The 43,576-nt window shown below is 41.1% G+C and carries 39 protein-coding genes, 3 tRNA genes, 1 rRNA gene and 1 pseudogene; 11 read left to right on the top strand and 33 right to left on the bottom strand.

Annotated elements, in window-relative coordinates:
* From ACEYJ7_RS07490 to wecA, 15 genes and pseudogenes are all read right to left on the bottom strand, one after another.
* Positions 1 to 113 (bottom strand): 16S ribosomal RNA (locus ACEYJ7_RS07490); the annotation flags it as partial.
* Between the two features lie 179 nt (positions 114 to 292).
* A tRNA-Pro gene (locus ACEYJ7_RS07485) sits at positions 293 to 369 on the bottom strand.
* Positions 370 to 395: 26 nt separating this feature from the next.
* A tRNA-His gene (locus ACEYJ7_RS07480) sits at positions 396 to 471 on the bottom strand.
* A gap of 28 nt (positions 472 to 499) precedes the next feature.
* Positions 500 to 576: transfer RNA gene (locus tag ACEYJ7_RS07475), tRNA-Arg, on the bottom strand.
* A gap of 136 nt (positions 577 to 712) precedes the next feature.
* Positions 713 to 1,441 (bottom strand): lipopolysaccharide N-acetylmannosaminouronosyltransferase, encoded by a 729-nt coding sequence (gene wecG, locus ACEYJ7_RS07470; RefSeq protein ID WP_373778452.1) that lies wholly within the window; start codon positions 1,439 to 1,441, stop codon positions 713 to 715.
* Entirely contained in the window at positions 1,438 to 2,736 is a 1,299-nt protein-coding gene (wzyE, locus tag ACEYJ7_RS07465; protein WP_373778451.1) for an ECA oligosaccharide polymerase, read from the bottom strand. The genes wecG and wzyE overlap by 4 nt, the downstream gene beginning before the upstream one ends.
* A gap of 137 nt (positions 2,737 to 2,873) precedes the next feature.
* Positions 2,874 to 3,347 carry a hypothetical protein gene (locus ACEYJ7_RS07460; protein WP_373778450.1) on the bottom strand — a complete coding sequence of 158 codons (474 nt, stop codon included), beginning with the start codon at positions 3,345 to 3,347 and terminating at the stop codon, positions 2,874 to 2,876.
* A 70-nt stretch (positions 3,348 to 3,417) separates the two neighbouring features.
* Positions 3,418 to 4,506 carry a TDP-N-acetylfucosamine:lipid II N-acetylfucosaminyltransferase gene (locus ACEYJ7_RS07455; protein ID WP_373778449.1) on the bottom strand — a complete coding sequence of 363 codons (1,089 nt, stop codon included), beginning with the start codon at positions 4,504 to 4,506 and terminating at the stop codon, positions 3,418 to 3,420.
* 11 nt (positions 4,507 to 4,517) lie between these two features.
* Positions 4,518 to 5,654 (bottom strand): dTDP-4-amino-4,6-dideoxygalactose transaminase, encoded by a 1,137-nt coding sequence (rffA, locus tag ACEYJ7_RS07450; protein WP_373778448.1) that lies wholly within the window; start codon positions 5,652 to 5,654, stop codon positions 4,518 to 4,520.
* A gap of 11 nt (positions 5,655 to 5,665) precedes the next feature.
* On the bottom strand, positions 5,666 to 6,376 hold the full coding sequence (gene rffC / locus ACEYJ7_RS07445; protein WP_373778447.1) for a dTDP-4-amino-4,6-dideoxy-D-galactose acyltransferase: 711 nt from the start codon (positions 6,374 to 6,376) through the stop codon (positions 5,666 to 5,668).
* Complete coding sequence (locus ACEYJ7_RS07440; RefSeq protein WP_373778446.1) at positions 6,373 to 7,641, bottom strand: tetratricopeptide repeat protein; 1,269 nt, start codon at positions 7,639 to 7,641, stop codon at positions 6,373 to 6,375. The genes rffC and ACEYJ7_RS07440 overlap by 4 nt, the downstream gene beginning before the upstream one ends.
* 8 nt (positions 7,642 to 7,649) lie before the next feature.
* Positions 7,650 to 8,911 (bottom strand): annotated as a pseudogene (wecC, locus tag ACEYJ7_RS07435) (UDP-N-acetyl-D-mannosamine dehydrogenase).
* Entirely contained in the window at positions 8,904 to 10,052 is a 1,149-nt protein-coding gene (wecB, locus tag ACEYJ7_RS07430) for a non-hydrolyzing UDP-N-acetylglucosamine 2-epimerase (protein ID WP_373778445.1), read from the bottom strand. Before wecB ends, wecC begins: the two are co-directional and overlap by 8 nt.
* A complete protein-coding gene (locus ACEYJ7_RS07425; RefSeq protein ID WP_373778444.1) occupies positions 10,042 to 10,860 on the bottom strand; it encodes a transporter in 819 nt (272 codons plus the stop codon). Before ACEYJ7_RS07425 ends, wecB begins: the two co-directional genes overlap by 11 nt.
* A gap of 75 nt (positions 10,861 to 10,935) precedes the next feature.
* Positions 10,936 to 12,000: a UDP-N-acetylglucosamine--undecaprenyl-phosphate N-acetylglucosaminephosphotransferase gene (wecA, locus tag ACEYJ7_RS07420; protein WP_373778443.1), complete on the bottom strand. Its 1,065-nt coding sequence runs from the start codon at positions 11,998 to 12,000 to the stop codon at positions 10,936 to 10,938.
* A gap of 199 nt (positions 12,001 to 12,199) precedes the next feature.
* Between wecA and hemL the strand changes: the two genes are divergently transcribed.
* A complete protein-coding gene (hemL, locus tag ACEYJ7_RS07415) occupies positions 12,200 to 13,483 on the top strand; it encodes a glutamate-1-semialdehyde 2,1-aminomutase (protein WP_373778442.1) in 1,284 nt (427 codons plus the stop codon).
* Between the two features lie 63 nt (positions 13,484 to 13,546).
* Here hemL and ACEYJ7_RS07410 read toward each other — a convergent pair whose 3' ends face one another.
* Complete coding sequence (locus ACEYJ7_RS07410; protein ID WP_373778441.1) at positions 13,547 to 14,044, bottom strand: YbhB/YbcL family Raf kinase inhibitor-like protein; 498 nt, start codon at positions 14,042 to 14,044, stop codon at positions 13,547 to 13,549.
* Between the two features lie 132 nt (positions 14,045 to 14,176).
* Between ACEYJ7_RS07410 and menD the strand changes: the two genes are divergently transcribed.
* The 3 genes from menD to ACEYJ7_RS07395 are packed head-to-tail and all read left to right on the top strand — an operon-like array spanning position 14,177 to position 16,886.
* The gene (gene menD / locus ACEYJ7_RS07405; protein WP_373778440.1) at positions 14,177 to 15,883 is read left to right on the top strand and encodes a 2-succinyl-5-enolpyruvyl-6-hydroxy-3-cyclohexene-1-carboxylic-acid synthase; all 1,707 of its coding nucleotides are present in this window, start codon (positions 14,177 to 14,179) and stop codon (positions 15,881 to 15,883) included.
* A complete protein-coding gene (menH, locus tag ACEYJ7_RS07400) occupies positions 15,883 to 16,650 on the top strand; it encodes a 2-succinyl-6-hydroxy-2,4-cyclohexadiene-1-carboxylate synthase (protein ID WP_373778439.1) in 768 nt (255 codons plus the stop codon). The genes menD and menH overlap by 1 nt, the downstream gene beginning before the upstream one ends.
* Entirely contained in the window at positions 16,650 to 16,886 is a 237-nt protein-coding gene (locus tag ACEYJ7_RS07395; RefSeq protein WP_373778438.1) for a zinc ribbon domain-containing protein, read from the top strand. Before menH ends, ACEYJ7_RS07395 begins: the two co-directional genes overlap by 1 nt.
* 91 nt (positions 16,887 to 16,977) lie before the next feature.
* On the opposite strand, the gene ACEYJ7_RS07390 is transcribed toward ACEYJ7_RS07395, so the two are convergent.
* The 5 genes from ACEYJ7_RS07390 to frdA form a co-directional block, all read right to left on the bottom strand.
* Entirely contained in the window at positions 16,978 to 17,547 is a 570-nt protein-coding gene (locus ACEYJ7_RS07390; protein WP_373778437.1) for a ComEA family DNA-binding protein, read from the bottom strand.
* Between the two features lie 152 nt (positions 17,548 to 17,699).
* Positions 17,700 to 18,050: a fumarate reductase subunit FrdD gene (gene frdD / locus ACEYJ7_RS07385; RefSeq protein ID WP_373778436.1), complete on the bottom strand. Its 351-nt coding sequence runs from the start codon at positions 18,048 to 18,050 to the stop codon at positions 17,700 to 17,702.
* A gap of 12 nt (positions 18,051 to 18,062) precedes the next feature.
* Positions 18,063 to 18,464, bottom strand: a complete 402-nt coding sequence (gene frdC, locus ACEYJ7_RS07380) for a fumarate reductase subunit FrdC (RefSeq protein WP_373778435.1) — start codon at positions 18,462 to 18,464, stop codon at positions 18,063 to 18,065.
* 10 nt (positions 18,465 to 18,474) lie between these two features.
* On the bottom strand, positions 18,475 to 19,245 hold the full coding sequence (locus ACEYJ7_RS07375; protein WP_373778434.1) for a succinate dehydrogenase/fumarate reductase iron-sulfur subunit: 771 nt from the start codon (positions 19,243 to 19,245) through the stop codon (positions 18,475 to 18,477).
* A 3-nt stretch (positions 19,246 to 19,248) separates the two neighbouring features.
* Positions 19,249 to 21,033: a fumarate reductase (quinol) flavoprotein subunit gene (gene frdA, locus ACEYJ7_RS07370; protein ID WP_373778433.1), complete on the bottom strand. Its 1,785-nt coding sequence runs from the start codon at positions 21,031 to 21,033 to the stop codon at positions 19,249 to 19,251.
* Positions 21,034 to 21,459: 426 nt separating this feature from the next.
* On the opposite strand from frdA, the gene acs reads away from it, so the two are divergent.
* Both acs and ACEYJ7_RS07360 read left to right on the top strand, forming a co-directional pair.
* Complete coding sequence (acs, locus tag ACEYJ7_RS07365) at positions 21,460 to 23,412, top strand: acetate--CoA ligase (RefSeq protein WP_373778432.1); 1,953 nt, start codon at positions 21,460 to 21,462, stop codon at positions 23,410 to 23,412.
* A 174-nt stretch (positions 23,413 to 23,586) separates the two neighbouring features.
* Positions 23,587 to 24,147, top strand: a complete 561-nt coding sequence (locus ACEYJ7_RS07360; RefSeq protein WP_373778431.1) for a DUF5358 domain-containing protein — start codon at positions 23,587 to 23,589, stop codon at positions 24,145 to 24,147.
* 53 nt (positions 24,148 to 24,200) lie between these two features.
* On the opposite strand, the gene ACEYJ7_RS07355 is transcribed toward ACEYJ7_RS07360, so the two are convergent.
* A complete protein-coding gene (locus ACEYJ7_RS07355) occupies positions 24,201 to 24,674 on the bottom strand; it encodes an SgcJ/EcaC family oxidoreductase (RefSeq protein ID WP_373778430.1) in 474 nt (157 codons plus the stop codon).
* A gap of 226 nt (positions 24,675 to 24,900) precedes the next feature.
* On the opposite strand from ACEYJ7_RS07355, the gene ACEYJ7_RS07350 reads away from it, so the two are divergent.
* From ACEYJ7_RS07350 to ACEYJ7_RS07335, 4 genes are all read left to right on the top strand, one after another.
* Entirely contained in the window at positions 24,901 to 25,677 is a 777-nt protein-coding gene (locus tag ACEYJ7_RS07350; protein ID WP_373778429.1) for a phosphodiester glycosidase family protein, read from the top strand.
* 178 nt (positions 25,678 to 25,855) lie between these two features.
* On the top strand, positions 25,856 to 27,514 hold the full coding sequence (locus tag ACEYJ7_RS07345; protein WP_373778428.1) for a phospho-sugar mutase: 1,659 nt from the start codon (positions 25,856 to 25,858) through the stop codon (positions 27,512 to 27,514).
* Positions 27,515 to 27,793: 279 nt separating this feature from the next.
* A complete protein-coding gene (locus tag ACEYJ7_RS07340) occupies positions 27,794 to 28,177 on the top strand; it encodes a hypothetical protein (protein WP_373778427.1) in 384 nt (127 codons plus the stop codon).
* Positions 28,178 to 28,198: 21 nt separating this feature from the next.
* Positions 28,199 to 28,840 carry a tetratricopeptide repeat protein gene (locus ACEYJ7_RS07335; RefSeq protein ID WP_373778426.1) on the top strand — a complete coding sequence of 214 codons (642 nt, stop codon included), beginning with the start codon at positions 28,199 to 28,201 and terminating at the stop codon, positions 28,838 to 28,840.
* 54 nt (positions 28,841 to 28,894) lie between these two features.
* On the opposite strand, the gene ACEYJ7_RS07330 is transcribed toward ACEYJ7_RS07335, so the two are convergent.
* The 11 genes from ACEYJ7_RS07330 to ACEYJ7_RS07280 form a co-directional block, all read right to left on the bottom strand.
* Positions 28,895 to 29,404, bottom strand: a complete 510-nt coding sequence (locus ACEYJ7_RS07330; protein WP_373778425.1) for a hypothetical protein — start codon at positions 29,402 to 29,404, stop codon at positions 28,895 to 28,897.
* 143 nt (positions 29,405 to 29,547) lie between these two features.
* Positions 29,548 to 30,996, bottom strand: a complete 1,449-nt coding sequence (locus ACEYJ7_RS07325; RefSeq protein WP_373778424.1) for an NAD-dependent succinate-semialdehyde dehydrogenase — start codon at positions 30,994 to 30,996, stop codon at positions 29,548 to 29,550.
* Between the two features lie 178 nt (positions 30,997 to 31,174).
* On the bottom strand, positions 31,175 to 31,909 hold the full coding sequence (locus ACEYJ7_RS07320; protein ID WP_373778423.1) for a hypothetical protein: 735 nt from the start codon (positions 31,907 to 31,909) through the stop codon (positions 31,175 to 31,177).
* A 73-nt stretch (positions 31,910 to 31,982) separates the two neighbouring features.
* A complete protein-coding gene (gene ptrA / locus ACEYJ7_RS07315) occupies positions 31,983 to 34,925 on the bottom strand; it encodes a pitrilysin (RefSeq protein ID WP_373778422.1) in 2,943 nt (980 codons plus the stop codon).
* Positions 34,922 to 38,194 (bottom strand): exodeoxyribonuclease V subunit gamma, encoded by a 3,273-nt coding sequence (recC, locus tag ACEYJ7_RS07310; RefSeq protein WP_373778421.1) that lies wholly within the window; start codon positions 38,192 to 38,194, stop codon positions 34,922 to 34,924. Before recC ends, ptrA begins: the two co-directional genes overlap by 4 nt.
* 42 nt (positions 38,195 to 38,236) lie before the next feature.
* Positions 38,237 to 38,539, bottom strand: a complete 303-nt coding sequence (locus ACEYJ7_RS07305; RefSeq protein WP_373778420.1) for a DUF5374 domain-containing protein — start codon at positions 38,537 to 38,539, stop codon at positions 38,237 to 38,239.
* Complete coding sequence (locus ACEYJ7_RS07300) at positions 38,532 to 39,155, bottom strand: DUF2572 domain-containing protein (protein ID WP_373778419.1); 624 nt, start codon at positions 39,153 to 39,155, stop codon at positions 38,532 to 38,534. The genes ACEYJ7_RS07305 and ACEYJ7_RS07300 overlap by 8 nt, the downstream gene beginning before the upstream one ends.
* Before the next feature lie 32 nt (positions 39,156 to 39,187).
* Positions 39,188 to 39,880, bottom strand: a complete 693-nt coding sequence (locus tag ACEYJ7_RS07295) for a hypothetical protein (protein WP_373778418.1) — start codon at positions 39,878 to 39,880, stop codon at positions 39,188 to 39,190.
* Positions 39,855 to 40,373: a Tfp pilus assembly protein FimT/FimU gene (locus tag ACEYJ7_RS07290; protein WP_373778417.1), complete on the bottom strand. Its 519-nt coding sequence runs from the start codon at positions 40,371 to 40,373 to the stop codon at positions 39,855 to 39,857. The genes ACEYJ7_RS07295 and ACEYJ7_RS07290 overlap by 26 nt, the downstream gene beginning before the upstream one ends.
* Positions 40,374 to 40,458: 85 nt before the next feature.
* A complete protein-coding gene (fabA, locus tag ACEYJ7_RS07285; RefSeq protein WP_373778416.1) occupies positions 40,459 to 40,989 on the bottom strand; it encodes a bifunctional 3-hydroxydecanoyl-ACP dehydratase/trans-2-decenoyl-ACP isomerase in 531 nt (176 codons plus the stop codon).
* Positions 40,990 to 41,110: 121 nt separating this feature from the next.
* The gene (locus ACEYJ7_RS07280; protein ID WP_373778415.1) at positions 41,111 to 42,745 is read right to left on the bottom strand and encodes an AAA family ATPase; all 1,635 of its coding nucleotides are present in this window, start codon (positions 42,743 to 42,745) and stop codon (positions 41,111 to 41,113) included.
* Positions 42,746 to 42,886: 141 nt separating this feature from the next.
* Between ACEYJ7_RS07280 and matP the strand changes: the two genes are divergently transcribed.
* Positions 42,887 to 43,336 carry a macrodomain Ter protein MatP gene (matP, locus tag ACEYJ7_RS07275; protein ID WP_373778414.1) on the top strand — a complete coding sequence of 150 codons (450 nt, stop codon included), beginning with the start codon at positions 42,887 to 42,889 and terminating at the stop codon, positions 43,334 to 43,336.
* Positions 43,337 to 43,576: the final 240 nt, after the last annotated feature.

Raw genomic sequence — 43,576 nt, 5'->3', positions numbered from 1 at the left:
CGTCCGCCACTCGTCGGCAGAGAAAGCAAGCTTCCTCCCCGCTACCGTTCGACTTGCATGTGTTAAGCCTGCCGCCAGCGTTCAATCTGAGCCATGATCAAACTCTTCAATTCAAAAAGTTTAATCGCTCAATAAACTGCTTAGCTAAAGTTTACATATTACTTTTAAGTAAAAATGAATTTCTAGTTTAAGCACCTATTAAGACTTCAAAATTAAAAAATATTTTTAAACAAAGTCAATCAACAAGTGCCCACACAGATTGTCTGATAAATTGTTAAAGAACAAAATAAAGTGGTCGGCGAGATAGGATTTGAACCTACGACCCACTGGTCCCAAACCAGTTGCGCTACCAAGCTGCGCTACTCGCCGTCTGATATGCTATTGCATATATTAAATGGGGTGGCTAATGGGATTCGAACCCACGACAACTGGAATCACAATCCAGGGCTCTACCAACTGAGCTATAGCCACCATTGTGTCGATGATATTGCATTACCTCTGGCGCGCTCGACAGGATTTGAACCTGCGACCTTTGGCTCCGGAGGCCAACGCTCTATCCAACTGAGCTACGAACGCGTTTTGATTTGCAGTGCGTCGTTGCGGAGGCGTATATTAGAGATTTCAACCTTCCTTGTCTAGCACTTTTTGAAAAAAAGTTTTTAGCTGCCTTTAATTTATTCAAAACGTTTACTAATTATCAAAAACGACCAATTTATAGCTGTTTTGTCACATAATAATAAGCATATTTGATTAATCTTAATTGCCTTTTCCAACGAGTCGGTTGACTAATAAGGCGATATAGCCATTCTAACCCGAAATTTCGCCATATTTTTGGAGCGCGCTTTACTCTACCAACAAAAACATCATAAGTCCCCCCAACTCCCATATAAAGCGCATCCGGATATTGTTTTTGTGCCTTTTGGATAAACTTTTCCTGTTTTGGAGAACCCATTGCCACCGTGACTAATTTTGCCTGGCTCTGTGTTATTTGCTGAATAAGAGCACTTTCTTGTTCTGAGCTAAAATAACCGTCATGAGTGCCGACAATATTAACTTGCCACTGCTTTTTCAATTTTTCTTCTGTTTCTTTTAATGTTTCTACTTTACTGCCGACTAAAAAAACCGGAATTTGCAATTCTCCGGCTCGTTGCATTAAGCCTTCCCATAGATCGGCACCGGCAATTCGTTCGATATATTGATATTGCGGGTATTTTTTCTTAATCGAAAGAACAACGCTAATTCCATCTGCATATTTGTATTCTGATTGCGCTAATAATTGAGCCATTTCACTATCTTCTTCACAGAGGATCACTTTTTCAGCATTAATCGCAATCAACTTTCCTTTTTTTAGCGAATGTGCATCCAATAAGAAATTAATGAATTCCGCTTGATTCGGCATCACTAAGATATCGATACCTCGGATAACCGCATAATTAGTCATATTGTTCCCTTTTGTTGATAAAAATAACGGCTCATTCGAGCCAGTATGCAACAAGCTAAAAAAACCATGCTAAAAAAGACAAATCGGGAAAAAAATCCATCACTGCCTTCCCTCACTAATACGACTAAATTAAAAATATTTCCCCAACAATAGGCTTTGATAAGAGCGGATCTACCGATATCCGCACTGGCTTTGGCGAAAGCAAATAGAGTGTCGAATAACTTGAGCATAACACCAATAGCTGCCATGCCGATAGCCATCATAGGAAATCCGCCCATAATATAGAAGGAACCCAGTAATGTCGGCGACATCGCTAATCCCGAATAATTATTTAAAACTTCTTTGGTAAAATAGTTTGCTGTATTCCACGTAATATCCGGGCGTTCTGCCCAAATTGAACTAGGGATAAACACATAAAAGTCGCGCACAATCGGCATTAGGCCTTGATATTCAATTGGACTGGCTAGAATTTGGGCGAAATTTTCCCAAGGCGAAAAGGTATCACGGCTTAAATAGAGAAAAGTCAATATCGCCTCAGTTCCCGAGACAGTCAATTTATAACGAGCTAACGCCAAAAAGAACATGACCACCACAGCAGCAATACCGGCAAAAAGAAGTTGTTTTATCGTTAAATAACCCTGATCTAGTCCAATCAATAAAAAGAGCGCAAAAGCAAACGCCATATTACCTCGCGTTCCGCCTACGGCAAGGTAGCTTAACATCCCCAAACTCAGCCCGACAATCAAAAAAGCCCACCATATTTTACGACTTTGGTTAAGAAAATACAAAATCAATAACGCCGGAATAAAAAAGTAGAAAAAGCGTTTTAGCGCCACACCTTCTACAGATGAGGAAAAAACTTGGTGATACTTTTCCAGTTTAAACAGTAAAAAGCCTTGATTTAAATAAACGAACAGCCCCATTGTTACAATGGTGATAAACAGTAACAAACAAGCGGTCAGTTTCGCGTCAAATTTTGCAAATTGTGACGGAAGTTGACTCGTCGTTTGTTTACCAATAGGAAGAGGGAAATAAGCGTAAAATCCATAATAAATCAGATAGCCGATCAAAACGCTCGCAAATACCGTAAATAAAATATGGGTTGCTTGTAACTGATGCTCAAAGCCGAACACCATTATCATTGATAACGGAAACCCACCGAAAAAAATGACACCGTAAATGAAGCTGAATAATAAATGAAAAGAAAATCCCTGCCGCGTGTAATCACGAAACATGAAACGCCATAAGAGAAATAGGGCAAACAGATAAAATCCGCTTAATAAAAAATATGTCATCACTACCTAACCGTTACCGACAGATTTTGCAATTCTATGGCGAAATCCGACCGCTTGTAAACGTTTACAATCTCAAAAAACAAAGCGATTAAACCCTAGAGATTTAATCGCTTGACTGTTTTCGTATCAAAATAACGTTATTCCGAACCGAATTGTTTATCTAATTTTTCGCCGAGCTCGTCGATTTGCTCTTCAAGCGCCAACAGTTTCGGTTCTGCTTTTTCCGCCTGCTCAATATTTTCTCGGGTTGGAACATATATCGACAACATTGCCGGTCGCATTAACTCAAATGTTTCAACGCAGAGATCACGGAGTTTACGCACTTCAACATGGCGAAGATCTAATTCCTTTGTTCCACGAAGGATTTGATTATATTTTTGATTCAACGCATTCGCTAACATTTTCACTTCTTCCTCTTCACTTTGTGCCGAACCGGAAAGCGCTTTTTCTAACTCCTTATCGCTGATAAATTGTTCGGTCGAATTCAGCCATGTAATGAGTTTGTGGTAATCGGCTTTACCCACCGCCGGATCCATTGTAGTTTGTGTCGCACAACCGACTAAAAACAGAGCCAAAAATGCTGAACTAATGAACTTAAAAACGTACTTCATAGAAAATCCTTATGAAAAAAATGAAAATGTTGAAACCTTGATATTCTAGCATAACGCCTCTTTAAACAAATCAATTTGAATTTGTTTTACTCAATTGACTTAAAGCCGCTAACCATTGGGTACGATAATTGGGAGGAAAAAAAGCAATTGTGTGTTTATCAATGTGTTGTATCGCCCGTTGCACGTGAGCAATATTTTCGGGACGCAGTTCGTCCTGCCATAAAAACGGAATATTTTCAGCTTGCATATCCAAACTAAACGGATTGTCGCGATGCAACACGACCGGAATATTCAACTGAGTCAGCAAACAGATAGTCCCAATACCTTGCTGACGCCTAAACATAAAATAACCAAGATCACAACGTTTCAATAATAGACTGTATTGCTCAAAGTCGATGTTTTCTTCCCATAATTCGATCCGCTCGACTGAAAACAGTGAATGCGCATGCGCTTTCACCTTGTCAATATAAGGTTGGTTATTCGCCGGATAGCCCATCGGAATGATGATATGGACATGATTTCCCAACTGCCGTTTGATTTGAGTTAACGCCTGAATATGACGATTTGAAACATCACCTGAATTACCGAGTAAAATCGTGAAAGGCGTACTTTTTCCAATAGGCTGAACAGCTGATTTTGTAGAGATATCCGCCATTTTAGTCGGAAAATAGAGAATGCGATCCTCTGCAGTTTCACGGACTAAATGTTGGTGGGCATAATGTAAATCCCCGCGCGTAGCCCATATTCGGGCAATTTTTTGTTGCGCTAAACGGCGAATCGGATAAAACAATTTAAATAGCAGACGGTTTGAATCTCGGTACAAATCGGCGCCCCAAATATGCCAAACACAATATTTTGTAGGTAACCTATTAAATAGTATGGCAAACCAAAGTCCGATATTAAATTGACCGTGAAAAATAAAATAGGCGTTGGATTCTTTTTTTGCCAGCGCAGTTGCCGTACTAACAATGGCGTTTTTTGATGAAAACCGTTGTAAAGATAATTTCGAAAATTCATTTTCCAGTGTTTCATCTCCCACCACTAAAAAATGATGTTCTTGATGAGGCAAGCAAGACAATAGTTCTTGTTGGAAAAACGCCAATACCTGCCGATTATGATGTGGAATATTGGCACCTAAAATGTGGAAAATTTTTTGCATCGTTCAATCCGCTATCTGTTTTCAAAGAAAGCCAAAACCGTTTGGATGATGTTATCTGCTTCATACTCGGATAAATTAAAAAATAGCGGCAGACGAACTAACTTCTCACTTTCTGCGGTTGTCCATCTATCTTCACCACAAAACCGTCCCCAACGCTGACCTGCCGGACTAGAATGTAGCGGCACATAATGAAACACGACCAATATATTACGGGCTTTCATATAGTCGATAAAATCGGCCCGCTCTACCCTATCTTTGCATTTTAAATAAAACAGATGTGCATTATGCGTAGCTCCGAAAGCAATTGTCGGTAATGCAATTTTTCCGGTTTTCGCCAGCGTTCCAAATGCTTGATAATAACGCCGCCAAAGAGCAAGGCGGGTTTGATTAATTTGTTCGGCAGATTCCAGTTGTGCATAAAGGTAAGCTGCCTGTAGTTCCGACATTAAAAAACTCGAGCCAATATCCTGCCAAGTATATTTATCCACTTGCCCGCGAAAAAAACGGCGACGATCCGTTCCCTTTTCACGAATAATTTCCGCCCGCGCCAATAATTCGGGTGTATTAATCAAAATTGCTCCACCCTCTCCGCCGGCGGTATAATTTTTAGTTTCATGAAAACTATAGCAGCCGATATGCCCGATAGTTCCCAATGCCTTACCTTTATAAAACGCAGAAACGCCTTGAGCGGCATCTTCTACTACCCAAAGTTTATACTTTTCTGCCAAACTCATAATGGTATCCATTTCACAGGCAACGCCACCATAATGTACCGGAACAATCACTTTGGTTTTCGGGGTAATCGCCGCTTCAATTTTGCGTTCATCCATGTTCATCGTATCCGGGCGAATATCCACAAATACAATTCTTGCGCCACGTAAAACAAAAGCATTTGCGGTCGAAACAAAGGTATAGCTTGGCATAATGATTTCGTCACCGGCTTGAATATCCAACAAAATCGCGGCCATTTCTAACGAAGCGGTACAAGATGGGGTAAGCAACACTTTAAGGGAACCCAATTGCTGAGTCATCCATTGTTCACATTGTCGACAAAATACGCCGTCACCGGAAAGTTTACCACTTGCCATGGCTTGTTGAATATTGGCTAACTCTAAACCGGTGACCGGAGGGCGATTAAACGGAATCATGCTTGCTCCTATCATGAATTTGAACGATTAAGATAGTAAAACCAATAACTTGCGCTGACCATTTTCATATCTAACGATTGATATAATCGAATAGCTGAAAGATTGCTTAATTGAGTCACAACATCAAATCGAGTCATTTTTTGTTGTGCAGTCCAATAAATTGCTGCTTGGATAAGCTGCTTCGCTACGCCTTGCCGTTGATATTCGGGGGAAACTGTAAGCAGACCGATATTCGCCGAATCGTCATTTAAACGCACCGATATGCCACCTTGAATAGAACCTTGTGTATCTTTCCATACAAAACAGATATCATCAAATTGCCCTAGTACGGCATTGCGAATCCAAGTTTGGTAAAAACGTTGATTATCTAACGAAGAAAACCAAGGTGAACGAAAACGGCTATGAGGAAAAGCATGACCAAACAATGCTTCTAATTGAGGAATATCCGACACATTTGCCACACAACAAGCGGTCGGATTTTGCAAATATTTTGCAAAATTCAGCTGAAACCGCACTTCTACGTCAACACAGTGAAAACCATGTTGCTGCAAATAATCCCGTTGTGCTAAAGCGGTTGCCGGCACTTTGGCTTGCACTAAATCAAAAGGCGCGATTAACGCGCCTAAATCTGATAGCTGGTTTGATTCGACAAAATCCAATTGCCCGATTGTACGATCAAAAAAATCGGATTCCCATTGATTTTTGGTTATCACTATTTTCATTCTAATAGTTTCAATCTTTCCATGGCTTGCTCATGCCACAATTTATCTTCCGCATAAGAGTCCGCCAAACGTTCCGTTTGCTGAATAACTTCCCAGTAATAGGATTTGGCTTTTTGAATATCTTTATTAACCCATTTACCTTTACTATAAATGTCTGCGAGATACAAATTTGCTGGCGGGCTCAAATTATTATTTAACAGTTGCAATCCTCGGTTAATGTCCTGACGAACACCCAAACCCTCCAAATACATCACACCTAACACATAAGATTCCCGGCCTTCGGAAAGCGCTCTGTCCAAATAAAATTTAGCTCGCTCATAATTTTTTAATTGAAAATAAATCTCACTGATTTCGACCAAACCGGCATCAACTTTCTGTTTGTTCAGCTCTAAATACATCGCTAATGCACGTTTAAGATCTTTCTTCTCAAACCATAAACTTTTCGCTTGCGCTTCCTTGTTGTAAAACGTAGACCAATCTACATCATCGTCTTGGTGATATAACTCTAACGCTTTTTTTCTGTCTTTCGCTAAACCGCCGTAACCGCCGTCATAAGCCCATGCTAAGATTTTTCTCGCCGGCGCATGCTGGACAGCCGCTTTTTGTAGTAATCCGACCGCCTTATTTAAATCCGGTTTATCAAACGATACGACTTCTTTATTAATACTTTCATAACGACCGATAATATAAACCATCGCTAAACGCGTTTGTGCCGGTTCAAAGCCGTCCTCGGCAAGACGTCGCAATTCGTCAAAGGAAACATAACCATTCTCATATTGCGCAACGGCAAGTGAAGAGGTATTCAAGAAATTTTCAAAAGGATATTCATATTGAATGTGATCAAGCTCAATATAACTTGGTCTACCCCGCTCATGACGAACGGTACCGAAATATTCTGTTTTGCCTTTATTTTCATTCGGCGCACCCACACTATTTTTATTGCAACCAAATTCTTTGCGAAATTTAAGCCCGATCTGACCGCTTGAATCACTTAATTCTCCGCGTCCCTCTTTTTGAGGGACGAAATCACCTTCCACGCGAACTTTTTTCCCACTCGGCATTCCCATTACGGCTTTGACTTTAGAAACCGGTAATGCGAGATACTCAGGACTTGCTATATTAGGTTCAAACGCTGCATTTGCAGTTTTACATTCTGCTTTTGATGCCCACTGAAATTCCCGATGATATTGTTCATTAGACTGCACGGCATGACCCAATGCGCAACTTAATAAGCCGCAGCAAAGCATCCAATAATGTGCCTTCATATTTTTCCTCAACTATTTATCCAAATACCATTTGTATCCACTATCCATTGTGATGAAATACTCCTTAAATTTATTCCTTTAAAAACCTTGTGATCCACAAGAAGCACTATAATATTAGCTTGTTTTAACGCATAATCAAAACCGACCAATGAAATATTTTTTGTAAATTTATCCGGTAACGACTGAATATTCGGCTCTACGATAAATATATTGCCTTTATGCCATGTTGCTAATTCTCGAATAATCTTTACTGCCGGGCTTCCTCGCAGATCATCTGAATCCGCTTTAAATGTAAGCCCGAAACAAGCAATATTGACGTCACCGACCTTGATATCGTATTCCATTGCATAATTTGCGACAGCCAATTTCACTTTATCAACCACCCAATACGGTTTGGCATCGTTTACTTCTCTTGCCGTACGAATTAAATTCGCCGATTTGGGCGACTTCGCAATAATGAACCAAGGATCAACCGCAATACAATGTCCGCCGACACCCACGCCGGGTTGTAAAATATTTACCCGAGGATGACAATTTGCCAATGAAATAAGTTCCCAAACATTGATATTTAATTCATCACAAATAACAGAAAGTTCATTCGCAAAAGCAATATTTACATCTCGAAAACTATTTTCTGTCAGTTTACACATTTCTGCGGTTCGCGTATCTGTTTTAATACATTTTCCTTTTACAAAAATTTGATATAAATCGACCGCTTGTTGAGTACTTTTTTCTGAAAGACCGCCGATAACACGATCATTTTCAAACATTTCCGTCATTATTTTCCCCGGCAATACCCGTTCGGGGCAATATGCGATATAAATATCGGCATTTTGGGCATTTTTTATCGGCAAAATAAGATCTTGTCGTAGTTGCTGTAACCACTCGGCAACCTGTTCTGTGGTACCGACCGGTGAGGTTGATTCCAATACCACTAAATTTCCTTTCTGCAAAAACGGCGCAATTGCTTTCACCGCAGCTTTAACAAAAGTTAAGTCGAGCAGATGTTCGGCGGTTAGCGGCGTCGGCACGGCAATCACAAAGGCATCAGCGGCTGACACCGTTGTCGAAGCAGATAATTTCCCTTGTTTGACAACCTGTTCGACCGCGTCATTCAAGCCCGGTTCAATTATATGGACTTGCCCTTGATTGACAGATTCAACCACGGAAGGGTTAATATCGACACCCAATACGCGTTTACCCGCTGTGGCAAACGCTACCGCCGTCGATACCCCAAACCGATCACAGCAATGGTATTAACTTCACTCATATTCACCTTCCGTGAGTAAAGTTTTAATTATCGCACAGATCCGTTCGCAAGATTTACCGTCGCCATAAGGATTTTTTGCCTGACTCATCCTTTGATAAATTTGGGGATCTGCTAATAATAATTCCGTTTCTGTCACAATTCGTTGTGGATCGGTACCGACTAATTTAACCGTTCCTGCTTCAATCGCCTCCGGGCGTTCGCTGACTTCCCGCATCAATAGTACCGGTTTACCTAACGCCGGCGCTTCTTCTTGAACTCCGCCTGAATCGGTAAGCACTAAATAACAGCGTTCCATTAAATAAATAAACGGCAAGTAATCTTGCGGCGGTAGTAAAATATTGTCGATCCCCGACAATAATCGATGAACAGGTTCCGCCACCTGTGGATTTAAATGTACCGGATAGACGATTTGGATATTAGGATGTGTTGAAGCAATATCAACTAACGCTTGGCAGATTCTTTCAAACCCGAGTCCAAAACTTTCTCGACGATGACCTGTAACCAAAATCATCTTTTTATCGGCATCCAAAAACGAAAAACAAGTGGCAAGCGCTGCTGCAAGCGGTCGGTTTTGGCGAATATTTTGCAAACCGTCAAAAAGTGCATCAATCACCGTATTACCCGTAACCCAAATATGTTCGGCTGTTTTACCTTCCCGCAATAAATTTTGTTTGCTGTTTTCTGTCGGTGCAAAGTGATATTGAGCCAACACTGCCATTAAGCTGCGATTTGCTTCTTCAGGATAAGGAGCGTACAGATTACCGGTACGAAGCCCCGCTTCAACATGACCGACCGGAATTTGATGATAATAGGCAGCTAACGCGGTAGAAAAGGCTGTTGAGGTATCACCGTGGACTAATACAACATTCGGTTTATATGTTGCAAAAATCGGTTTCAGCGCTTGTAAAATATGTGACGTAATATCAGAAAGATCTTGCCCTGATTTCATAATGTTCAAATCAAAATCAGGTTCAATATTCAAAGCTTGCAACACTTGATCCAACATACGTCGATGCTGACCGGTGACGCAAATTTTTACATCAAAGGCACCGTTTTGCCTCAATTTTGTTGCAAGAGGTGCCATTTTTATAGCTTCAGGGCGCGTTCCAAAAACGATCAGAATTCGATGTTTATCCATCACTCTTTTTAAAATCACCGCGAGTTACCGCAGATAAAAACCAAATAAAGAACGCCAGTAATAACCCGATAGCGCCGCCAATGACTGCCCAAAGCGATTGATCTTCCGGTGCTTCTGCTTTTTGCGGTACTTTGGGCGACTTAATAAAACGAAACGGCTTTAATTGATTATCCAACGGCTGAACCGAACGCATCATATTGAGCTTACCATTCCAGTCTTGCTGTGCAATCTGCCCGCCTTGTTGAATAGCACCCAAATTGCTTTCTGCGGATTGTTTAACCTGCTGAAATAAGATTTTCCATTTTGCGACTAATTCATCATTCAAAATGGCTCTGGTTTGTAAAGTGACAAATTGAATGAATTCACTTAATAATCGGGCGGACTCTTCAGGGCTGGTTAATGTCAGACTGAAACTGTTACGATTTTCATCATATTGAAATCGAGCTAACAGCCCTTGTGCAACCAATGCGACAGGCTGTTTCTGTTCGGCGGCAATACGCTTAACCCACTCATTTTGAACCAAAAAATGTTGTAAAACATCCGGTGAAGTCAGGTTCCGTTTAAATTCAATAAAACTATTCTGGGTCACTTCTTCATCTAAATAACTATTTTGCGAAGATCCGCCTTTAACTAGCTGATAGGTGCTGTACAGCGCGTAATAATTCCCTAAATCGACCACCTTAGGCGCTTCAAACTGTGCTGTCGATTTCCATTCCGGTGTTTGAAATTCTTCCGCTGCAAGCCAACCGGCGGTAGCGCCTGAAAAAATAAAGATCACATAAAAAAATAAACTGAGAAAAATTTTGTGCATTTCTCCTCTCCATTTTTGCTTGTTCTAATTATAAGTAAATTGTTTTTCATCTAAACGTAGCTATTGTCGCGGCGATTAAGCCGATTGCTGTTTTCTGCTACGACGACGGTGTCTTCTAACCCAACGGGTAATACGCCATGAATGTACAATGGAATAAGAGTACAAAAAGAATAGCGCAATAAAAGATAAAAACATCACCCATTGGTTCCAGTAATAAACTTCACCCAATACCCCGAAAGCGGTACACAAGCCGGCACCCAGCGTAATAACGGCAAGCGCCTGACGTGAAGTAAGCCCGGCCCTCATCATTAAATGATGTACGTGTAAACGATCCGGTCTGAACGGGCTTTTCCCTTTTTTCAATCGACGGAAAAATACCGCAACCATATCAATCAACGGTACAGCAATTAGCCATAAGCCGGTAATCGGACTAATCGGATGCCCCTGACCTTGTGTGCTTAGCAGTAAAATCCAGATAATAGTAAAACCGATTAAAGTACTGCCGGAATCCCCCATAAAGACTTTCCACTTTGCCCCAAATACACTGAGATTAAACAGCGCATACGGAATCAAAATCAAGATAATACCAAAGCACCAATAAGCAAGTTGATACTGTTCGTCGAGCCACATCAACGCACCTAGTCCAGCAAAACTCACGCTGGATAAGCCCGCCAATAATCCGTCAATTCCGTCAATCATATTAAATGCATTAATAACACCAATGGTTATAAATATCGTTAATACAATACCTAACGCCCCGATTTCTAAACTGAAGGGGGCAATCAATTGCCCTAAATTCTCAATTGACAGCCCGCTATAAATCATTGCTCCGGCAAGGCAAGCCTGAATACCGGCACGTAAAAACGGGCTGATATCAAAACGGTCGTCCAATACACCGATGACCAGCAGAATTGTTAAGGCACCTAAATAAAGCTCCGGCAAACGCATCTGCTGCCATTCCAACAGATAAAACGCCAAATTACCCAAAAACAGTGCAATTCCTCCGATAAGCGGAATAACACCTTGGTGACGTTTACGGAAATTGGGTTTATCCACCAAACCGATCCACTCAGCCACCGGTCGCATAATAATGAGTGTCGCAAAAGACACAAAAAAAACAGCAATAAACGTAAGCCACATATATCGGGTTAATCTCTTAAAAAGTTACTAACACAAAGAGTGTGGCAGAATAACATAACCGCCAAAACTCTCAATTTTTTTTACCAAAAAGCGCCGAAAAAGCCGACTTTTTACATTAAAATAGCCAAATAAAAGTAAGGAATGCTATAGTAACATTCAACATAGCATTCAGAATAAATTCAAATTATAAGGAATCATAATGACCACATCACAATCTCTGTTTGAACAAGCCCAAAAAGTTATCCCCGGCGGTGTAAACTCCCCGGTTCGCGCATTTAAAGGCGTGGGAGGAACACCTGTTTTTATCGAAAAAGCACTCGGCGCGTACATCACGGACAGCGAAGATAAACGTTATATTGATTACGTCGGTTCTTGGGGACCGATGGTGTTAGGTCATAATCATCCGGCTATTATTGATGCGGTATTAAAAGCCGTACCAAACGGGTTAAGTTTCGGTGCGCCGACTGCGATTGAAATCAAACTGGCCGAATTAGTTTGTCAGCTGGTTCCCTCAATTGAGATGGTACGGATGGTCAGCTCCGGTACGGAAGCCACCATGTCGGCGATCCGCTTGGCGCGTGGTTATACCCAACGCGATAAAATCATTAAATTCGAAGGCTGCTATCACGGTCATTCCGATTCTTTATTGGTCAAAGCCGGCTCCGGTGCACTTACATTAGGGCAACCAAGCTCTCCCGGAGTTCCCGAAGATTTTGCCAAGCACACGCTCACTTGCGAATATAATAACCTTGATTCGGTAAAACAAGTATTTGAACAATACCCGAATGACATCGCCTGTTTAATCATTGAACCAGTAGCAGGCAATATGAATTGCATTCCACCCAAAGACGGCTTCTTGCAAGGTCTACGCGAACTTTGTACTCAATATGGCGCGGTATTTATTATTGATGAAGTGATGACCGGCTTTCGCGTCGCTTTGGGCGGGGCGCAAAGTTATTATGGCGTAACGCCTGACTTAACAACCTTGGGCAAAATTATCGGCGGTGGTATGCCGGTAGGTGCGTTCGGCGGTAAAAAAGAAATTATGCAATATATTGCACCGACAGGTCCTGTTTATCAGGCGGGTACACTTTCGGGCAACCCGATTGCGATGTCAGCCGGTTTGGCATGCTTAACCGAATTGGCAAAATGCGGTAATGAACAACTGCTCGCAGAAAAAACCCAAACTCTTGCGGAAGGCTTCAAAGCATTGGCTGATAAGCACGGCATCCCGTTTACCGTACAATATGTCGGGGGAATGTTCGGTTTATTCTTTACCGAACAAAATAAAGTGGAAAGCTATCAGGATGTAATGAAATGCGATGTTAAAGCGTTCAACACCTTCTTCCACAAAATGCTGGAAAAAGGTGTTTACCTTGCGCCTTCCGCTTTTGAAGCAGGCTTTATGTCGCTAGCGCATAGTGATGAAGATATTGCCCACACTCTCAAAATGGCGGATCTTGCCTTTGCAGAAATGAAATAAGCCGATAACAAGCGGTCGGAATTTGCAAAAAATTTGCAAATTCCGACCGCTTTGTAAAACGGATTATACGTCGTAAGTTCCCATCACACTGGCTTGCGCCAAAATATGCCCTTGCATTGCAAAGTGCAGATCGTTAAAACGGAACCCTTGAGCTAAATTCAGTTTGGTATCTAAAGCATAGACAATCAGTTCGTAACGGTGCAAACAGTTTGGCGGAGCCATGCCGCCATAATTTGAAGCTTCTGTAATATCGAATTGACCTAATACGCTTGCCCAACTGTTTGCGCCTTGTACATAATCCGTCGCGGTCAGGCTTTCATTCTCAATAATTGTGGTTCTTTCCAAATCGGCGATTAGCCAGTGGATCCAAACAAAACCGCTCGCAGTGATGGCATCTTTATCCTCCAACACCACGGCAAAAGAGACTGTATTTTTCGGGGCATTCTGAATTTCAAAGGGAATCGAGTAAGTCGGCATACCGTTCGGGCTAAATTGCGTCCCACGTTTACCATATTTATCTTCAAACGCGCCATTTTTGATGGCTGAGCTGGTAACAATCATAATGACTCCTTATTGGATAACAGACATTCTGTATAAATATAGCGAACAAGCGGTTAAATTCCCTCAATTTTTTACAAAATTTTGATACAATCGAGATATTTACACTCTATAGAGAAAAAGAGACAAACTATTATGAACACAAGCACATTTAACCGTTGTTGGTCACGTGTCGTTTTAAACGCGCTGTTGCGTTATGGTGTTAAAAACATCTGTATTGCACCGGGTTCGCGTTCTACGCCGCTAACGCTTGAGGCATTACATCTTCAAAATCAAAATCATATTGAATGCCACAGCCATTTTGACGAGCGTGGCTTAGGCTTTTTCGCCTTGGGTTTAGCCAAGGCAACCGCCGAACCGGTTGCAATTATCGTTACTTCAGGCACAGCCGTGGCAAACTTATTCCCGGCAGTGATTGAAGCGTCGTTGACACACCATAAATTGATTGTACTGTCTGCCGATCGACCGCCGGAACTCATCGGTTGCGGAGCTAATCAAGCCATCCAACAACAACATATTTTCGGTGATTATCCTGTTGCAACGGTGAATTTGCCAAAACCCAACAGTGATTTTAATGCGAATTGGTTAGTTGCTACTCTTGAACAAGCTTGTACCAAACAGCAACAATACGGCGGTGTCGTACATATTAATGCACCGTTTGCCGAACCACTGTATGATGCAGACGAAGAGGCTATCGCAAACGCACCGTGGTTAGCGCCCTTACAGCGCTGGCTCAATCAACCTAAAAATAAATGGATCGACCAACAAGCCACCCAGCAAGATGTGTTGATGCACGAAAATTGGGATTATTGGCGAACCAAACGCGGTGTCGTCGTTGTCGGTAAATTGCCGTTAGAACAAGGGATGGGGCTGAAATTATGGGCGGATACGCTCGGCTGGTGCTTGATCAGCGATGTACAATCCGGCATTGAAGCCAGCTTGCCTTATGCAGATGTGTGGCTCTCGAATAAAACCGTGGAACAGCGTTTATTACAAGCAGACATCGTGATTCAATTCGGTGCACAAATTGTCAGCAAACGAGTAAATCAATTCCTCTCCGCTTTCAAAGGGGAATTTTGGTTAGTCGAAAATTCGCAGGATTATCTCAATCAATATGCTCATAGACAGACCCGTTTTATTGCCAAAGCGCACCACTTTACCCGCGTTCATCCGCCGTTGCGTCAAAAACCGTGGCTGTTGGAACCACTTGCCCTTTCACAGTTCTGTGCAACTTTTATTGAACAACAGGTTGGCGGTAATTTAAATGAAGCCTCACTGGCGCACCATATCGAGCGGATCCTGCCCGCTAACGGTAATCTGTTCTTAGGTAACAGCCTGTTTGTCCGCTTGGTGGATGCATTATGTAAATTGCCGGAAGGTTATCCGATTTATACGAATCGCGGAGCAAGTGGTATTGATGGTTTAATCGCGACCATGGCAGGAATAGCCAAAGGTAACGGCTTACCAACAGTGGGGATTATTGGAGATATTTCGACCTTGCACGACCTCAACTCCATCTCATTGTTACGCCAAATTACGCAACCTACGATCTTATTTGTGATCAATAACAACGGCGGGGCGATTTTTGATATGCTGTCGGTAGAACCGCAGGCGAAAGAAAAATTCTATCGTCTATCACACAACCTTGAATTTTCACAAATCGCAACGATGTTCGGCTTAGAATATCTGCGCCCTTATACTTGGGCGGATCTCAGCAGCAAGCTGAAACAAGCCTATGCCCGTAAAGGTGTGACCATTGTTGAAATCAAAGTGAACGATCAAGAAGGCAGCGCGTTGTATAAGAGCTTGATCGAACAAATTTCACGCGCATCCATCGATTAATGTTAGCTTATCAATGGTTAGCTCAAACAGGTCAGCCCGTGGTGTTTCTCCACGGGTTACTGGGTTCTCGACAGGATTGGGCGGATGTCTTGGCATTTTTGCAAAATAATCCGCAAATCCGACCGCTTGTTATCGACCTACCGTTTCACGGCAAAAGCCAAAATATTGAATGCCGCAACTTTGCCGAAATTCGTATGCAATTACATAATACGCTCACAAACTTACTTTCGGATCAACCTTTTTGGCTTGTCGGCTATTCCCTTGGGGGACGGATTGCATTGGATTATGCACTAAATGCACATAATCCTAAATTGTGCGGTACGATTTTAGAAGGTACGAATATCGGCTTAAACAGTGATGACGAACGCCAAGCCCGTTGGCAAAATGATGTGATGTGGGCAAATCGCTTTCGTACCGAACCGCTTGAAGAGGTATTACAAGCGTGGTATCAACAAGCCGTTTTTGCTGATTTATCGGCTGACAAGCGGTCTGATTTAGTCAAAAAAAGACGACATAATCATGGTTATAAAATTGCCCAAATGTTAGAAGCAACCAGTCTCGCAAAGCAAACGAATTATCTCGATGCACTCAAACAGGCAAAAAATATTACGTTCGTAGTAGGAGAACGCGATCAAAAATTCCGTCAGTTACTGAGCGAAAATAATCTGCCTTATCAACAAATCAGTAATGCCGGACACAATACTCATTGGGAAAATCCGCAAGTATTTGTAACATGGTTAGTAAAACAGGTTAAAAAGGAAGAATAATGGCTCTACACCGTTGCCCAGAATGCAGAAAAAGAATCAGTGAAAGTGCCGAAAATTGCCCGAATTGCGGTTTTTCATTCAAACAAGCGGATTTGGAGATCTATAAACAGAAGTTAGAACAACGCCGTTTACAGAATCAAGAAATCAACCGCAAAAGTGCAAAATTACATTTAATTTGGTTGGCCATTTTTATTGTGGTTATTACTATTACCAGTTGGTGGCAAAATAGCAAATGAAGTAGAAAGCAGCTAAAACGATTGAACTAAACTTGGCTTATCTAACCCGCCCCGCATAAAGGGGCGGTTAGATTTTTAGCCGTGTTTAATCTTAGAAGCTAATAGACGATTTAATTTTCTCTAAAGTTGCTTCGCCGACTCCGGACACTTTTGAAAGCTCTGAAATATCTTTGATTTTGCCGTGCTTATTACGGTAGTCAATGATCGCTTGTGCTTTTGACTCACCAATACCGCTCAAACTTTGTAATGTTTTCGCATCAGCAGTATTCACATTCACCTTTGCCGCTTTCTTTGCCGTAGCTTTAGTGTTGGTTACCGTTTCTTTCGCATTTGTCACTTTGCTGCCGGTTGCTTCTTTTGCTGCCGTTGCTTTAGTCGCAACGTTTTCTTTCGCTGTGGTTGCCTTACTTGTAACTGACTCTTTTGATGTGGTTGCCTTGGTTGTTACCGTTTCTTTTGCAGATGTCACTTTTGCCGTAGCATCCTTTTTCACACCTGTCACTTGATTTGCAACTGCCTCTTTAGCCGATGTTTTACCGGTTGAAACTGCAGTTTGTGCGCTCTCTTTTACTGTTGTGAGTGGATTTGTCGTTTCTGCAAAAGACGTTGTTGATATTGTCATTGCGATCGCTAATGCCACTAATGATTTTAATGATTTCATTGAAGAATCCTTGTAATTAATTGAATTTTAAATGCCCAATAACATAATCGTTATTGAAAATAAGCATTGCTTAAGACCTAAAGTAAAAAAAGAAGTTCATAAAAAAACAGGCTATTCCTTCACAGGAATAGCCTGTTGATTTAGAAGTGGTATTACAGATTAACTACTGCAAAAAATACTAATACGCTGTAAAGGGTTGATAATCCATAGAAAATCACACCGCTTGCAGGTATATGAATTTTAAAGTCGTGTAATCCGTGGTGGATACGGTGCATAGCACACCACATTGGAAAAATTAACAATACAAGGATGAATAATTTTCCAATCCAACTATGTAGGAAAAATACTAATTCAGTGATATTAAAATGGTTAATTAAACCAAACGGCAGTAAAAAACCGATAACTAAAATCACAACCGGGAAGAAAATTGCGCTAACGGTTGCGCCGGTACCGAATAGTAACCATACAACGGGTTCATTAGAACGTTTTGGTGCTTCTTTCATTTTCCTCTCCCATTACACATACATTAGCACTAAGATCACAAGGCTAATGAATGCGGTAATAGCCCATAATCCTAAAGTAATAATTTTTGGATTGATACGTTCGCTCTTCACAATAATGTTTAACACTTTAGGTGTCATGACATAGTAAGTCACCGTGTGTAACACTGCCGCACCCAATGCGACGATATTTAAAATAACCACAATCGGATTTTGTAAAAAGTGAATAAAGTGTCTGAATCCGTCCGGACCGTTACCTAAACTGATAACGCCGTAAAGTAGAACTAAACAGAACCAAAGAGTTGGAATAGATGTTGCTTCACGCGCAATATAAAGTTTGTAAAAATCTAACTTTTTCCACCAAGTTGGTTTAACTTCACGCACATATTTTTTGCGTTTGCTTGCTGTTGCTGTCATTTTACTCTCCTTACTTTTGCGGTTTTAACATTGCAAAAACATAATCTTTTGAGCTCTCTACTTTACCTTGGTTCACTGCAGAAGCCGGATCCACATGTTTCGGACAAACTTCTGAACAATAACCGACGAAAGTACAGCTCCATACCCCGTTTTTACCGTTGATAATCTTCATGCGTTCGGCTTTACCGTTGTCGCGGTTATCAAGGTTATAACGATGTGCGAGAGTTAATGCTGCAGGACCTACGAACTCCGGATTTAAGCCGAATTGCGGACAGGCCGCATAGCACAGACCACAGTTGATACACATTGAAAAGGTACGATATTTCTCAAGCTGTGCCGGCGTTTGTTTGGTACGGCTTTTCGCAAGTTCTGCCGACGGATGCGGATTGCCGTCTAAGGCCGGAGCTTTGTTGTCGATAATATAAGGCTTAATGCTTTCCAAACTTTCGATAAAGTGACTTAAATCGACCACTAAATCACGCTCAATCGGGAAGTTCGCAAGCGGCTCAATGCGCATATATCCGCTATAATCACGTAAGAATGTTTTACACGCTAATTTTGGTTTACCGTTTACCATCATCCCACATGAACCACAGATCGCCATACGGCAAGACCAGCGGTAAGAAAGTTCTGGTTCTAATTCGTCTTTAATATAGCCAAGTGCATCAAGCAATGAAGTTTGGCTGTCATAAGGCACTTCGTATTTACTTAAGAACGGCTCGTTATCTTGTTCAGGATTATAACGGAGCACTTCCACAGTCATTTTGCTTTGGTTTACCATCTGTTACTCCTTTTTCGCTGCTTTTTCTTGTGCTTCCGCTTCTGCACCGTACACACGTTTAGCAGGTTGTGATTTGGTGATCTTCACATCGCTATATTTAATGGTTGGACCGCCATTTTCATTGTAGAATGCTTGAGTATGTTTCAAGTAATTCACGTCATCACGCTCTTCGTAGTCTAAGCGTTGGTGTGCACCGCGAGACTCTTTACGCTCAACCGCAGACGAAGAGATAGATTGCGCAACGTCAAGGATATAGCCAAGCTCGATTTTGTAGAGTAAATCGGTATTGAATACACTCGAAGTATCTTTCACTTTGATACGTTTATAACGTTCTTTAAGCTCAGCGATTTTAGCCACGGTTTTTTCCATACTTTCTTGTGTACGATAGATACCGCAACCTTCTTCCATGGAGTCGCCCATTTCATTACGAATTTGTGACCAAGACTCTTCACCTTCTTGGCGAGCTAAAGCATAGACACGATTTAACACATCTTGTGCTTGTGCATCAATCACTGCTTGGTTGCGAGTTGTCGATTCAACTGCACGCTGTGCCGCCATTTCACCGGCTACTTTACCGAATACCACTAACTCAGCGAGAGAGTTAGAACCTAAACGGTTAGCGCCATGTAAGCCTGATGAGGCACATTCACCTACGGCAAATAAACCTTTGATACAAGTTTCTGCTTTCTGATCCACTTCAATACCACCCATGGTGTAGTGAACAACCGGACGAACCGGGATCGGTGCTTTCGCAGGATCAACACCCTCATAGGCTTTGGCCAATTCGCAAATAAACGGTAAACGTTCTAAGAGATATTTTTCACCTAAGTGACGTAAGTCAAGATGAACCACATCTACGCCTTTTGCTGTTTTTAAGGTATTGCCTTTACGCCATTCTTGCCAGAAAGCTTGGGAAACTTTATCACGCGGACCAAGTTCCATATATTTATTTTCCGGTTTACCAATCGGGGTTTCAGGACCTAAACCATAATCTTGTAAGTAGCGGTAGCCATCTTTATTAACTAAAATACCGCCTTCACCACGACAACCTTCCGTCATTAAGATACCGGTATTCGGTAAGCCTGTCGGGTGATATTGAACGAATTCCATATCACGTAGCGGCACACCATGACGATAAGCCATTGATAGACCGTCACCGGTTACGATACCACCGTTGGTGTTAAAACGATAAGCACGGCAACCGCCGCCTGTAGCGATAACCACCGCATTGGCATTGATTTGAACGAAGGTACCTTCCATCATATTCATAGCCACACAACCACGTGCATGACCTTCGTCAGTTAAAATATCGACGACGAAATGTTCATCAAAACGAATGATTTGCGGATATTTGATCGAGGTTTGGAAAAGGGTATGTAATAAGTGGAAACCAGTTTTATCGGCAGCGAACCAAGTGCGCTCAATTTTCATCCCACCGAAACGGCGCACGTTTACATCGCCGTCTTCTTTACGAGACCAAGGGCAACCCCAACGCTCTAGCTGAGTCATTTCAACCGGCGAATGCTCAACAAAATATTCAACGACATCTTGTTCACATAACCAGTCGCCACCGCCCACCGTATCGTGGAAGTGCTTATCATAAGAGTCGGTATCTTTAATTACGGCCGCTGCACCGCCTTCAGCGGCTACCGTATGACTACGCATCGGATACACTTTTGAAATTAACGCAATTTTTAAATTAGGGTTTGCTTCCGCAGCTGCGATTGCAGCTCGTAAACCACCGCCGCCGGCACCCACAATTGCAACATCAACATTGACAGTTTGCACAATTTCCTCCTTGGGAAAGTAAAAATTTATCAACTTAAGGTGACTTATTCTGCCATTATTTGCGACACTTTATAATTACTTTTTACAATTTATTAACATAAATAACTTCATTTTGTGATCTACCTCAAAAAACTTTTTTCGGATATTTCGGTATTGAGAATTAATTTTATTAACTTGATGATTTTAAAAGAAAATAATCCGACTAAATCTGTCGGATAAATTGATCTGCAAGCGGTCTGTTTCGGCAAAAATTTTGCAAAAGACGGTAGAAAACCCACCGCTTGTACGCACAACAAATTTTGAGAACAAGATCACAACATTTAATTAACAAAATTGATCTCTTTTTTAACTTATTTTAGAGTACTTTTTGATTAGATAATCATCAGTCTGTTTTTCCTTATAATTCGAAATTAGAGGAGCACTTCTATGCAAAACACCCCTTCTCCAATGATTTTCAAACCAAATGATGAATTCCGCCGCCAAGCCAATGTATCCGGATTAGAAGATTACCAAGCGCTATGGGAATTCGCCGATGAAGATTATCTGCAATATTGGAGCGACTTAGCACGAGAGCTAATCACATGGAAAAAGCCGTTTATGCAGATTTTTGATGACAGCAATCCGCCGTTTTACAAATGGTTTGCAGACGGTACATTGAATGTTTCCTATAACTGCTTAGACCGCCATTTGCCTGATAAAGGCGATAAACTTGCACTGATTTTTGAATCTGATTTCGGTCAAATCTCTCAATTTACTTATGCTCAATTACATAATCGTGTTTGCCGCTTTGGTAATGCGTTACGCGAACTTGGCATCAAAAAAGGTGACCGTGTCATTATCTATTTACCGATGATTGCTGAGGCGATTATTGCAATGCAAGCCTGTGCGCGTATCGGAGCCGTACATTCAGTCGTATTCGGCGGTTTCTCTGCAGGAGCATTGCGCGATCGTATTGAAGATGCCGAAGCCAAATTAATCATCACCGCCAATGCCGGATTACGTGGCGGTAAAATTATTCCGTTAAAAGAGACGGTGGATGAAGCCTTAGATATGGGCTGTAAATCCGTTGAAAACGTGATTGTTTACCATCGTGTTAACATTGATACGCCATGGAAAAAAGGCAGAGATTTATGGTGGAATGAGCTTTCCAAAAATCAACCTGCATTCTGTGAACCGGAATGGATGAATGCGGAAGATCCGCTATTTATTCTCTACACATCCGGATCTACCGGTAAACCGAAAGGCGTGGTGCATAGTACCGGCGGCTATTTACTGGGAGCGATGAATTCTTTCCGTGTCGTATTCGACCATAAAGCGAACGATGTCTATTGGTGTACAGCTGATGTAGGCTGGATTACTGGGCACTCCTATGTCTGCTACGGACCGCTTGCCAACGGAGCGACCCAACTGATTTATGAAGGTGTGCCGAGCTATCCGGACGTCGGTCGTATCTGGCGTATGATTCAGCGCCATAAAGTCAGCGTATTCTATACTTCACCGACCTTAATCCGCTCGTTAACCCGAGTCGGTGAACAAGTACCGAATAAATATGATTTATCCAGTTTACGCTTGCTTGGAACCGTTGGCGAGCCAATCAATCCGTCCGCATGGATGTGGTATCACGAAGTGGTCGGTAAAGGAAAATGCCCGATTGTCGATACTTGGTGGCAAACGGAAACCGGGTCGATTATGTTAGCGCCTGTACCGGGTGTCATTGCAACCAAACCCGGATCATGTACCTTACCTCTGCCGGGTATTATGGCAGAAGTCATCAACGAACAAGGTAAAAAATGTGAGCCTGAAGAAGGCGGCGCATTAGTGATCAAACGCCCGTATCCGTCAATGTTACGCACCATCTGGGGCGATCCTGAACGCTATAAAGCGACCTACTTCCCTGAAGAATACGGCGGCAAATACTATGTAGCAGGCGACTCCGCCTTGCGCGACAAGGACGGTTATTTCTGGATCCTTGGTCGCCTTGATGATGTATTGAATGTATCCGGTCATCGTCTCGGCACTGCAGAAATCGAGTCCGCCTTAGTTGCTCATGAACGTGTTGTTGAGGCCGCCGTAGTCGGTAAACCGGATGAAATCAAAGGCGAATCTGTGGTTGCATTTGTGGTGCTTAAAGGCTTCCGCCCGGAAGGCGAAGAAGCCAAACAGCTCGCGGAAGAACTCAAAGGTTGGGTATCGAACCAAATCGGAAAAATCGCTCGTCCTGAGGATATCCGTTTTGCCGAAAACTTGCCAAAAACCCGTTCCGGCAAAATCATGCGTCGTTTACTGCGTGCCATCGCGAAAAACGAGATGATCACTCAAGACATTTCCACTCTTGAAAACCCACAAATTATTGGTCAGTTGCAACAACAAGTCATGTGATTTTTGCAAAAAAATCGCTAAAAATGACCGCTTGTTCACGCCTCCTCGCCGTTTATCGGCGAGGGATTTTTTATCCTATGTAAAGATCACCTTTCCTCCGAGTAAAACGCTTTCTAAAATTTTTTGTTATTGCTAGAATTTCGCTCCATTTTTATCCACATTCCAAATCAAAAAATGTTAAAAAGAATCTTGCTTTCGACAGCTGTATTATCACTTATCGGTTGTGTTTCAACACAAGAAGAAAAACCGTTTCCCGGTGAATTTATCGGCGCCGATTATATTCTGTCTGAAAAAGACGCAGAACGTTGGGCAATTGCCAGCCGTCAAGCAGAAAACTGTATTTATCCGAATCTTACCCGAATTCAGCAGCAACATTTTGCTCAAGAAGATGCTTACATTCACGCGCAATACGTGTTGTTCTACCCGCTTGAGAAAATCATCGGGGAAGACTACGTAAAAATGATCCAAGAAGATGAAAAATCAATGGGTTACGCACAATACCAATTTAAGAAATTTAAGCATATTCAGGTTAAACCACTCAATAACGCGGAATGTGCAACGTTAAGAGAAAATGCCAAAAATGATCTCGCCGTACTGAAAGGTCAATATAAAAGCGGAATGGTAGAAGAAGTCAAATCCACAGACGGTACGACCAAAAGCGGAGAAAATGTCGCAACCAGCGATAATAAATTTTTCTTTGATATCATTAAATGGGGTGCCGCATTATTGCTGTAAGCTCCATAAAAGAGCCGTATATCGATACGGCTCACAGCATCATTGCGGATAATTTATTTCGTTTCTGGCATCAACGACGAATGATGTTCAGTAATTAACCACTCTTTTCCATCCCATTTATAGTTAAAACTATAACGCCCGCTCGCCTTTTCACCTGTTTTTGCATAAGTAAATGTATACAACCCTGCATCAAATGCCGAATTACAACCGATTTGGATATAACTCAAATCAATGCTTCCCTTAGGCTTATATTCTAAAAAGTGATGAAAATAGTCCTCTTTTTCTTCAGCGGTAAACCTCACTTTGTTTGATACTGTCGGCAACAAAATAGAATCAGGCGCATAATTCGCTACGACTTTTTTGGGATCACCGCTTTGAAGCGAAGCATTCCACCTATCAAATAGCCGAGCTATTTCTTGCTTCGTCACCGCTTTACAGGCTGTTGCCGTCGCGGTATCCGAAGATGATGAAGAAGTACAAGCGGCTAACAGCGTTGTTGCCGTAAACATACAAAGAAATTTTTTCATACTGCATTCCTTTTAATAGTAATAAAACATCGTGTATTTCCATTCGACGATTGAATGGAAGCTCGATCCTACAAAGAGAAATAAATTCGATGTTATCCCAAATCAAAAATCAGCCTATAAATTCAAAGGTCTTACCTTGCATAAAAACAGGGCTTAATCTTGTACTAGCCTAAATTTATGTATCTGTTAATATTTGATACCTTACTGATTTATGTTGACGACCCCAATGAAAAAATCGTTATCTTTGCTTGTTATATTATTCGGTTTATTGTGCAAAACCGCTTTCGCCAACATTCAACAAGACTGCATTCAAACTTATATGCCAGATTCTTATATCCACGTTGCCAAAATTGATCTCAATTGCAAAAACCTGCAGGTTGTCGCAACCGATCCGCGAGATCAAGGAATGAGCGTGTCGGATTTTGCGCAGAAATATCAAACGGACGTGGCGATTAATGCCAATTTCTACCGCAAAGATTTCTCGCCTATTGGTCTAACCATCACCAACGGCAAAGTATGGCAGAAAGGGAAAGATACTCGCGCCAGAACCTTCTTTGCTTGCGATGCTCGAAATAAATGTGTCATTGAAGGCAAAAACAAGCTGAGCAAAACGAATCCGAAATGGGTTATCGCAATTTCCGGCTGGCAATATTTCGAACAAAAATCCGGTCAATTTGAATGTGCAGACAGTGACAAAATCGGTTGTTCACAAGATATTTTTAGCGGTAAACACCCTAGAACGCTGTTAGGCTTGGATGAAAAAAACAATACGCTCTATTTGGTGGTGGTTGAAGGCAGACAAATTATCTATCGTGGAATGACCTTAAACGAACTTGCCGACCTTGCCAAAAAACTTGGACTCACCAAAGCAATCAACCTAGACGGAGGCGGTAGCTCTACGATGGTAGTAAACGGAAAACGGATTTCCGAACTCCCTGTATTGCAAGGCAGCGAACGGAAAGTCGCTAACCATTTCGGAGTAAAACTGAATGATAAAAAATAGCATCGCACTAGGGGAACAAGCGGTCACTTTCTGTGAATTTTTTGCAAAAATCATCGCGAGGATCTTTCGCAATCGGTTTCTTTTCATTCATATCAAATTTGCCTAAATTAGCCGTTCCAATTTTCACGCTTTTGCTATAGTCTACTCTCACTTTTCTCATTACTTTTAAGGAATCACTATGACTACGCTTTTTACTCTTGCGCAAAATTGGTTAGACCAAGACCCTGATGCAGAAACCCGTACGGAACTTGAGCAACTGCTTAACAAAGCAAAAGCCGGTGACGAAAAAGCTCATGCGGATTTAGCAAGCCGATTCTCAGATCGCTTACAATTTGGTACAGCAGGCTTACGCGGACCGTTACAAGCCGGATCAATGGGAATGAACCGTGTCTTAGTGGCACAAGCGGCAGGCGGCTTGGCGGAATATTTAAAAGAATATGATAAAGAGCCATCTATCGTCATTGGTTACGACGGACGCAAAAACTCCGACGTTTTCGCACGCGATACTGCAGAAATTATGGCCGGTGCGGGTATTAAAGCCTATTTATTGCCACGCAAATTACCGACCCCGGTTTTAGCTTACGCTATTCAATATTTTGATACTACCGCAGGTGTAATGGTTACTGCAAGCCACAACCCGCCGGAAGATAACGGTTATAAAGTGTATTTAGGGAAAGCAAACGGCGGCGGTCAAATCGTTTCTCCGGCAGATAAAGATATTGCGGCACTCATTGATAAAGTTGCCGCAGGCAATATTAACGATCTACCGCGCAGCCAACACTTCACCGTGTTAGACGATGAAATTGTTGATGCCTATATTGCCAAAACGGCAAGCCTTGCCAAAGAACCGCAAGTGGATATCAACTATGTTTATACCGCAATGCACGGTGTAGGTTATAAAGTATTAAGTAAAACCTTAACCAAAGCGGGCTTACCACAACCGCATCTCGTGACTGAGCAGATTCAACCGGACGGCAATTTCCCAACGGTAAATTTCCCGAATCCGGAAGAGAAAGGCGCGTTAGATTTAGCGATTAAACTGGCTAAAGAGAAAAACGCCGAATTTATTATTGCGAACGACCCGGATGCAGACCGTTTAGCGGTTGCGCTACCGGACGCACAAGGTAACTGGAAAGCTTTACACGGCAACGTAACCGGCTGTTTCTTAGGTTGGTATTTGGCGAAACAGTACCACGCACAAGGCAAACAAGGCGTATTGGCGTGTTCGTTAGTCTCTTCCCCGGCGTTGGCGGAAATTGCCAAAAAATACGGTTTCCAATCGGAAGAAACACTCACCGGCTTTAAGTATATCGGCAAAGTTCAAAACCTGCTGTTCGGTTTTGAAGAAGCATTAGGCTATTTGGTTGACCCTGACAAAGTACGTGATAAAGATGGTATTTCTGCAGCAGTTGTTTTCTTGGATTTGGTTCGCGCACTGAAAAAACAAGGTAAAACGCTTGCCGATTACGCGGATGAATTTACCAAAGAATTCGGCGCTTATGTCAGCGGACAGATTTCTATCCGCGTGAGCGATTTATCTGAAATCGGTAAATTGATGACGGCATTACGTACGAATCCTCCTACGGAAATCGGCGGTTTTAGCGTTGCGCAATTTATCGACCACACGAAGACTGATCGTCAAAGCGATATTTTGGTTTTCGTCCTTGAAAACGGCAGTCGTTTGATTGCCCGCCCTTCGGGTACCGAACCGAAAATTAAATTCTACCTGGATGCTAAAGGCACAGATCCGAAAGATGCCGATCAAGTGCTGGCACAATTTGATGAAAGTGTTCGTCAGATTTTAAGACAGGAAAAATACGGCAAGCAAGATTGCTAAATAGAAAGAAACACAAAAGGGCGGGCAATATTCCGCCCGTTTAACAATAAATTTAAAATGCGGCGATATGCCGCATTTTATTTGAGTAATTCGATGACAAAGCCATTAAAACGCTAAACTATTTTGCAAATTTTCCTCAAAAAACAACCGCTTGTTATTAAATATTCAATGTTAGTAAATTTTTTATAGTTATCTAGTCTTTTTCATTTCCTGATTGCACAAAATAATAGGAAGAATTATATTTGAAATAGTTATATTCGATTTTCTTAAGGAAATTCTATGAACAAAAAACATATTCTGCCACTTTGTATTTCGATTATTTTAACCGGTTGCGCCTCCTACGGAAATAACCCGGGTTTGGCTCAATTAGAAGGTAAACATATCTCCGTGGTACAAGAACGTATTGATAATTTCGTCCATACGGATATTGGTCTGTTCAGTAACGATTATTATCTCTATAGAGATTGCGTTTATTCCGGTTATGATAATGTGACAACGAATTACTGGGGTGTCGTTATTGACAGACAACCGATTTATAACTGTGGTTCAATGTTTTTTACAACCGATAAAGACGGCATCATCACAAATTACACCGAAAAAGGCTACGTTCCTCAAAGAGACTATCAACCTTTATTTAAAGATATTATCGTAATTGAAAAATAATTTAATTGTGGAGAAACAATTATGAATAAAAAATTTTTGATGTCGCTTATCACCTCAACAATTTTGGTCAGCGCTTGTGCGCCGACCTCCCAAAGCAGTTCGCAGGCAAAAAATCTACCTACAGATACGTTGATCGAAGCCGAAACCTTAGCGGAAAGAGGTCAACCGAATGCTGCATTAGATATGTTGATGCCTCATTCCAATAGTATTAACGGTAATACCGAGCTCACCATTGGGTATATCTACGACAGCAGCCTTAACGATATACCAACCGCTATTGAGTGGTATAAAAAGAGTGCTCAAAAAGGCAACGCGGTTGCCCAACATAATCTAGGCAATATTTACTATCGGATGCACGATGACAGTAAAGCTTACGACTACTATGAAGAAAGTGCAAAACAAGGATACGCTTCCGCAATTACTCAACTGGGTGTCATGCACTATAAGGGTCACTACGTAAGTCGTAACTATGTAAAAGCGGCAAATTATTTCCAACAAGCATCCGATAAGGGTGACAATCGCGCTGATTATTTTTTAGCGATTTGCTATTTAGAAAGTCATGGTGTCGCGCAAAATTATCAAAAAGCCAAAGAACTTCTGCAAAAATCAGCAAAAGCGGGCAACCGTGACGCCCTGAATAAATTAAGCGAATTAGGTTGGTAACCGACTTAACGAAAACAGAGATGGCACCACAAGGTGCCGTCACTGTTTTTTTTGTTATACGTCTAAAAAGAAGATATCAATATAATCCACAACCTTATCACAAGGGCTGTCCATCTGCTGCATTCGCCAATATTTACGCGAACCGACCACTTTGAATTCAAAAGTGCCACTACGTTGACAAGTCTGTCCGTTATTCAGGTAAGAAACTCGGGTAACTATATCACCGGTAAAGTTAAAAGATTTGCTGTCAATAATTTCAATATGACCGGTTAATACCACAAAATTACCGTCCAAGGCTTGCTCGGCTTCAATTTCCAAACCTTGCTCCCCTTTTCTGATATTCGCTACGCCGAAATGTTCCCAGCTGATCCACTGTAAAGAAAACAGATGCTCACCGATTAACGCCTGCTCTGCGGCAGCTAACTCTTCCGCACTCAGCGTCGTTTTGGCGTTCCCCTGAGATTCAGTAGAAACCGTTGTGTTTGCCGACGTATTCGGGCTGCAAAATAAGCCAAAAAGAGCAAGAGCAACCCCACTTGCGTAGAAGCTTTTACGGATATTCATAAGATCTCCTTATAAGGAATAGAAAGGCGGAACAGATAATAACGTTCCTCATCCAGCGATACAAGCACCGCTTTACAAGCGGTCACTTTTCATTGGTTTTTTGCAAATTTTAAATCTCATAAGGCGGCTATTTGCCGCCCTGTTTAATAGTTTAATGATAAGTATTTGATTTCCAAATAATCTTCGATTCCGTATTTCGATCCTTCCCGTCCTAATCCGGACTGTTTCACACCGCCAAAAGGCGCGGCTTCATTGGAAATAATACCCGTATTAATGCCGACGATGCCATATTCCAATTCATCGGCAACCGTCATTACGGTGTTGAGATTTTGTGAATAAAAATAAGACGCCAAGCCAAATTCCGTGTCATTTGCCCGTTGAATCACTTCGTCTACCGTATCAAATTTAAAAATCGGAGCAATCGGTCCGAAAATCTCTTCTTTGGCAAAACGCATTTGATCGGTCGCATTGATAATGATCGTCGGCTCAAAGAATAATCCGCCTAAATGATTACCGCCACAGAGAATCTCTCCGCCGTTGGCTAATGCATCGGTAAGGTATTCCTGCACTTTTTCCAATGCGTTTTGATCAATTAACGGACCGACTTGATTCTGCGGATCCGTACCGTCACCGATTGAAAGTTTCTCCACTTGCACTTTAAATTTTGCAATAAATTGCTCATAAATGCCCGCTTGTACATAGATTCGGTTCGCACACACGCAAGTTTGCCCCGCATTCCGGAACTTAGAAATCAATACACCTTGCACCGCTTGCTCTAAATCCGCATCATTAAACACAATAAACGGAGCATTGCCACCCAGCTCTAAAGAGAGTTTTTTAATGGTAGAAGCCGACTGCTTCATCAATTCGCGCCCGATCTGAGTCGAACCGGTAAAACTCAATTTTTTTACCCGATCATCTTCAGTCAATACTTTACCTATTGGCTGCGGATGACCGGTAATCACATTAAATACGCCTTTCGGAATGCCTGCTTGTTCCGCCAACGCCGCCAAAGCGAGTGCTGAAAACGGCGTTTGTGAGGCAGGACGAATAATAAAACTACAACCTGCAGCTAGCGCCGGTGCTGCTTTTCGGGTAATCATCGCATGAGGAAAATTCCAAGGGGTAATGGCCGCGCAAACGCCTATCGGCTGCTTTTGCACAATAATTTGACTGTTCGCATTTAATGCAGGAATGGTGTCGCCGTAAATACGCTTCGCTTCTTCAGCAAACCACTCGATATAAGCCGCGCCATAAGCTATTTCACTGCACGCTTCCGCTAATGGTTTACCTTGTTCCAAAGTCAGTAACAGAGCCAAATCTTCTTGATTTTGCATAATCAGTTCAAACCAACGACGCAAAATCCGGTGACGCACTTTCGCACTGCATTTTTTCCACGATTTAAATGCTTGGTGTGCAGCCTCCACCGCCGATAACGTTTTTTCCGTCGACAGATTCGGCACACTTCCTAAGACCTCTTGAGTGGCGGGATTGATGACGGCGATCTGCTCTTTCGTCGAGAGCCATTCTCCATTGATATAACATTGCGATTTAAATAAATCAGGATTTTTGAGTAGGCGTTGATGTGACATAGAAACTCCCGAATAACGAATCGTAGGTATATGGTTAGCCACTATTTTAGCAAAGTTCTTTTTTGCAAAAAATCCGCTGAATCCGACCGCTTGTCGCATAGCTGTATGAACTGAAAAGACTTATCGCTAAGGTAGAAACATAAAAAAAAGCACGCAAAAGTTTGCGTGCTTTGATACTTTATTTATTTTCCCGCTGTTCCAGATCTTGTTCGATCTCTTTTTTCCAGTGACTGTCTAAAGCTTTGCCTGCCCGAACGTCTTGAATGGCTTGGTTTAACACTTCATAGTTTTTCTGGGTGCCTCGACTGTCTGATTTATATTTTACCGCTTTTGACGAATCAATCCCGAAAGAACCGGCGACGCTGACCGCATCAATATTTGCGCCTAAGAATAAGAACTCCCAATTCTCTTTCTCTTTTTGCGTTTCAATCAAACGTTTTACCTCGGCCAGCGAAAATTCTCGGCTGGCATTTTCCATGCCGTCGGTAATGATGATAAACACGACTTTGTCCGCTTTTTCTTTACCGAGTTTGGCTTGGTTATTTTTCACCTGAGTAATCGTTTTCCCCACGGCATCCAGTAATGCGGTGCTGCCACGTACAAAATACTCTTTGTCAGTCATGGCTTTTATTTCGGAAACCGGTATCCGGTTGTGTAGCAGTTCATAACGATCATCAAACAAAACGGTCGTAATATACGCTTCGTTTTGATGCTCTTTTTTCTGCTTTTCCAACATGCCGTTGAAACCGCCGATAGTGTCCGATTCCAAACCGCTCATCGAACCGCTGCGATCAAGAATAAAAATAACCTCCGTATCCCCCGACATCGGTTTAACCGGCTCTTGTGATTTGCTCAACGCTGGTAAGCTGACGGCAAGTAGACAGAATACGAATAACTTTTTGATACTCCACATCGTGCTTCTCCTAATGAGTTAAATAAAAGGAATTTGCAAATTATCTGCTTATTCCGACCGCTTGTTAGACTGCTTAATAATGTTTTACATCAAACGCTTTTTGTAGCTGTTCGATATCTTCGATTCGTTCAAAGCCGTTAAATTCTATCGGTTGGCTTAATTTTTCATTAGTACCGATCGCTTGGCTGGCAAACACAAAACCGCTTTGATCGATCACCGCCTGTCGATAGAAATCGACAATATCCTGTTGCTGTAATTTTTTCACTAATTCAATAATCTGTGCTTTGCGATCAAACTTGCTGTTTCCACGCACAAAATCCGCAGCAAATTCACCAAACTCTTGGGAGAGCGATTCCGGTTTATGCTGTAATACTTCCAATAAACTGCTGCGGTATTTCTCAAACTCTTCACGGGACATTGTATTAAGCTTATCCAACGTTTCGCTGAAGAATCGGTTGTTATGTTGCATAATTTCCTGAGTGGACGCCGTCGGACTTTGCACTAAAAATTGCAGTCCGGATGTTTTACCGATTCGCGAGCTTGTGGCATAAACGACATAACCGAGTTGTTTATCGGTTCGCAGATCATCGAAATACCAGCGTGAAATGATGTCTTTTAACAACATGGCTCGGCTGATGCCGTCCAACTCTTGATAGCCATTCGGAAAATAGGCAATACTCAAGGCATTATCTAAATGCGGAATCCGTTTAATGTGATTTACCTTGCGCTTACTTTGGTTGATATCAAGATATCTGCCATAATCCAATGCGGAATCATTATTTTTCACCACCGATTGCAATGTGCTCACTATTTGCTTTATCTGTGGATCTGACAAATTACCGACCGATAATAAGCTCATTCCTGTTGCTTCGGTTAACAACCGATTACGCATTTGGCGAATATCGTCTAAATTCACTTGTTCAATCGCTTGACGTTTGGCGGCAACAGAAAAATAAGGATAAGTGGCAAAATCGGTTATCACCGAATTCGCTTGGCGTAATGCATTTTCTTTTTCTTGCTGGTCAAGCATTTCCACATAACGTTGTTTTGCCTGAGTCAGCGCTTCTTCACTCAGTTCAAATCGACTGAATTGCACCACCATATCTTGCAAAAGTTTGGCAAGATTTTGTGTATAGCCTTCAACTCCGACACCGATACCGTTATCGCCCGTCACCCATTTGATATCCATTCCTGCAACGGTCGCTTGGAAAGAGAGCTTGGTTTGAGCAAGATCATTCATATAACCAAGTAATACCGCACTCACATCTGCTTTAACATTATCAATCGGTGGAGAAATCGAAAATCCAAGGCTGACTTTCGCCTTTGGCTCATCGCCAAAATAGTGACTCGGCATCGCGAAAATTTCGGTACCTTTTTGCTTCTCAATCAACTGCGGGACTTGACGCGATTTATCCACCGAATTGAGTGAGAAATCGGTCGCAAAATAAGGATTCATTTCCGGTAGTTTAATCTGCGGGTTATTGCTGAAATCCAACCATTGCGCTTTCTGCTGCGGCGTGATGCCGGCAACAGAATAAGGCGCTTCAAAATATCGGGTTTTCTTATCTGTTTGCGCTTTGTTATCAACCAACAAAATGCGGACATTATCGATGTTCATCAAAGCTAATTTTTTTTGAATGTCGTTTTCATCCATTTTTTCTGCAATATAGCTTTGATCAATGATATGTTCCAGCGGATAACTCAACATTTGGCTGACCAATTCCGCTACATAATCTCCGCTTTTTTCTACCTGTAAATGTTGGAAACTTTGGCTTAAACTCTCTTTCAACTCATTGAAATAACTGGCTTGGACTCCGGCTTTTTTAATTTCGTCGATCTGCTGAAACACAAGGGAAATAATGCGATCTTTTTCCGCTAACCCTTTATCGGTTAACTCAATATAAATCGTAAAACTTCCGCGGTTACGGCTGACATCATCGGAATATTCCGCTTGAATACCACTATCAGACAAGCCTTGTTTAATCAGGTAATCGGACAGGGTGCCATCCGTGTTATTACCGAATACATAAGAAAGATATTCGCCGCTTTTAAACTTGAATTGAGCCTTATCTTCCGGCATATCAAAGGAAATCGCTAACATCTTGCTTGGTTTAACCGGTTTGTAAGTAACGATGACACTTTTATCCTGCTCGCGGAAAAACGGCATATCCACTGTCGGGCGTTCAATTTGTTTGTTTTCTACTTTTCCTAAAGTCTGTTCCGCCAGTTTTGCCAACTTCTCAATCGGTTGATTGGAATAAAGCACCGCTTTCATCACATTTGCCGAATAGTAGCGTTGATAAAATTTCACCAATTCATCCTGCAATTTACTACCCGCTTTATCAGAAAGGGTTACGTTATTTCCGACGGCAAATTTGGTTATCGGATGATGAGGATTCGCGGTAGCTAAATTGACATCGTGCATAAGGAAACTGTCACTCGATTTGGCGCGTACCATTTCAGCATTGACCGCATTAACCTCTTTTTTGGCGTTGGTTTCTGACAACAGCGGCTGAGCGAAAGCATCGGCAAGGCGTGCAACCGCTTCATCAAAAGCATTGTTATTCACTTCTAAGAAATAAATTGTACGATCCGGAGCGGTGTAAGCGTTGTTATAGCCACCGTTTTTCGTTAAGAAACCGTCCAAGCTATTGGTTTCAGGGAAAGCTTTCGATCCCATCAGGATCATATGTTCTAAATAATGCGCCAACCCTTGCTGTGAAATAGGATCTTCCATTGAGCCGATAGGTAAACCCACCGCCATCAGTGACTTATTCGCCTTATCATCCGAAATTAATAATACCTGCATGCCATTAGTTAATTGAATAGCTTGATAAAGCGCTTTATCCGCCGGACTTTTATTGATTACCGTATTAATCAGCTCAAAACCTTGTTGCTGAGCTATTGTTTGGTTTAGGTTTGTTTCTACTTGGGTATTTGCCGACACCGCACCGGAATAAATTACACCAAAAGCAAGTGTGACCTGTAAGATATAGCTTAAAAGTGATTTTTTCATTGGTTATCCTTTATTGTTTTCACCATTTTCTCAAACCATCTCAACGTACGTTGATGAATATCGTCGACGCTTAATTCACGGGTTTGGGTAAGTACGCGTTGTAGATAAATATCTTTGCTCGACTCAATAGCCGTTCGACATAATTCTTGCCAAGAAGTTTCTTCATCCAATTTTTGAAAATAACTTTCTAAATCATCGGTTATCGCCCAAGTTGCCACCCGATAACCGGTTAAATAATCTTGGAGATAAATTGATAGCTGTTGTTGCGCTTCATCACGGCTAATGTCGTTAAAACCAAACAATTTTGCGCTATCTCCTTTACGATAATGGAAATGCAGTTGTTGAACCGAGTTCTCAGTCGCTTTTAACGCCAAATAGTAAAGCCACATTTGAATTCTGTCTTTATCACGCAAATCGCCCACACGCCATAGTACAACTTCATTTCCAAAGCGGTTTCGAATATGCCCGACCAAGCGGATTTGACCGTTTTCAAGCTGATACTGTTGATCGATTTCTATCAGCTCACTCGGTTTATCCTGATAAACCTTTAACACTGAACGCAGCGGTTGAATCGTTTCAGATAACTCATTTTGTGCCAATTCTCCAAAATAACAAGCGGGTAGTTTTCCCTTTAATTTTGCATTTTTAAAGAAGTTTTCACTTTCATCCTTTTTCACATCAATGAGTTGATCCAACAGCTGATAACGCTCAAGGGAGGACAATGAAAAAACTTCTGACTCGGCAATGACACTGTCATCCTGTTCAAAACGTATCCCTAATTGACGTTGAAAAAAGAAACGTAACGGATTCTGAATATAAGCGATTAAATCCGCCAAATCGATCTCTGTCGGCAGCTCCGAATCTTCGCGTTTAAGTGGTGTTAAGAAGTTTCCCGATTGTTCTGAACGCTCTTCCATAACCGCCAGCCACTCTTTGTCATAAGCAACTTTGCCGTGTATAAAGTTTTCCGGGCTGAACACCGTCATCGGATGTAAAGTCAGAAGCTGTTTTGCATTTTCCGGATCGTCCAAATGCTGTTGAATATAATCGTAGAGCTGTGAAACCAAAACTGACGGCAGTTTCTCTTGACTATCAATCAAAGACTGCCCGAGATAACTGATATAAAACTGTTGCTGTGCCGATAATAGCGCCTCTAGAAACAAATAACGATCATCATCACGGCGTGCTCGGTCTCCTTTTTGTGGTGCATATTGCATTAAATCGAAGCTGTTGAGAGTCTGTTGGCGGGGAAACTCACCTTCGTTCATACCCAATAAGCATATCACCTTAAATGGAATTGCCCGCATTGGCAGTAACGTACAGAAATTCACTTTACCGATTAAGAAATTAAGGTTGCTGCGTTGTTCGCTAAGTTGCTGTTCAAACAATTGTGCAACAATTTCTGCTTCTAACGGTTGATCAAATTTTGCTTGCTTTATTTGACTGAAAATCGTATCGACTGCCTGATGAAGATTGAACAAAGTATCTGCACTCTCCTCATCTTCAACGTAGAGCTGTTTAATGAATTCCGTCAGCTTTTGTTGCCAGTCACCAAGAGACTGTGGAGCCGACAAAAAGTCACTCCAAGCGGTCAGATCTTGCAAGAATTTTGCAAGATAACCAGACTGCACTGAAGCTAACCCATAACTTTCATCAAATGCCAAAATATCCTGCCAACTGTTATTTTTCTCTGTCAGACTTGTGCCGAGTAATAGACGGTTTATGCCGTTTTCCCAAGAGTTATAGTTCTTCCATAATGAATTTTCAGTATGTAATCCGGCACGAATACCCGCCGTATTCACCCATTCTCTTAACGTAAATATACTCTCTTCACTTAATTGATATTGCTCGCGAATCGCACGAATATCAAACAAATCCAACACCTCATCAACACTGATTTTTCGTTCCTTTATAGAAAGTAGTCGTAAAAAACTCGCTACTATCGGATTTACATAACTGATTTTTTGATCGGAAAGGGTAAAAGGGATAAAACGAGGATCTTGCCGCTCATAGCGGGCAAATACGGCTTGAATGTAAGGGGCGTAACTATCTATATCTGCAGACATGACGATAATGTCTTTCGGTGAAAGATGGGTATTCTGTTCAAATAGTTGTAATAAATGATTATGTAAGACTTCTACCTCACGCATTTTGCTGTGGCAAGAATGGATTTGTAATGACGTATCCCCTTCATTCAATTCAAGCATTGGATGGGCTTCAAAACGCAAAATAGTACCTTTGAGTTGAGTGAGCAAAGAACTATCATCGTTAGAAAAATGATCGTATAAAGAGATCTCTTTGGGATCCAACTCTGTCAATAAATTTAAAAATTCCTTGCCTTGTTTACCCCAAGTCATTAATAGCGGATTACCTTGTTGCTCAAGTAATCCGGCCAGCTCTTCAGTTGACAGTCGCCGGGATAACGCGAGTTTCTCCAACGCGTTATCTTCACGATTATCCCCCCAAAACATCTCGCTCGGGTTAGTGAAAAATAGATGAATATTGCAATGTTCACTTAATTTTTTGAATACCGCTAACTGAGTTGCAGGCAGCGATGAAATACCAAATATAAAAATTCGCTTCGGTAGTTTTGCTCGATCAGATACGGTTAAATTGTCCAACTTCTCAAAATAACGTTGTTGCAAATAAGCTCGGTGAGAAGTATTAAAAATGATCTCATCACTGTCTTGTTTAATATCAGCAACCAACGTATTCCACAACAGGCTCTGCCATTCGATATTTGCAGCGATATCATCTTGGTTTTTACGTTTAAAGGAAACGAAACGAGTAATTTCGTCAAGCACTTGCTGTTGTTCATTTTTTTCCCAATGCACAAGCCAATGAGGACGATAAACCAAATATTGGTCGAACAAGTCGGCAATCTTAGCCGCTAGCTGAAACCGTTTAAGTGAATCTTGTTGAACTAAATAGGCATTTAACGGAGCAAATTCTTTTATCTCAAGTAATTGAGGAATTAAACGCATTAAACGCCATACTATACCGCTACGTTCAAAAATGTTTTCTTTTGGTAAGTCGGGAAACAATAGACGATATTGTTGCCACAAGAAACTTGTCGGATAAGGAAATTGGAAATTACCTGCAACACCGAGATCTTCTGCAATCTGCATTTGCAACCATTGTGCCATACCAAGGCTTTGTACCAACACAATTTCCTGCTCAAAGGGATTTGGATTCGGATCTTTAGTTAAAATCCCGACAAGCAGATCTTTCTGATTTTCAAGCTGATTAGAATAATAAACGGTAAACATCGCAATCTTCCTTTTTAAAGCTGCTCTATTATACCGCTTTTTTTAGTCATCCCGCTTGATAATTACCTCCCCTTTCGGAAAACTTACCCGAATTTGTTGCAAACTGCACTGAATCTCAAAATAGATACCATTTTGCTCAATAGACGATTCGCAGGCTTGCTTATCATTCATCTTCAAAGCAATTTGATTTTCCGCAATTTGTAATGCTTGTCGTTGCTGAAACACAAAATTCGTTTGATCGTTTTGCTGTGTCTGCCAATGACTGTATGTAAGATACAACATTGAAAATAACATAATAGCAATAACAACACTAATCGTATTTTCTGCTTTGAATAGTCTAATCATTCGTAATGATATTCCTTGAATTCGGTAAATAGCGCCACTGAGCAAAATGTTTTTCAATGTTGTCGATAACTGTTCGTCGATAACTTAAATTTCGTTCTTCCCGTGCATTATCATAAGAGGAATAAAGTACGCCGTAAAATCGTTTACCCGTAATATCAAAATGGAAATCCGTAATGATAATACCGTAAAAATCCTGTTCTAAACGCTGATCAATCGGGGCAAGTGCGATAACGATTATTGGTTGTTGTTCAGAACTTGGCGGTAATTCAGTTAAGTCATGAATAGTAAAGATCTCTGAAGCATATTTATCAATATCAAGCCAATCCCGAATATTATCGACTGCAATATATTTTTCTCTTGTTGGTTTCGGTTTAATGAAAATAGATTTTAGTTCACAATAAAAAGTGTAATTTATTGTATTAAATTCTACTCGGATTATTTCCTTTTTTTCTTCCTGACATGTTCTATGTTCATCAACAGATATCTCATTAATCAATTTAAGTTTATCTTTTAAATAATCAAAATAATAATATTGACTCAATTTATCTTGATTTAAAATATTATCCTTAGCTAAAAATAACAACGCCAATAGTCCACTCAAGATGAGTAATGACACTAATAATACGCTAGCAGAAAACCGTATTCTCATTACCAATCCCGCCCATTAAAAAGATAGCTATATGCCGAAGCACTGTATTGAATATCAGGTCGGGTTTCCGAAGCGAGTGTTAATGAAATCTTTAAAATACGTTCAAACGCTATCCATTCGAAATGTAAATCCTCCACAGTATAATCCGCCATTTCGGAAAATCGCCGCCAAACGCCGGAATGACAACTTGTAAGTACTTTTTCACATTCCGTTTTATAACAATTTTGCTCGGCACTATCCTCATAAATAGCAATTGCTTTATTTTCTAACTTAATTCCCCATAGTTCTTTACTAACATGACTCGTCCGATTCAATTGTGCATTGTGGCATGGTTGGGTTCTCGTCCGATTACCGATACAGCCGTCACCATTCAGATCATAAAAAAACATCAGACACTGAGGAAAATTTAACGCATAAAATTTTCCTTCTACACGGAAGAGTGAGTAGTTGCTTTCTTGCCTAAATTTCCCTTGGAAACCAATATGTTGAATATGTTGTTGAAAATAATCTAATAGTTGATGAGCATTACGTTGTAAGTTTAATAATTCGCGCTGTTTATACTGGTTATAGTAAGAATCGGAATAAAAAGATGCTACCGAAAACAGTAAAACGATAGCCAAAGATAATGAAATCAGGGTTTCAATTAAACTAAAAGCTCGATAACGACTATTTACAGCTACTGCGTTTACCATCTTGTACCACATTCACCACCCCATTTTGATCGAATTGCAAGATTTCACGTACACTATTACTACTTATTTCTAAACATTTAGGGCTTAACCGTGCGGATTTACCGTCAATATCAATAAAAGCTTTCGGATATAAACTATTATTTTTTAATAAAAGCTGATTATTACTTGCTTGATATAAATAATAGCCTGTTTGAATATGACAACCCGAGATATTTAAACAATCACAAATAATTTGCCGATTATCTATTTTCTCAATAGCAATAATGCACCAATTTTTTTCTTGCTCTTGTTGAGAAATCGTAAAAGAATAATTTTTCTTACTATATCTGGCACGAGATTGAACTTGATAAACAAAAGTTTTAATTTGATCAATTTCATGAGTGATCAAAATATGTTCCTGTATACGAAAAAGAACGGGAGAAATGAAATAAAAAGAAATAACAACGAGCGCCAGAGTGACCAATAATTCGATTAAGGTGACTGCACGAAACATAATATCCTCCCGGTGAGGAGGATATTAGTATGAGATAAAGATTTGTAAATCAACAAATATGATTTTTTCGACGCAGATCGAAAAATTAGAAAGAAGAGGTGTCTTGGAACAATCCTACTTTTAAGTCAGTTGCGGTATAGATGACTCTGCCATCCACTTCGACTTCACCATCCGCCATTCCCATCACTAATTTACGGTTGATAACGCGCTTCATATTAATACGGTAAATCACTTTTTTCGCGGACGGAAGAATTTGGCCGGTAAATTTCACTTCCCCCACACCTAATGCACGACCTTTACCTTTACCGCCGATCCAGCCTAAGTAGAAACCGACTAATTGCCACATCGCATCTAAACCTAAACACCCCGGCATTACCGGATCACCGATAAAATGGCATGCAAAGAACGGTAAATTAGGATGAATATCGAGTTCCGCCTCAATATAGCCTTTCTCAAACAGACCTTCTGTATCCGTAATTTTTGTGATGCGATCCATCATTAACATCGTTGGAGCAGGCAATTGCGGACCTTCGCTACCAAAAAGCTCACCGCGCCCTGAGGCTAATAAGTCTTCGTAATCATAGCTAGGTTTAATATTAGGTGTACAAGTGTTCATTATTTTTTCCTATTAAAATCGAAAAAAGCCTGTTTTTTCAGTGCATAATTGAACACGAATGGTAACAGACTTTTAAAATAGCGAACAGTTGTAAGCTGTCTGGTCGAATCAGTTTAGAAAATTAGCCGTTTTTGAATAATTTGCAAAATTTTTGCAAAATCGTACCGCTTGTATATTCGTTCTGGTGCTGTTCAATATATTGATGAACAAGGGAAAATATCGATTGTTTATCACTGTCTTTCGGCAATTCATCATCATAGAAATCGTGTTGCAATAAAATTTGAATGGTTTCAAACACATCCGATACCGCCCAAATATGAAATTTTTCTGCTTTTACGGCCTCAACTACCTCTTGCTTTAAACTCAAATGTGATAAGCAGACCGCGGGAATAATCACACCTTGCTTTCCTGTTAGCTCACGAGCATCACAGATAGCGAAGAAGCCTTCAATTTTCTGATTCACTCCTCCCACACTCAATACATTACCGAACTGGTCAATAGAACCGGTAACCGCAATAGATTGTGGTAACGGCAATTTGGTTAACGCACTGATCAACACACAGAAAATACCAAGTGAGGAGCTATCGCCATCAATTTCTCCGTAAGACTGCTCAAAAGCAAGAGAGGCAGAAAACGGTAACTGAGTTGGCAATTCAAGTAAATTTGCCAAGCAGGATTGTGCAATGATAATGCCTTTAGAATGAATATTACCACCCAATTCGACTTTACGTTCAATATCGTGAATTTCACCGTCTCCATACTGAACGTTACAACTAATACGCAACGGCTCACCAAAGGAATAAGGCACTCCGTCAAATTCCACTACCGATAATCCGTTAATCTGCCCTACGGTTTCATCTTCTGTTTCAATATACAGCTGGTTTTGCAGAATATCGTGTACAACATATTGGTTTAAGACCGAAGACTGTTGTTCTAAATAATCAAAATAGCCTTGAATATCATCAAATTCATCAACATTCGGATAAAAACTGCTAATACCCAAAATATTTTTCTTTAACAACGTCGGAGAAATTGAGATCAAGTGTCGATTTTCGCTATCACGAATATAATTGCGTAATAGTTGATTTAATGCCAATGCAGAAAATTGTTTATTCCCATATTGCTTCGCTGCCGATTGAATATAACTTCCCCACTGTTCAATATTTTCTTCATCAACGGTTAAATAAGATTCTAATTCTGCATATTGGCTAAATTGATACAAACTGTTGTCATAGGCATATAACGTCGCAATCTCATCACGTCCCCCAACCAGCAGCAGTTTGAATGTTGTTTTGACACTCGGCAACGCTACCGGTACGGCATTAACCGTATGCTGCTGATACTGCCCGAACAGTAACGCCTGCTTAAGTTTATCCCATTGAGTGATATCCAATAACAAAGCGCTTAGATTTAAAATCAACACCCCGTTATCCGCTTGCTGAACCGCACCTTGAATCGATTCTGTTTTTCCTTCTTTATCCAAATACAAACTGTAGCCAAACAAACTATTACGATTGAATTCGGTTCTAACTACCGTTTTAATCTTATGCAAGTTAAAAAGATCTGTAATTTCTGTTAGAAATTCCGGGAAAGTTTCCGTTTTCAAGATAAGTGCAGATCCAAAATCACTTAAGATAAATTGTGTTATCGCTTGCTCTGCTTGTGGTTGAAAATCAAAGAATTTGACCGTTTGATCTCGCTCTTTAAATGTATATTGAGATGTTAAAGATTGCCACGTTAATGGTGAAATATGCACAGAATCGCCTCGTTATAAAAATTTAGCTTCATTATACATAGGCTTAACCGAATATTCATTAATAGATTCTGTACGATCTTAAGTACAAATATTTAATCGTTCAGCTAATTCCGCTATACTTGAAGAATTGTAGGAGGAGCTATGAGATATCAGAAACTAGAAATCCAAGAAGCAAATTGGAAATGGAAATATCTGCTAAAAAAATATCGCGAAGGTGAAAATGTAACTAAGCATACCGAGCGAAGCCTTATCGAGCTCAAAATACAGCTACTCACCACTTTACAAGATTCGCCGAAGGAGATCGAACAGTGGATTAAGTCAGAAATGACTTCCGATCAACGTCGTAGAATGCGCCAATCTATCCGCGCAAGACGTAAGCGTTTCTTCAATGCCGAAAAACAATCTACCCGAAAAAAATCAATCGATCTGGATTATTCCAGCTGGCTCAGACTCTCTAAACAATCTAACGAAATGGAAATGACGCTATCGGAAACAATTAACTATTTAATCGATGAGCTAGAAAATAAACAGATCTATGCAGAACAAATCAACAAGATGAAAGCAAATCTTAAAGCACTGTTAAAACAATAATACAAGCGGTCATTTTCAGCCGATATTTTGCAATTTTTTCTTCCAAAACAAAAATACCCGCAATAGCGGGCATTTTCTTAAGCTGTTATTCCAACAGATGTCAATTACATTGCGACTTCTTTTGAACCTTGAACTTGGATTTCTACACGACGATCCGGTGCTAAACACGCGATTAACGCTTTACGACCTTTCACCGCATCACAAGTGTTGCCTGTTACCGGGTTTGCTTCACCGTAACCT

This window comes from Glaesserella sp., assembly GCF_041814905.1.
Classification (GTDB): Bacteria; Pseudomonadota; Gammaproteobacteria; order Enterobacterales; family Pasteurellaceae; genus Glaesserella.
This window is presented reverse-complemented; position numbering and strand designations above follow the sequence as displayed.

Coding starts and splice junctions, on each gene's coding strand:
- wecG (WP_373778452.1), bottom strand. CDS start 1,441: ATGACTAATTATGCGGTTATCCGAGGTATCGATATCTTAGTGATGCCG.
- wzyE (WP_373778451.1), bottom strand. CDS start 2,736: ATGACATATTTTTTATTAAGCGGATTTTATCTGTTTGCCCTATTTCTC.
- ACEYJ7_RS07460 (WP_373778450.1), bottom strand. CDS start 3,347: ATGAAGTACGTTTTTAAGTTCATTAGTTCAGCATTTTTGGCTCTGTTT.
- ACEYJ7_RS07455 (WP_373778449.1), bottom strand. CDS start 4,506: ATGCAAAAAATTTTCCACATTTTAGGTGCCAATATTCCACATCATAAT.
- rffA (WP_373778448.1), bottom strand. CDS start 5,654: ATGATTCCGTTTAATCGCCCTCCGGTCACCGGTTTAGAGTTAGCCAAT.
- rffC (WP_373778447.1), bottom strand. CDS start 6,376: ATGAAAATAGTGATAACCAAAAATCAATGGGAATCCGATTTTTTTGAT.
- ACEYJ7_RS07440 (WP_373778446.1), bottom strand. CDS start 7,641: ATGAAGGCACATTATTGGATGCTTTGCTGCGGCTTATTAAGTTGCGCA.
- ACEYJ7_RS07425 (WP_373778444.1), bottom strand. CDS start 10,860: ATGCACAAAATTTTTCTCAGTTTATTTTTTTATGTGATCTTTATTTTT.
- wecA (WP_373778443.1), bottom strand. CDS start 12,000: ATGTGGCTTACGTTTATTGCTGTTTTTTTTGTGTCTTTTGCGACACTC.
- hemL (WP_373778442.1), top strand. CDS start 12,200: ATGACCACATCACAATCTCTGTTTGAACAAGCCCAAAAAGTTATCCCC.
- ACEYJ7_RS07410 (WP_373778441.1), bottom strand. CDS start 14,044: ATGATTGTTACCAGCTCAGCCATCAAAAATGGCGCGTTTGAAGATAAA.
- menD (WP_373778440.1), top strand. CDS start 14,177: ATGAACACAAGCACATTTAACCGTTGTTGGTCACGTGTCGTTTTAAAC.
- menH (WP_373778439.1), top strand. CDS start 15,883: ATGTTAGCTTATCAATGGTTAGCTCAAACAGGTCAGCCCGTGGTGTTT.
- ACEYJ7_RS07395 (WP_373778438.1), top strand. CDS start 16,650: ATGGCTCTACACCGTTGCCCAGAATGCAGAAAAAGAATCAGTGAAAGT.
- ACEYJ7_RS07390 (WP_373778437.1), bottom strand. CDS start 17,547: ATGAAATCATTAAAATCATTAGTGGCATTAGCGATCGCAATGACAATA.
- frdD (WP_373778436.1), bottom strand. CDS start 18,050: ATGAAAGAAGCACCAAAACGTTCTAATGAACCCGTTGTATGGTTACTA.
- frdC (WP_373778435.1), bottom strand. CDS start 18,464: ATGACAGCAACAGCAAGCAAACGCAAAAAATATGTGCGTGAAGTTAAA.
- ACEYJ7_RS07375 (WP_373778434.1), bottom strand. CDS start 19,245: ATGGTAAACCAAAGCAAAATGACTGTGGAAGTGCTCCGTTATAATCCT.
- acs (WP_373778432.1), top strand. CDS start 21,460: ATGCAAAACACCCCTTCTCCAATGATTTTCAAACCAAATGATGAATTC.
- ACEYJ7_RS07360 (WP_373778431.1), top strand. CDS start 23,587: ATGTTAAAAAGAATCTTGCTTTCGACAGCTGTATTATCACTTATCGGT.
- ACEYJ7_RS07355 (WP_373778430.1), bottom strand. CDS start 24,674: ATGAAAAAATTTCTTTGTATGTTTACGGCAACAACGCTGTTAGCCGCT.
- ACEYJ7_RS07350 (WP_373778429.1), top strand. CDS start 24,901: ATGAAAAAATCGTTATCTTTGCTTGTTATATTATTCGGTTTATTGTGC.
- ACEYJ7_RS07345 (WP_373778428.1), top strand. CDS start 25,856: ATGACTACGCTTTTTACTCTTGCGCAAAATTGGTTAGACCAAGACCCT.
- ACEYJ7_RS07340 (WP_373778427.1), top strand. CDS start 27,794: ATGAACAAAAAACATATTCTGCCACTTTGTATTTCGATTATTTTAACC.
- ACEYJ7_RS07335 (WP_373778426.1), top strand. CDS start 28,199: ATGAATAAAAAATTTTTGATGTCGCTTATCACCTCAACAATTTTGGTC.
- ACEYJ7_RS07330 (WP_373778425.1), bottom strand. CDS start 29,404: ATGAATATCCGTAAAAGCTTCTACGCAAGTGGGGTTGCTCTTGCTCTT.
- ACEYJ7_RS07325 (WP_373778424.1), bottom strand. CDS start 30,996: ATGTCACATCAACGCCTACTCAAAAATCCTGATTTATTTAAATCGCAA.
- ACEYJ7_RS07320 (WP_373778423.1), bottom strand. CDS start 31,909: ATGTGGAGTATCAAAAAGTTATTCGTATTCTGTCTACTTGCCGTCAGC.
- ptrA (WP_373778422.1), bottom strand. CDS start 34,925: ATGAAAAAATCACTTTTAAGCTATATCTTACAGGTCACACTTGCTTTT.
- recC (WP_373778421.1), bottom strand. CDS start 38,194: ATGTTTACCGTTTATTATTCTAATCAGCTTGAAAATCAGAAAGATCTG.
- ACEYJ7_RS07305 (WP_373778420.1), bottom strand. CDS start 38,539: ATGATTAGACTATTCAAAGCAGAAAATACGATTAGTGTTGTTATTGCT.
- ACEYJ7_RS07295 (WP_373778418.1), bottom strand. CDS start 39,880: ATGGTAAACGCAGTAGCTGTAAATAGTCGTTATCGAGCTTTTAGTTTA.
- ACEYJ7_RS07290 (WP_373778417.1), bottom strand. CDS start 40,373: ATGTTTCGTGCAGTCACCTTAATCGAATTATTGGTCACTCTGGCGCTC.
- fabA (WP_373778416.1), bottom strand. CDS start 40,989: ATGAACACTTGTACACCTAATATTAAACCTAGCTATGATTACGAAGAC.
- matP (WP_373778414.1), top strand. CDS start 42,887: ATGAGATATCAGAAACTAGAAATCCAAGAAGCAAATTGGAAATGGAAA.